Below are 55,890 nucleotides of genomic sequence, written 5' to 3'. Positions count from 1 at the left end.
GCCGAAATGGCCGACGAGCGCCCACACCGCCTTGGGATCGGCGGCGACGGTGATCTTCTCGTCGACCTTGATCGGCGTCGGGCCATGCGCCAGCGCCGGCGCGATAGACAAGAGCAGGGCCAGGAGGGCGATTTTCGGTTTCACTCTATTCTCCTCGGGAGCGTGGTTGCGAGACGGGAATGGCGTCGCCGCGCGAAAATCTCCGCGAGCGGGACGATGAGATAGAGGGTGGCGAGGCCGACGAGCGCCGCCGCAGCGAAGGCTGGGCGCAGATCGATCGGCGCGAGGCTCGGCCGCGGCCGCGCGACCGCGAGAATCGCGCTCGCGAGCCCGTCCGGCCTCTCCAAATGCGCATAGCCGAGGCCGGTGGTCTCGGCGAGCTGCCGCAGATAAGGCTCGCGCACGCTGGAGAGATGCTCCGTGCCGGCGCGCATCTCTCCGCCGAATGGCGCATTGCGCGGATTATAGCCCTCGCGCTGCTCCGCGCCCGCCGGCGGCAGGCCGAAGCGGCTCTCATGCGGCACCTCGTCCACGCCAAAAAAGCCGGTCTCGCGGCCGCGATCGTCGAATTTCGGAATGGGCGCGGGCTCATAGCCGCCGGCGCCGAGAATGAGCCCCGAAATCGCGCCGCGCGTGCCCTCGAAGACCGGCGCGCCATAGGCCGGCAACGGCGGCGCCTCCTGCCCATCGGTAATGAAGAGGAGATCGGCGCCGACGCGCCGCGCCATCTCGACCGCGCGAAACAGGCCAGCGGAGATGCGGCTGTCGCCCTCCCAGGCCATGCGCCAGTCGAGCGCGCCGATCGCCGCGTCGAGAGCGGCGAAATTCTCGCAGACGTCTATCGGCTCAAACAGCAGAAAGGGCTCGCGCTCGGTGAAGATGGCGAGGCCGACGCGCGAAGGGCAGGGAAGATCGGCGGCGAGCCGCCGCAACGCCCGCTTGGCGAATTCGATGCGGTTCGTCGGCGCGCCATCCAGCGAATAATCGCGTGTGTTCATGCTGCCGGTGATGTCCAGCGTCGCCAGCAGATCGACGCCATTGCGAACCGCGTCAGTGCGCGGAAACGCAAAAGCGGCGGCGAGCGCCGCCAGAGCGAAGGCGAGCGAGAGAAACCGCGCATCGCGCAAGCGGGCGATCATCATCGTGGGCCTGTCATGGCAGCCCCTTGGGCGCGCCGGGAATGTCGGTCCAGATTTTCTTGGGGTCCGCCGGCAGCTCGTCGCCGCCCGAATGCTCGAGCTGCGGATTGTCGCGCACGAGACGCGCGGCGACGTCGAGATTATATTTCGCGTCCCAGAACGCCGGCTGAAATTGCAATGCGCGACGATATTCGCGACGCGCCAGCTCGACGAAAGGACCGGCCGGCTCGAGCTGGCCCCGCTCCAGCAGATCGAAGGCGCGGCGCAGCAAGGCGTTGCCGAGATCATAATGGGCGATGGCGGAGAGCTCGTCGCGGCCGGCGACGTCGAGCGGCTCCAGCAGCGCGCGCGCCTTGTCGAATTCCTCGCGCGCGGCGAGAAATTCGACGCGCGCGGCGATGAGCTCGGGCGCGGAAGCAGAATCGGTCTCGACATCTCGCCCGGCGGCGAGCGCGCCGATCGCGGCATTGTCGATGCGCGCCCGCCATGCGGCGACGGCGTTTTGCAACGCCCCGGCCAGCGCCGCAGCGAGCAGCGCGAGGAGAAGCGTCGAGCGCCAGCGCGCGAAGAAGCGCGCGAGCGTCTGCCTATATTGCGCGCGCGTGGATTCGCTCATGCGGCGCTCCTCGCCGCTCGCCCCGGCGCGGGCGCGCGCGTCGATTGCTTCAGCCGCGTCTCGGCGAATTTCGCGACCATCAGCGCAGATGTCGCGAGCGCCGCGACGACGAGGCTCTGGTCCGTCAGATCCTTGCGCGGAATGCGCTCCGCATAGCGGAACGGGCGACGTTCGAGCCGATCGATCTCCGCTATGGCGTCGGCCACAGCGGCGGGGCCTTCCGCCTCGAAAGCGCGATAGCCGACGCCGAGCGATTTGAAGAAGAGATCGAGATGGCGCTCCGGCAAGGCCTGCGGCGTGTCCAGCTCGCCGGCGTCCGGCTGGTCGCTTATGCCTTTGGAGCCGCGCGTGCGCAGAAACAGCCAATAGAGATTGGGCCGGATCTTGCGGAAATCGGCGCGCAGCTGATCTTGAATGCGCGGATCGATGACGGCGGCTCCGTCGGAGACGAGCAATATCACGCGCGATTCGATCTCGCCGCCCGCGGGAAATTGCGACAGCGCCATTGCGAGGCCGCGACCGATATTGGTGTAGCCGAGTCCGGGCCGGTCGATCGCCTGAATCGCGGCGCGCACCGCCGCGCGATGATCGGTCATCGGCATGACCATGATCGGCGAGGTCGAAAAGGCGGTGACGCCGAAGAGATCATGCGCGCGCCGGTCGACGAAATCCGTCATGATTCGCTTGGCGGCGGCGGCTTTCGACTCTTCGCCGCCCGCCGGCGTGCGCCCGGCGAATGTCTCGTTCATGCTCGCGCTGCGATCGACGAGGATCGAGATTTCCGCGCCTTCGCCATAGCGCTGAATGGCGCGGCCTTCGCGAAAAGGCCCGGCGATAGCGAGCGCGCTCGCGCCTATGGCGAGGCTTGCGAAAAACCGCAACGCCCATGCGATGAATGTCGAGAGCGCATCCTGCGGCGCCGCGGCGACGGAAGATATGGGCGATGGCCGCAAAGGCGAGAAGAGCAGCGGCGCGAGCGCCAGCGGCAGCAGGAAAAGCGCGAGCGGAGAGGCGAGGCCGAAGCTCATCCCGCGCTCCTCTCCAACGCCGCCAATGTCTTCGCCAATGCGAGCAGCTCTGTCGCCGCGAGCTCGACGCCCGCATCGCCGACGCCGAAGAAGAGCGCGCGTGAAGCATTGAAGAAGCGGCCGAGCGGCTCTTTCGCCGATGCGAATTCCGCATGACTGGAAAGAAAGGCGTCGAGGTCCTCTGCGAAGATGCGATGGCCGGCGGATTCGTCGATCGCGCGATGCAACGCGAGCAATGCGGCGCGGCGCGAGGATTCGTCATTACGTTTCGTCAGCGCGGCGATGCGACGCGCAGCGGCGGCGAAGACGCGCGCGCGGCGACGATGAAACGGCGGCCAGCCGCGATCATGCGCGACCAGCGCCAAAGCGCCGAAGGCGAGCGCCGCGAATATGCCCGCGCGCGCCGCCGGAGTCGTTGCGTCGCCTCGCGCGACGCCGCGATCCGCGCGCATGTAATCGGTAGGATTGTCGCGGCGCGGCGGCAGCACCTCGCGCAAGGGCGAGACGCCGATCGTCCAGGCCGGCGCGCGCGCGATCTCGCTGTCGCCCTCACGCAGAAAGCGCAGCGGAAAAGGCGGTATTTGCAGATCGCGCACATCGAGCGCGACATAGAAGAGCTGATAGACGAGCTCTATGTCCCAGCGCGTCAGGCCATCGCCAATGGGCTGCTCGCTCACATGGACGTCGCGCAGATCGAGCCAATAATCGAGCGCGCCGGGGCGCGGCAGCGAGGCCGTCTGCAAGCGGGAGACGGAATCGGCGATGATCTCGAGCCGCGCATTCACCAGATCGCCGACGAAGAAGCCGAAGCTGCGATCCGCGTAGAGGCGCACGGATTTCACTTCCGCCGCGGCGGGCGCGGCCAGCGCGAAAAGAAACGAAAGAGCGAGCAGGGCTGCGCGCATGTCACAGCCCGAGCAGATGACGCGACAGCGCGTCGGCGTCGAAAAAGTCGCTCATGACGAAAGGCGGGCGTCCATGCGCGAGCGCGAGACGACGCAGCGCGTCGCGCCGCTCCGCCTCGCGCGCGAGCCAGCGGCGACGCAGGCTCGGGCGCATGAAGACGAGCCGCCGCGCGCCGCTTTCGAGGTCGTCGAGCTCGACGAGGCCGAAGTGTGGAAGCTCGAGGTCTTCCATGGAATCCGCGACGAGAATGGGCGCGAGATCATGCTGCGCCAGCAGGCCGAAAAGACGCGTCGCAAAGTCGCGCGGCCAGAGAAAATCGGAGATCAGCAGGACGAGCTTGCGTCGCCCGGCGATGAGGCCGGCGGCTTGCGTCAGCGCCTTCGCCGAGGCGCCGCGCGGCGCGGCGATGCGCAAGCGCTCGGCCGCCGCGACAGCCGCGCCCCGTGCGCGCGTCGCCGGCAGCAGAAGATCGTTGCGCAATGTCTCGTCGCAGGCGATGACGCCGAAACGATCGCCGATGCGCGTCGCCGAAAAGGCGAGCGCCGCGCAGAGATCGGCGACGAGATCGAGACGGCGCGCGGCGCCGTGAAAGCCCATGGAGGCGGAGAGATCGACGAGCGCATAGACGTCGATTGAATTGCGCTGCTCGAAGCGGCGCACATGGGTTTCGCCGGTCGGATCGCGCATGGTCGCGCGAATGTCGATGCGTCGGGCGTCGGGAAATTGAATGAAGCGCGCGTGATCGCGAAACACGCCTATGCCGCCGACATCGACGCCGCCATGCGCGCCGATCGAGCCGTTGGAGACGCGGCCGCGCGGTCGATAGGCGATGTCGAAGCGCTGCATCGTCACGCCTCGCGTCTCACGGCGCCGGGACCGTCGCGAAGGCGGCGCGGCACAGATCGCGAACGATATCGTCGCCGCGCATCGCATAGATCGGATCGACGAAGATGCGGTGCGCCATCGTCTCGAGGAAAATTTCGCGAATATCCTCCGGCGTCAACGCGTCGCGACCTTCGAGCCAGGCGCGCACGCGCGCCGCGCGCACGAGAAAGGCGAGGCCGCGCGGGCTCGCGCCGCCGCGCACCAGACCGCGCATTTCGACATCCGGCAGAGCGACGCCCGCGGCGTGCGGATCGAGCAGCGCATCCCAGAGCGCGGCCACATAGGCCTCGAGCGTCTCGCTGGCGTGGACGCGGTTCTGGATCAGCTCGGCGACGGAAGCGAGCGCGCGATAGTCGAAGACGGGCTCGCCGATTTGATCGAGCAGGCGATCGACGTCGTGAAAGCGCGGATCGAAGATCAGCGCGCGGCGGGCGCCGGCGTCGGCGGGCGTCTTCATGGATATCTCCATGAGAAAGCGGTCGCGCGCGGCGGCGGGCAGCTCGAATGTCTCCTCCCGCTCGACGAGATTGCGATCAGCAAAGACTTGCAGCGCCGGAAAGGAATATTCGCGATCGAAAGCGGTGACGCTGCGCTCCGCCATCAGCCGCAGCAGCAACGAATGCACCTGCGGGCGCGCGCGATTGATCTCGTTGAAGAAGAAGATGGAGAGATCTTCCGCATGGCGCAGCACCGGTCCGGGCTCGACGCGCGGGCGGCCGTCGTCGGCGAGATAGGTGTGATAGAGGAGGTCGCTCGGCATGAGATCGACCGTGCCCTCTATGCGCGAGAAAGCGCCGCCGAGCGCGCGCGCGACGGCGCGCAGAAGCGTCGTCTTGCCGACGCCGACATCGCCTTCCAGCAGCACATGGCCGCGCGCGAAAATGGCGATCGTCACCAAGCGAATGACGCGATTCTGGCCGAGGACGACGCGCGCGACGCGCGTCTCGAATTCCTGCGCCTTGGCGCGCCAGTCGGCCAAGACGGCGTCGGTTTCGGCGGTGTCTGTCACGCTGAACGATCCAACGTCTCGTCGGAAGAAAGGACGTTGCGGCCACGATCCCGGGAAGAGGGTCCGACGCGTTGTTGTCGAATGACGCCGGACCCGGATCGTGGCCGCATGACGACCGTCCCCGGGCGCGGGGACGGCATTGTCGCGCGAACGCTTACGGAATCTTGGTGACGTCGTAGACGAACGCGCCCGTCTTCTTGAAGTGCTCGGCGCGCTTCTTGTTGCGCTCTTCCATGGCCGCGATGGCGGACTGGTTCTTGGCGAGCTCTTTGGGATCATGCTTGGGATCGTATTTCGAGCCCGCGACCTTTTCGGGGAAGCCGGGCTTGGGCTCCCAGCAATCGCCGGGCGCCTTGCACTTGGTGCCGTCATAGGCAGAGGCCGCGCCGATCGCAGCCGCGTTCACGACGAACGCGACGCCGAGGGCCGCCGCAATCTTCAAAACTCCCATCGTGCCTTCCTCCAATTTATGCACGGCTCACGCCGTGTCCGTCGCGCCGCTCAAAAGCGCGACCTTCAATTTCCCGACGTCGTTCATTTTGCCGAGGTCTTGCACTGACCGGGCGGATCGTCGGGGAATGTCTCGTGTCCGGGATAAGGCTTGAACTTCGCGCGCTGCTCCGGCGTCAGCCAGGTCGCGAACTCCATTGGGTCCTTGTAGAGATGGCGAACCCAGGCCATCACCTTCAGCATCTCGTCGAGCTGGAGATTGGCGTATTGCGGGCCCATCGACGCCTGCGCGCCGCCGAAGATGGTCGAGAAGAGGCCTTCATCGGTCGCGTTCTGCGGATAGGTCCAATAGGAATCATTGAGGCCGGGGCCGATCTTGCCTTCGCCGATATGGCCATGACAGCCGGAGCAGGCGGACAGGAAGATCTGCTCGCCCTGCTTCAGGCAGCTGACATCTTCCGTATAAGGATTGACGCCCGACTGCATGAATTTCTTCACGCCGGGCGTGTCCTTGCCTTCCGGCAGCGCATCGTCGAAGTTCAGCACCTCGCCGGTGATCGTGTTGCGAAAGGTGATGCCCGCATTCTGGGCGATCGCCGAGAGAGCGATCAGGCTGGCGAAGGCGCCGCCGACCAGGACAAAGGCCTTTTTCGTGCTCGATTTCATTTTTGTCGGTCTCTTCGATATTCGCCAGGCGTCAGTGCGCTGCGACCGGATTGACGATGGGCAGAAGCGGAACGCCTTCCGCCGTGAGGATTTGGTCGATCTTCGGCTTGGCGCGATCGAGGCCCGCATTCACTTGCGCGAGCAGTTCCTTGTCCGAAAGGCGCACGCCGACCGACTGGTCGTAGTGCTGCCCGATCTTCTGTCCGTCGCTGCGCTTGGAATCGTCGTCGACGAGCGTCATGCGCAGCGGCGTCGGCGACGATTTGACGAAGCGCGCCACATCGGGCGCAAAGGCGGAGGCGAGCTCTGCATTGCCGCTCGCCACCTCGCCGATCATGCGCGCAGGGTCGATCTGCGTGTATTGATTGCGCGGCGAGCGGAAATTCACCAGCGAATAGAGATAGGCCATGTCGTTCTCATATTCGCCGATCTCCTTCAGCATCACCTCGGCCGGCGAGCCGAAAGGCACGGCGATGTGATTGAAGGATTTGATGCGCGGATCGGACCAGGATTTGATGTCGAGATTCTTCTCGGCCTTGGTCACGAACACATAGCCGGTGCGGAAATAGGGCTTGCTGGTCGCGACGCGCGGATCGCCCGTGTCCAGACCGATGACGACGTCGCACTGATTCTTGTCGAGATAATCTCGCACCAGATAGATCGCCGGCTTCGACGACCAGACGAATTCCGCCTTGCGGCCCATCGCCTCGGCGAGCGCAACAGCGATGCGGTTCTCGAGGCCGGATTCGTCCTTGAGGGAGAGCGGCGATTGCGCTTCCGAAGCGCAGATGCGCAATGTGTCGGCCTTGCTCGCAGAAGCGGCGGCCGAAGGCTTCGTCTGTTGCGCGAGAGCGCCTGCGGCGCTGCTCAGCAACGCCAGAGCGAGTCCAGAGGCGACGAGACGCGGAGAGGTGATACGCGACATGGGAGCGATCCGATCCGTTTGCATGTGTGGCAAGGCCGCCCGGACGCGCTTCATGCATCCGGGCGGCGCGCTGCGTCGATCGCGAACAGGGGAGGACGCGACCGACGACTGCCGATGGATCAATGGGCCTTATATTCGCCGAGGTTCACGTCGTCGTACGGACCCTTGCCATTCAGCGAGAAGACCACGACGCCGCCGCCCATCTGCGTGTAATTGGCGAGCTGCTTGAACGCGCCCACCGCGCCGAGGCCGGCGGTCGGGTCCTGCAGATCGAACACGAGGCCCACTCCCGGCCAACCGCCGACGCCGTAGAGAATGGCGACATATTCGGTGCCATTGTGGCTGTAGACGATCGGATAGCCGAGCACGCCGGAGGGAAGCTTGAACTTCCACAGCAGCTCGCCATTATCGCTGTTGCGGGCCTTGATGAAGCCGTCCAGCGTTCCGTAGAACACGATATTGCCGGCCGTCGCAGTGGTGCCGCCCCAAACCGCGAAGCGCTCGAACTTCTCCCATTTGAACTGGCCGGTGATCGAGTTGTAGGCCTTGATCTGGCCGAGGCCCTCGCCCTTCTGACGATCGCCCTTCGGGCCGGGATACATGTTCAGCGTCGCGCCGACGAAGAACTGACCCGCGCGATAGGGAAGCATGAAGGGCTCCCAATCCATGCAGATGTGGTTCACGCCGAGGAAGAACAGCTGCTTGGTCGGATCGTAGGAATCATGGCCCTGATTGTGATAGCCCATGGCGGAAGGACAAATATCCTTGCCGAGATGGTCCATGCGCGTGCCATATTCGGGATCGCGAACGGGCAGGCCGCTCTTCAGATCGACCGTCTTGAACACATTGACCGTGTCGTCGATCTTATCGGCCGAGATGAGATCGCCATTGGTGCGGTCGAGCGTGTAGACGATGCCGTTGCGATCAGGATGCGTCAGCAGCTTGCGCTCCTTGCCATCCTTGTCCTTCTGCTCGGTGAGCAGCATGAAGTTCACGCCGGCGAAGTCCCACTCGTCATGCGGGGTCTTCTGATAGCCGAACTTCGCTTCGCCCGTGTCGATGTCGCGGCCGAAGATGGTCATCGTCCATTTGTTGTCGCCCGGACGCATCGTCTCGTTCCACGGCGCCGGATTGCCCGAGCCGTAGTAGAAGAGGTTCGTGCCCGGATCATAAGCGTACCAGCCCCAATTGGTGCCGCCGCCGATCTTCCACGCGTCGCCTTCCCAGGTCGAAGTGCCGAGGCCCTTCTGGCCGTAATGAGGGTTCTTGCTGTTGAAGTCCTTGCCCAGCAGCACATCCTCGTCCGGGCCGGTCGCATAAGCGCGCCAGGACTGCTCGCCGGTGTGGACGTCATAGGCAGTCACATAGCCGCGCACGCCGAGCTCGGCGCCGGAGGAGCCGACGAGAACCTTGTCCTTGATGACATAGGGCGCGATGGTGAGCGTGGAGCCGACCTTATAGTCGGAGTTCTCCATCTTCCACACCAGCTCGCCGGTCTTGGCGTTGAGCGCCTCGATATGGCCATCGAGCAGCGTCTTCAGAATGAGCGGCGGAGTCTTGGAATCGCCGGGCCAATAAGCGAGGCCGCGATTGACGAGATCGCAGCAGGCCACTGCGCGGGCGGCCGCATTCTGCTTCGGCTTGTCCTGCCAGAGGATGCGGGTCGGATCGTTCAGATCGAGCGCGAAAGTGTTGTTCGGGAAGGACGTGTGAATATACATCTTGCCGTCGACGACGAGCGGCGCGCCCTCGTGGCCGTTGAGCAGGCCGGTCGAGAAGGTCCAGGCGACCTTCAGATCCTTGACGTTGCTCGTGTTGATCTGCGTCAGCGTGCTGTAATTGTCCGAGTGATAATTCTTACCCGGCATCACCCAGTTTTCTTCGCTCTTGGAGAGCTGGTCGAGCTTGTCGTTGGCCGAAGCGACGCCGATCGGCGCCACCGTCAGCACGGCGAGCAGCGATACCGAATTCAGTAGTTTCCTCATCGACGAGTCCTCCTGCAACAGCCATCGCCCGGCGGATCGCAGAGCGGAATGGAGATGTCGCCTCGTGAAGCATCGGCTCGCGATCTCTCGAGCCATGTCTTTGTTTGTCGGCCCTCGTCCTCGACGTCGTCGCCACATGATCACCGCGAAAAAGCGGAGGGCGGGGCCGGCGAGATATAGGTTTTCGGCCGCGCCTCTGTCTGTATGATTTGTCGGTAATCTGACGCGGGAAGATTCGGCATCGATGTGGCGTCTTCCTCACGACCGGCTCGGGCGAGACGTCCTGCCGAGGCCGCAGTCGCGCCCAGATGTCGCCAAACTGGCGGCGCCTTAATCGTCGGTTCTAGAGAGCGAGCGGATTGCGGAAGGACCGATATGGAAAGGCTGATCTGGCTGACCGACGTCGACCGTGCGGAAGAGCCGCTGCAGGTCTCCATCGAGGCGCGCTCCGAGACGACGCTTCGCGTGCTCGTGCCGAACACGGTGGTCCATTTCGAATTGCGACGGTCTGGCGACGGCAGGCCATTCGAAGGCGCGCTCGGCGGGCGTTATTTCCTTTTCGAGCCGGAGCCGGCGAGCGCGGCGACGGCCAAGGTAGGGACGCGGCGCAAATAGCGGGCCCTCGCGCTTCGGCTCAGGCCGGGCGAGAGATCGCTCTGGGACTGTGAATAAAATGTGACGGGCGGAGAGCGGCGCGGCCTTTCGCTTCGGTGGGCCGCGCAAAAAATTTCCTCGCGCGAGGCGCTGCGCCGAAGCTCGCGATCTATCCCTTTCTGCGCACGCACGCTCCGTGCATGATTGACAATGATGTGACGTTCGCGGCGCGCGTTGCAATCGAAACGTCGTTCATGTGTCACGAAACGGCAGCACGCGGCGCCTAGCTTTCTCGCCATGCTGCTCGCTTCGAACCGCCGCCTCTCACTCGAACGTCTCGTTCTCGCCGAGACGCTGCTCCTCTGGCGCGAGCGCCTGCTGCGCGCCGATCTCGCGGGCGTGCATTTCGTAGCGCGCTCCACGCAATTCACGCTGGGCCGAATGCTCGCGATCACGATCAGCAAGCTCGGCAATGGATGGATCTATCCCATCCTCGCGGCGGCGATCTTCTGCCTCGCCGGGCGCGATGCCTGGCCGGTGATCGCGCTCGGCGGACTCAACGCCGCGCTGCTGCACACGCTGTTTCCGCTCATCAAGAAGCGCATCGGACGCAAGCGCCCGTTTCATGTCGATCCGCGGCTGACGTCGCTGCTGAAGATACTCGACGAGCATTCCTTTCCGAGCGGCCATATGATGACGCTCAGCGGGGTGCTGGCGCCCATCGTTCTCGCTTGGCCTTCGGCCGCCGCTTCCGCCGCTGCGCTCGCGCTCTCCATGGCGTGGTCGCGCATCGCCACCGCGCATCACTATCCCAGCGATGTGCTCGGCGGCGTGACGCTCGGCCTCGCCATGGGCTATCCGCTATCGGCCTGCATTCTCGGCCATTGGTGATCGCCGCGCGAGCGCTTCGAGCGCCCGCTCCAGTGAGCTTTTTTCCTCATGCGCGTAAATCGCCGTCTCATCGGCGACCTTCGTTCCGAGCGCATGCTCGAACGCGTCGCGATTGGCCGAGGCCGATAGCTCGCGGCGTCCACCCTCTCCAAGATTGGACTGGAAGATTCCGGCCGCGCTCACCGGCAGAAAATCTTCATAGGTGATCGGCTCCGCGACGAGCGCGCCTTCGCGCAGCAGAGTCTCGACATCGCTGGATCCGGCCGCGCGCTTATCGCCCGGCGCATAGCGGAAGAAGGCGAGGCCCTGCGCGCGCACTGTCGCGGCGTCATCGGGAAAGGCGGAGAAGCGGCGCTCCAGCTCGGCTCGATAATCGTTGATCGCGCCATCGCGCGGCGGATTGGCGGCGAGCGTCTCGGCGAGCAATCGGTCATAGAGCGCGCGGCCCTTCGCCGTGAGCGCGGCGCCGCGCTGCTCGATCTCGCCGAAGCGCGCGCGATGCTCGCCGCGCGCTTCGTCGCGTCCCGCGAAGCGCACCGGCTCGGCGATGGCCTTGAAGCTCGTCTGGCGCAGCAGAATCGGAAATTGGCGTCGCGGCGGGCCTTCGACGATGGATTTCGGATCGAGCCCGCGCTCGGCGAGCGCCTTCTGCGCAGCGTCTATGTCGAGCGTCGGCAGCGTCAGATGATTGATGTGCGGACCGTGGAAGCAGACGACGTCGGCGACGAGCGGATGCGCCTTGCGATAGGCCTCATAGACGCCGGCGGTGACGGTGGCCTCGCCGCGCCAGCGAAACGTATGCAACGCCTCATGCACGAACTCGATCGCCAGCGCTTCGCCGAGCCCGCCATTGGCCTCGAAGATCTCGATGAGATGCAGGCAACGCGGCGTGAAGATGCGCCGACGCGCGAGAATCTCCTGCGCCTCGCGGCGCAGATCCTCGCCCTCGATCAGCTCGGGACGCAAAAGCGAGGTGAAGATGCGGAAAGGACAGCGCCTGATCGACTCCGTCTCGACAGGCCGAAAGCATGTGGAATGCACCGGCACGCCGGCGGGCGTGAGATCGTAATAGCCGACCGGATACATGCCCATGACGGCGAAGAGCCGCCGCAATCCCGCGAGCTCTTCCGGCCGTCCGACGCGAATGGCGCCGTGGCGCTCGACTCCGATGAGATCGAATGCGCCGGAGCGGCGCAGCCGCGCCTCCAGCGCAGGATCGCGCGCCAGCGCCTCGCCGTCGATCTCGCCGACGACGCGCGTCATCTCCTGATAGCGCGGCACCTCGTCGCGATACATTTGCGTCATCGCCGCGGAGAAGATCGAGCGGATCGTATCGGCGGGAACATGGGTCTCGGTCATGTCGGACTCCTCGAGATCGATCGGCGGATGCGTCACACGTCGAAGACGACGCCCTGCGCGAGCGGCAGAGCGCTCGAATAATTGATCGTGTTGGTGGCGCGGCGCATATAGGCCTTCCAGGAATCGGAGCCCGCCTCGCGGCCGCCGCCGGTTTCCTTCTCGCCGCCGAAGGCGCCGCCGATCTCGGCGCCGGACGGGCCGATATTCACATTGGCGATGCCGCAATCGGACCCTTCCGCGGAGAGGAAACGCTCCGCCTCGCGCAGATCGGTGGTGAAGATGGACGAGGCCAAGCCATGGCTCACATCGTTCTGCATATGCAGCGCCTCGTCCAGCTCGCGATATTTCATCGCATAGAGGATAGGCGCGAAAGTCTCGCGGCGCGAGACCGGCGCCGGCTCGGCCAGCTCCACCAGCGCCGGCCGCGCATAGTAAGCGTCCGGCCGCTCCTGCGCGAACAGACGCTGGCCGCCATAGACTTTTCCGCCGATCGTCGCGGCTTCGTCCAGCGCGTGTCGCATGGCGCGATAGGAATCGCCGTCGATGAGCGGGCCGATGAGCGTCTTGCCCTCGCGCGGATCGCCGACCGGCGCCGAGGCATAGGCGAGCGAGAGCCTTCCGATCAGCTGATCATAGACGGATTCGTGCACGATGAGGCGGCGCAGCGTGGTGCAGCGCTGGCCGGCCGTGCCCATGGCGGCGAAAGCGATGGCGCGGACAGCGAGATCGAGCGGCGCCGACGGACAGACGATGGCGGCGTTATTGCCGCCGAGCTCGAGAATGGAGCGCGCGAAGCGCTGCGCGAGCCGCGGCCCGACAGCGCGGCCCATGGCGGTCGAGCCGGTCGCCGAGACGAGCGCGACGCGACGATCGTCGACGAGCTTCTCGCCGAGCTCGCGCCCGCCGATGACGAGCGCCGAGAGTCCTTTGGGCGCCTCGCCGAAACGCGCCAGCGCGCGCTCGAACAGCGCGTGGGTGGCGAGCGCCGTCAGCGGCGTTTTTTCGGACGGCTTCCACACCAGCGCGTCGCCGCAGACGAGCGCTATGGCGGCGTTCCAGGCCCATACGGCGACCGGGAAATTGAAGCTGGAGATGATTCCGACGACGCCGAGCGGATGCCATGTCTCCATCATGCGATGGCCGGGACGCTCGGTCGCGATCGTGAGACCGTAGAGCTGGCGCGACAGGCCGACGGCATAGTCGCAAATGTCGATCATCTCCTGCACCTCGCCGCGCGCTTCGGAGACGATCTTGCCGGCCTCTATCGTGATGAGCTCGGCGAGCTCATTCTTCGCCGAGCGCAATTCCTCGCCGAAAAGGCGCACCAATTCGCCACGCCGCGGCGCCGGAATATTGCGCCATTTGCGATAGGCGGCGTCGGCCTCGCCGATCGCCAAATCTAAAGCATCGCTGTCTTTTGTTTTTGCTCTGGCGATGACTTCGCCGGTAATCGGCGTTCGCACTAGCAAATTCCCATCACGGAATAGCGCGGACGGAACAGTAATTCGAAAGAGCAGCTCTTCAGCTCTCGCTGCGATATCGTTGGTTGTTGCACATGATTCCATAGCTGTGCTTCCCATCTCGCCGTTTTGCTGCTTTATTTGTCTCGCAAATAGCTCGTGTTCGATGTATTTGCAACGCGAACGTCGGAGCGGCGTAACGACGCGCTCCACGAGAGACTGGCTCGCCGAGGCTTCGCGTCCCGTGAGCCGCCGATCGCCCGCACTGATGCAAATCGTCGAGGCGACGCCCACATAACGAAGCAGCGAGGTCATTCGTTCATGAACGCCAACGTCAAGTCCGTCGACAATCCGCATCGCGCGCGCAATTACGCGCCGCTTCCGATCACGCTCTCGCGCGGCGAAGGCGCCTTTCTGTTCGATGTGAATGGTCGCCGCTATGTCGATATGATGAGCGCCTATTCCGCGGTGAGCCACGGCCATGCGCATCCGCGCATTCTGAAAGTCCTCACCGAGCAGGCGCAGCGTCTCGCCGTGCCGTCGCGCGCCTATTACGACGATCGTCTCGACGCTTTCCTCACCGAGCTGTGCAATCTCACCGGCCTCGATGTCGCGCTGCCGATGAACACCGGCGCCGAAGCGGTGGAGACCGCGATCAAGGCGGCGCGCCGCTACGGGCGCCGCGTTCGTGGGCTGAAAAATCCCGAGATCATCGTGGCCAAGGGCAATTTCCACGGCCGCACCACGACCATCGTGGGCTTCTCCTCGGAGCCGGCCTATCGCGACGATTTCGGTCCCTATGGCGGCGGCTTTCGCGCGGTTCCCTATGGCGATCTCGCCGCGACAGAAGCGGCGATCGGGCCGGACACGGTCGCGATAATGGTCGAGCCCGTGCAGGGCGAGGCGGGCGTCATCGTGCCGCCGGTCGGCTGGCTCTCCGGCCTGCGCGCGCTCTGCGACGCGCGCGGCCTGCTGCTGATCGTGGACGAGGTGCAGGCGGGTCTCGGGCGCACCGGCGCCTGGTTCGCGTTCCAGCACGAGAATGTGAAGCCCGATGGCGTCATGCTCGGCAAGGCGCTCGGCGGCGGCGTGCTGCCGGTGTCCGCTTTCGTCGGCACGCGCGCGCTGATGGATATGTTCACGCCCGGCTCGCATGGCTCGACCTTCGGCGGCAACACGCTCGCCGCGGCGGTGGGGCTCGAGGCGCTGCATGTGATGCGCGACGAGAAGCTCGTCGAGCGCAGCGCGAGCCTGGGCGAGCATATGCTGCGCCGTCTGCGCAACATCGACAGTCCCGCGCTGCGCGACGTGCGCGGCAAGGGCCTGTGGGCGGGCGCCGAGATCGATCCGCGCTACGCCACCGGCCGCGAGGTCTGCGAGAGCCTCTGCGACAAGGGCGTGCTCTCCACTGTGACGCATCACAGCGTCGTGCGCCTGTCGCCGCCGCTCGTCATCGCGCGCGAGGATTTGGATTGGGCGCTCGATCGCTTCGAGGAGACGCTCGCCGAATTCGTCGAGCGCGCGCGTCCGGCCAAGCGCGCTCTGGCGAGCTGATCGCCGCCTGTCATCATTGCGGCGCCGGGACGGAGCAGTCTCGGCGCCGTCTTCATGCCGGGAAACGAAAGAACTCGCGATAACGAAAGGACTCGCGATGACGCAGCCGCATTCCATGTTCGAGCCTGCGCGCGCGCCGCGCGAGGAGCGGCGCCAGCGCGTGCTGATGTGCGCGCCGGATGATTTCGACGTGCGCTATGTCATCAATCCCTGGATGGAGCATCAGATCGGCCGCACCGCGCGCACGCTCGCGCGCGAGCAATGGCAGACTCTGCGCGCGCTCGTGGCCGAGAGCGCCGAGGTGGAGCTGGTCACGCCGGCGGCGGGCCTGCCAGATATGGTGTTCACCGCCAACGCCGGATTCGTGCTCGGCGAAACGGCTGTGGTGAGCCGCTTTCGCGCCGAGGAGCGGCGGCCGGAGGAGCCCTTGTTTCGCGCCTTCTTCGAGGCGCGCGGCTTTCGCGTCGCGGCCTGGCCGGAGCATGTTCCCTTCGAGGGCGCGGGCGACGCGCTCATCGATCGCGGCGCCGATGTCGTCTGGTGCGGCCATGGCATGCGCTCGGCCGAAGAGGCGCCGGCGGCGCTGGAGCGCATCGTCGGGCGGCGCGTGATCGGCTTGCGGCTGATCGATCCGCGCTTCTATCACCTCGACACTTGCTTCTGCCCGCTCGCGGGCGGCTGGCTGATGTTTTATCCGCCGGCTTTCGACGCCGCCTCGCGCGCCGCGATCGAGACGGTCGTTCCGCGCGAGAAGCGCATAGAGATCGACGAGGCGGATGCGATGCGCTTTGCCTGCAACGCCGTCGATCTCGATGGCGATCTCGCGCTGAACGACGCCTCGCCGCATCTGCAGCAGCGCTTGCGCGCGGCGGGCTTCGCGCCCGTCGTCACGCCGCTCTCGGAGTTCATGAAGGCGGGCGGCGCCGCCAAATGCCTCACGCTGAAGCTTTCAGAGGGCTAACCTTTGGAGCTTCGCCGCGCGGAATGGTCATGGTGAATGTCGCGCCGGCGCCGAGCTGCGAATCGGCCTCTATGCGCCAGCCATGGCGCTCGCATGTGGATTTGCACAGAGCGAGGCCGACGCCCGCGCCGGGATATTGCGCGAAGCTGTGGAGCCGGCGCAGCGGCTCGAATATGGCCTCGGCGTATTTCGGCTCGAAGCCTATGCCGTCATCGGCGACCGAAAGGGCGAGCTCCGGCTCGCGCCGAAGGAAGAAGCGAATATTCGGCGTGTGGCCGGGCTTGCGATATTTGATCGCATTGGAGAGCAAGCTCGAGAGGCAGCGCTCGAATTGCGGCTTGTCCGCCTCTATCAGCACGCCCGGCGGAACGGCGACGGCGATTTGCGCCTGCGTCTGGCGGATCAGCTCGGAGAAATCCGAGACGACGGCCTCGATCTCTCGGCGAATGTCCAGCGTCTCCAGCCGTGGCGGCGTCGAGACCTGCCGCGAGAAGGCGAGCAGGCCGTCGACAAGCTGGCGCGCGCGCAGCGCCGAGGCGCGCGCCACTTCGCCCGCATGCGCGGCCTCCACGAGATCGCCCTTGGCGATCGAGGCGGTGACGATATCGGCGAAGGTTGCGATCTTGCGCAGCGGCTCCTGCAGATCATGCGAGGCGATATAGGCGAAACGCGCCAGACGCTCATTGGCGAGCTGAAGCTCCTCGGCGCGCTCGACGAGCTGACGCTCGATCTCCTTGTGATGCGAGATATCGAACACCGTCACGGCGACGTAGAGACGTCCGTCCTCGAGGATCGGCGCGAGGCCGAGATGAATGGGAAATTCGACGCCCGATTTCTTGCGCGCGCGAACATCCCTGTCGACGCCGAGCAGAATGCGGCGCGGCGCCTTGTAATACTCCTCACGCAGGCCTGGGTGACGGACTCGCACCTCATCCGGCAGCAGCATATCGACAGTGTGGCCGACGAGCTCCTCGGCCGAATAGCCGAACATGTCCTCGGTCGCGCGATTGACATAGAGGATGCGATCGTCGGCGATCAGAAAGCGCGCGGCGAAGGCGGATTCGACGATCATCTTCAGCTGTGCGGGCGTCGCATGCATTGGCGCTGACCATGCGCTGTTCCTTCGGCGCCTCTATATGGGGGAGCGCCTCATGTGGCGCGAGAGGGGTGCGGCTTTTGGCCGTCGATCAGAGCCTTCAGCGCGTCGAGATCGATCGGCTTGACGAGATGGAAATCGAATCCGGCGGCCTCGCAGAGACGCCGCACATCATCGCCGCCGGAGCCGGTGGAGGCGATGAGGAGAAGATCCCGCCCTTCCGGCGCGGCGCGCAGCCGGCGCGCCGTCTCATAGCCGTCCATGATCGGAAGGCCGAGATCGAGCAGAGCGACATCGGGCTTGAAGCTCTGCGCCAGCTCGAGCGCGCGCATTCCGTCGCTGGCGACGCCGACCTCGTAATTCTCGAGACGCAGCAGCTCCGCCATGGCCTCGCACACGGCCGCGTCGTCATCGACGATCATGACCTTGCGCCGGCTCGTCTTCGTCTCCGGCGGAACGGCGCGCGCGCCGTCTAGAACGTCGCGCACCTTGCGCCCCAGCCGATCGATGGAATAGGGCTTCACGATCAGCTCGACGCCGGGGTCCAGCACGCCATTGTGGACGACGGCGTTGGGCGTGTAGCCGGTGGTGAAGAGTATCTTCAGATCGGGCCGACGCCTCCACGCCTCCTCGGCGAGCTTGCGGCCATTGGTGTCGGGCATCACCACATCGGTGAACAGCAGCGAAATATTCGGATTGACCTCGAGCTGGCGCAGCGCGGCGGCGGCGCTCTCTGCCGCCAGCACGCTATAGCCGAGCTCGGCGAGCGTGTCGGCGGTGAGATCACGCACGCGCGTATCGTCCTCGACGATGAGGATCGTCTCGCTCTTCTCGCTGCGCGGCGCGGTGCGCGCAGGCGGCGTGGATGTGGTCGTCGCGCTGGCGGGGCCGTGATGGCGCGGCAGATAGAGCTTGACCGTGGTGCCGAGCCCCTGCTCCGAATAGATGCGGACATGCCCGCCCGACTGGCGCACGAAGCCATAGACCTGGCTCAATCCGAGCCCGGTGCCGCGCCCGGCGGGCTTGGTGGTGAAGAAAGGATCGAAGGCGCGCGCGACCGTCTCGCGGCTCATGCCGGTTCCGGTGTCGGTGACGGCGATCAGCACATATTGGCCGGACGGTATGCCCACCTCGCGCGCGGCATATTCCTCGTCGAGATAGGCGTTGCTCGTCTCTATGGTGAGCGCCCCGCCTTGGGGCATGGCGTCGCGCGCATTGAGCGCGAGATTGAGGATCGTCGTCTCGAGCTGGCTTGGGTCCGCATAGGCGCGCCACAGGCCGCCGGCGAAGACCGCCTCCAGCCGCACATCCTCGCCCAGCGTGCGGCGAAGCATCTCGGCCATGGACGAGACCATCTTATTGGGGTCGATCGGCTCGGGCGCGAGGGGCTGGCGCCGCGAGAAGGCGAGCAGACGATGCGTCAGCGTCGCCGCATGCTCGGCGCCTTCCAGCGCGCTGTCGAGATAGCGCAGCGTCTCCGCCGGATCGGTGGAGAGGCGCCGCTTGGCGAGATTGACGCTGCCGATGACGACGGCGAGCATATTGTTGAAATCATGCGCGAGGCCGCCGGTGAGCTGGCCGATCGCCTCCATCTTCTGCGATTGGCGCAATTGCTCGGCGAGCTGCTCGCGCTGCGCCGCCTCGGTGGAGAGCGCGGCGTTGACGTCGCGCAGCTCCGATTGCGCCGCCGCGATCTCCTCGAGCCGTCCGCGCAGCACGGCGATGGTCGCCGCGCCGATGAGAATGGTGATGGAGATGGCGAGCGCCGCGCCGGCGCGCAGCAGCGAGCCATTCGTCTCCACGCCGCGCGATTGTGCGTCGATCAGCTGCTGCTGGCGAGACGTCTTGTCGTCGAGGCCGACGCGCAGCTGCTCCATGAAGGCCCTGCCGGAGCCGGCGCGCACGATGGCCACGGCGTCCTCATGCCGGCCGGCCGCCTGCAGCTCCACATTCTTGGTCATTTCGGCGAGCTTCTCATTGGCGATCACGCGCTGCGCCTCCAGCGCATTGCGATCCTCGCCCGGCTCGCTCGCGCGCAGCAGCGCGTCGAAATCGGCGTTCACGCGGGCCTTGGCGGCGTCGAAGGGCGCGAGATAGGCCGCGTCATTGGTCAGCAGATAGCCGCGCTCCGCGGATTCGGCCTCCTGGAGCCGATCGAGTATGTTGTGATGAATCCGCTTCTCGCCGATGAGCTGCCGCACGTCGCGATAGTCGGTCGCCTGCTTGCCGACGAAAGCGAAAGCGGCGAACAAGGACGCCGCGAGAATGGCGAAGCCGGCATAGAGGAACGACGACGTATCGATGAATTTGCTGCGCATGAACATCCTCTCGGCGCAATGGCGGGCCGTCCGCTCGCCCTGAGCGGCCGCCTCCCGTCCGGCCAGAAATGTGGCTGAAGCCGCCGCGAGCTTGTCGCGGCGCCGCGAAATTCCCAAATCTCATGGTTGGCGCGCGGTCCGATCGCCGCTAGCCTGCTCTCTCCACGGGGCTCTCTCCTCTCCTCACGGCCATGCATCTGTCGCACCTTTTTCATCCGGCGGTTACGGCATGGTTCGCCGATCATTTCCGCAATGCGACGCCGGCGCAAGCGGAAGCTTGGCCCCAAATCAAATCCGGCCGAAATATCCTGATCGCCGCGCCCACCGGCTCCGGCAAGACGCTGGCGGCTTTTCTGGCGGCGATCGACGATCTCATCCGCCAGGGCCTCGCCGGGACTCTGCCGGACGAGACGCGCGTCGTCTATGTCTCGCCGCTCAAGGCGCTGTCCAACGACGTCAGCCGCAACCTCGAGGCTCCGCTCGCCGGGGTGCGGGAGAAGCTGAGGCAGGCCGAGCTGCCGGACGTCGATATTCGCGTGGTCGTGCGCACCGGCGACACGCCCACCGCCGAGCGCGAGCGAATGCGCAAGCGCCCGCCGCATATTCTCGTGACGACGCCCGAATCGCTCTATGTGCTGCTCGGCTCCGAGTCGGGCCGCAAGGCGCTCGCGACGACGCGCGCCATCATCGTGGACGAGATTCACGCCGTCGCGCCCAATAAGCGCGGGGCGCATCTTTCGCTCTCGCTGGAGCGGCTCGCCGCGCTCTGCGGCGACGGATTGCAACGCATCGGCCTCTCCGCCACGCAGAACCCCATTTCCTCGGTGGCGCATTTTCTCGTCGGCGCGGGATCGCAGGCGGCGCCGGCGCGCGAGCCGGGAATCGTCGATTCCGGCCATCACCGCGCCCGCGATCTCGCCATAGAGGTTCCCGGCGCGCCGCTCGAGGCGGTGATGTCGGCGGAGGTCTGGGCTCAGGTCTACGACCGGCTCGCCGAGCTGATCGCCGAGCATCGCACCACTCTGGTCTTCGTGAACACGCGCCGCCTCGCCGAGCGCATCGCGCGGGAATTGTCGGATCGTCTCGGCGAGGAGGCCGTCACCTCGCATCACGGCAGCATGGCGAAGGAGCATCGCCTGCTCGCCGAGCAGCGGCTGAAGCGCGGCGAGCTCAAAGCCTTGGTGGCGACCGCCTCATTGGAGCTCGGCATCGATATCGGCGATGTAACGCTGGTCTGCCAGATCGCCTCGCCGCGCTCCATAGCGAGCTTTCTGCAGCGCGTCGGGCGCTCCGGCCATGTCGTCGGCGGCCTGCCCAAGGGGCGGCTGTTTCCCTTGTCGCGCGACGATCTCGTCGAATGCGCGGCGCTACTCGACAGCGTGCGGCGCGGCGAGCTGGACCGGCTCGCCATTCCGCATCGCCCGCTCGACGTGCTCGCCCAGCAGATCGTCGCCGAGGTGGCGGCGCAGGAATGGGGCGAGGCCGAGCTCTTCGAGCGTTTCAAGCGCGCCTGGCCCTATCGCGCATTGGAGCGCGCCGAATTCGACGATGTGGTGAAAATGCTCGCCGAGGGCTATGCGACGCGGCGCGGCAGGCGCGGCGCGCTGCTGCATCATGATGCGGTGAATCACATTCTGCGCGAGCGGCGCGGCGCACGCATGACGGCGCTCACCTCCGGCGGCGCCATCCCCGAGACCGCCGATTATCAAGTGCTGCTGGAGCCGGAGAATCACATTGTCGGCACGGTGCATGAGGATTTCGCCGTGGAGAGCATGGCCGGCGACATTTTCCAGCTCGGCAACGCCTCCTATCGCGTGCAGCGCGTCGAGCGCGGGACCTTGCGCGTCGAGGATGCGCAGGGCCAGCCGCCGACCATTCCCTTCTGGCTCGGCGAGGCGCCGGCGCGCGCGGACGAGCTGTCCCTCTCCGTCTCGCGCCTACGCGGCGAGATCGCCGAGCGTCTGCGCCGAGACCCCGGCGGCGGCGAGGCGCAACGCTGGCTGATGGAGGAGGTCGGCGTCGCGCCGCCCGCCGCGGAGCAGCTGGTCGACTATCTCGCCGGAGCGCTCGGCGCCTTCGGCGGCGTGCTGCCGACGCAGGATTGCCTCGTGCTGGAACGCTTTTTCGACGAGGCGGGCGGAATGCAGCTCGTCGTGCATTCGCCCTTCGGCGGGCGCATCAATCGCGCCTTCGGCCTCGCATTGCGCAAGCGCTTTTGCCGCAAGTTCAACTTCGAGCTTCAGGCGGCGGCGACGGAAGACAACATACTGCTCTCGCTCACCACGGCGCATAGTTTCGAGCTCGCCGAGGTGGCGAAATATCTTCATTCCAACAGCGTGCGCGGCGTGCTGGTGCAGGCGATGCTGACCGCGCCCATGTTCATGACGCGCTGGCGCTGGACGGCGGGAATCTCGCTCGCTCTGCCGCGCTTCCAGGGCGGCAAGAAGACGCCGCCGCAATTTCTACGCATGCAGGCGGAGGATTTGGTCGCCGCCGTCTTTCCCGATCAGATCGCCTGCGCCGAAAATCTCGCCGGCGAGCGCGAGGTTCCCGACCATCCGCTGACCAACCAGACCATTTGGGACTGTCTGCACGAGGCGATGGATATTGACGGGCTGGAGCGGCTGCTGCGGCGCATGGAGTCGGGCGAGGTGCGCGTCGTCGCCTGCGATCTCACCCAGCCTTCGCCGCTGGCGCTGGAGGTGCTCTCCGCGCGGCCTTACGCTTTCCTCGACGACGCCCCCCTCGAGGAGCGCCGCGCGCAGGCGGTGATGGCGCGACGCTGGCAGGACCCGCAGAGCGCCTCCGATCTCGGCCGGCTGGACGCGGAGGCGATCGAGCGCGTGAAGTCCGAGGCCTGGCCCGAGCCGATCGACCCGGAGGAACTGCATGACGCGCTGCTTTGGATCGGTTGCCTCACCGAGGCGGAGGTCGCCGCCGCGCCGGACTGGGCCGCATGGCTCGAGGCGCTGGCTCGCCAAAAGCGCGCGACGCGTTTCGAGACCGGGGCGGCGAGCTTCTGGGTCGCGGCGGAGCGGCTGACGCAATTTCACGCGCTCTGGCCCAAGGCGCGGCTGGCGCCGAAAATTTCGCCGCCCGAGAGCGAGGCGCCGGCGCTGTGGTCGGCCGAGCAGGCGCTGATCGAAATCTTGCGCGGTCGGCTCGAGGGGCTGGGTCCGGTCACGCAGACGGGGCTCGCCGCGGCGCTCGGCCTCGAGCCTACGAGTCTGACGACCGCGCTGGTCGCGCTGGAAGCGGAAGGCACGATCATGCGCGGGCGTTTCCTGCCCGGCGCCAATGACGAGCAATGGTGCGACCGCCGCCTGCTGGCGCGCATCCACCATTACACGATCAAGCGCCTGCGCGCCGAGATCGAGCCCGTTGCGGCGCGCGACTTCCTGCGCTTCCTCTTCGATTGGCAGCATGTCGCCGAGGAGGCGCGGCTGAAAGGGCCGGAGGCGCTGACCGCCGCTCTCTCGGGCCTCGAGGGATATGAAGCGCCGGCGGGCGCCTGGGAGACGGAAATCCTCCCCGCGCGCCTCTCCGATTACGAGACCGGATATCTCGATTCGCTCTGCCTCTCCGGCCGCATCGCCTGGGCGCGGTTGACGCCGCCCGCCGCCGCCAAGGGCGCCCGCATGGTCTCGCCGATCAAAAGCTCGCCGATCGCTCTCTTGGAGCGGCGAAGGCTGGCCGATTGGACCTCGATCGCGACGCCCGCCGAGCCGCCGGCGCTGAGCGGCCGCGCGCAATTGGCGCTCGAGACGCTGCGCGCCGAGGGGGCGCTGTTCTTCGAGGAGCTGGTCGACGCCTCGCGCCTGCTGCGCTCCGAGCTGGAGACGGCGCTGGGCGAGCTGGCCGCGCTCGGCCTCGTCACCTCGGACAGTTTCGGCGGGCTGCGCGCGCTGCTCGTGCCTTCCGAGAAGCGCAAGCCTTTCGACGGCGCGCGGCGGCGCGGCAAAGTGCTCTCCTTCGGCATGGAGAGCGCCGGGCGCTGGTCCCTCATTCGCCGCGCCTATGCGGCGCCGGGCTCACAGGCGCGTCACGCTTGCGTGGAGCACATCGCGCAGGCGCTGCTGCGCCGCTATGGCGTCGTCTTCTGGCGCCTTTTGGCGCGCGAAGGCGGCTGGCTGCCGCCCTGGCGCGATCTCCTGCGCGTCTATCGGCGGCTCGAGGCGCGCGGCGAAATTCGCGGCGGGCGTTTCGTCGCCGGCTTTTCCGGCGAGCAATATGCGCTGCCGGACGCCGTCGGCCTGCTGCGCGAGATTCGCCGCCGGCCCGCCGATGGGCGATATGTGTCGCTGTCGGCGGCCGATCCGCTCAATCTCATCGGCGTGCTGACTCCGGGCGGGAAGCTCGCCGCGCTCACCGGCAATCGCCTGCTCTATCGCGACGGCCTCCCCATAGCCGCGCTCGCCGGCGGCAAAATCGAATTTCTGACGAACGTCGACGAAGCGACGCGATGGGAGGCGGAGAAACGCCTCATCCGTTCGGCGGCGCGGGGACAGCTCGCCGATCTGGCGTGAGTCACATCTTCTCGCCATAGCGCATCACGCGCACTTTCTCGAGCGTGACCAGCCCGCCGCTCATCATCGCATCGAGCGTCGGCAGAAAGGCGTCGATCTTCTCCTCCTCGTCGACGATCTCTATGACGATGGGAAGGTCTTCCGAGAGGCTCAAAATCTTCGTGGTGCGCATCCGGCTGCTGTGGCCGAATCCCGCAGGACCGCGCAGCACGGTGGCGCCGGCGAGATGCAGCGCGCGCGCCGTCCGCACGATCGCCTCATGCAGCGGCCGCCCTTCGAACTTCTCGTCCTCGCCGATGAAGATGCGCAGCAGAGTCGCGTCTCGAGGCAATTGCATCGTCAGGCTCCTTTCAACGCGTTGAGATGAGCGGCGGCGACATGTCCGAGCCAGACCGCGAAAAGGCAGAGCCCGAACGACAGGCCGATATTGGCGAGCGCGGCGAAGGCCTCGCCGCCGCGCGCCAGATTGAGCGTCTGCAGGCCGAAGGAGGAGAAGGTCGTATAGCCCCCGCATAGGCCGATCATCACGAATTGGCGCGTCTGCGTGTCGACGAAGAGACGGCCGTCCCCCGGCGCCGTGAGCGTCGCGAAAAAGCCGATGGCGAAGCAGCCGGAGACATTCACGATCAGCGTGCCCCAGGGAAAGGCCTCGCCGAAGCAGCGGGAGATCGCTCCCGAGAGCCAATAACGCGCGACGCCGCCGATCGCGCTGCCGATCATGATGAGAACATAGATCATCGCGAGCCTTTGCCTGTCAGAGATTCGCGCGAGGCCGACCGCGGCCTCGCGCGGCGCGAAGCTTATTTTGCGCTCTCCTTGCTCGCCTCCTCGAGATGCGAGAGCGCTTCCTTCGCCTGCGCGGTTCCCGCTTCGGCGTGGTTGGCGCGCCCTTCCTCTATCGCCGCCTTTATATGGACGATCGCCTCCGCCAGATGCGGATTGGGCTTGAATTTCTGCAGTCCCTCGGCTTTCTCGAGCGCGAGATCGGCGTGATAGGAGAGCAGGCCGGTGTCATGCAGCTTGCCGCCCTGGGTGATCGCCTCATTGACGTGATAGATCGCCTGGTCCAGCCGGTCGTCGGCGCGCGCGAGCGTCGACCCGAGAAGCGCGGCGAGGCCGAGGCTCGCGGCGAGCCCGAATGTGCGAATATTCATCTCACTCTCCTCTTCCGACCATTGCGGTCGGGGTTTCGGATTCGATTTTTCGTCGCCGGCCGCGCCGATGCGGCGCAGCCGATGAACGCGGTCATTCGAATCTCATTCGATAGGCCGTGACCGCCCGGCCATGGGCGCGCGCCTCGGCGCGACGAAGCTCGATCGACAGCGCGGCGCTGGCTGCGCGTTCGATGGATGGAATTGGAAGAAACGGAGAAACCGCGGCGCGCTGACTCATGACGGACCCCTGCCGAGCGAATAGATCGCTCTCTCCGACGATCGGTCGACCGTCGGACGTAAGCAGGAGTCATCAGCCTTTGCGGCGGTTGAAGGGGGACCCCATCCCCCGGCCGCACGCGCGAGCGGCGGCCTTCGCGAAATTGGTATCTGAGCAATGAGACAGCGTCAAGAACGAGCTGGAGCAGAGCATTGCGCGCGAGGCCGCGCGCGCGAAGCCATGCCGAAAGCGCTTGCGCGGACGGGCTCGAATGGCTGAAAAGAATTCATGCGTCTTCGATCCGACTTTTTCGTCTCCGCCCTCATCCGCCGCGCCGAGACGGCCGGCTCCGTCGCCATGCTGCGCCGCCGCGGCTCCGAGGAAGCGGGCGCGATCTTCGTGAAGATCGACAGGCTGGATGGACGCGCGGCGCTGCTCGGGCCGGCGCCGCAGAGCGTGGATTTGCCGGAGGGCGTCGATCGCCTGTTTGCGCGTCTGCACGCCGACGAATGGGTGACGCCGCTGGAGGCGGAGGAGCGCGTCCGCAAGGAGATCGCCTTCGACCCAGATCTGTGGCTGGTCGAGATCGAGGATCGCGAGGGCAAGAGCTTCGTCGACATAGCGGCGCGAGCGGCGTGATCCGATCGATCCGCCCCGCTCGAGGCGGCGACGCGCCGGCGATCTGGCGCGTCATCGGCCCGACCATCCGCGCCGGCGAGACCTATGCGCTCGATCGCGACATGACCGAGGCCGACGCCCTCGCCTATTGGCTGGGCGCGGATCGCGAGACCTTCGTCGCGGAAGACGACGAAGGGAGGATCGTCGGCTCCTATTATTTGCGCGCCAATCAGGCCGGCGGCGGAGCCCATATCTGCAATTGCGGCTATATGACCAGCGTCGAAGCGGCCGGTCGCGGCGTCGCGCGCGCAATGTGCGCGCATTCTCTGGATCATGCGCGCGAGCGCGGCTTTCGCGGCGTGCAATTCAACTTCGTCGTCGAGACGAATCTCCGCGCCATTCGCCTATGGCGCTCTTTCGATTTCGAGATCGTCGGCCGGCTGCCGCGCGCCTTCCGGCATCCGACGCAGGGCTTCGTCGACGCCCTCGTGATGTTTCGTCAGCTCGGCGCGCCGGACGGCTGAGCCGCGCGATATTTCTCCCAGCCGGCGGCGCGCAGGCGGCAGGCCGGACATTCGCCGCAGCCATGGCCCCAGTCGAAACGCTTGCCGCGCTCGCCGAGATAGCAGGTGTGGCTCTCCTCGACGATGAGCCGCACCAGCGGCTCGCCGCCCAGCTCCTCGGCGAGCTTCCAGGTCGCGGCCTTGTCGATCCACATCAGCGGCGTGAGGATTTCGAGCTTACGATCCATGCCGAGCGTCAGCGCCGTCTCCACCGCGCGGATCGTCGCGTCGCGGCAATCGGGATAGCCGGAAAAATCCGTCTCGCACATGCCGCCGACGAGGCTGCCGATCCCGCGCCGATAGGCGAGCGCCGCCGCGAAGGCGAGGAAGAGAATATTGCGCCCCGGCACGAAAGTGTTCGGCAGGCCGGAGGCGTCGAAGGCGATCTCCGCCTCGCGCGTCAACGCCGTGTCGGAGATGGCGCCGAGCGCTTCGATCGATATGGTGTGATCCTCGCCGAGCCGCTCCGCCCACAGCGGCGAGATGCGCGCCAGTCCCTCCCGCAGCACGCCGCGCTGCTCGAGCTCGACGCGATGACGCTGGCCATAGTCGAAGCCGACCGTCTCGACGCGCGCGAAACGCGAGAGCGCAAAAGCGAGGCAGGTGGCGGAATCCTGCCCGCCGGAGAAGAGGACGAGGGCGGAGTCTGACGTCAACACGATGCCTCTCTATGGTTCGCCGCAGCGGAGCGTCAGGAACGCAGGGCCGAGAGCTTGCGAGTCAGCGCGTCGATATCGTCGACGAACCATATGGATCGCCCACGATTCGCTTCATAGACGAAATCGCGCGTCGATCGGCTTCGATCCGTATGAGCGGATATATCCCCGATGATCGCCAATCGAAGACTGTAGTTGACGAATTTCTGGATCGTTTCGCCCGCGACGCGCGTTTCGAGGCGAAAGAAATCTTCCGTTATTCGGGCGACCGGTATGGCCACCAAATTCGCCTGATGCTCCCAGGCCGCGCTCACAAAAGCATTGGCGTCGCGCTCGGTCTCGAGCTTTGCGCCCTCTGCGCAGCAGAGCAGCGTGCGAACGCCATGGATGTCACGCGCGATATCCGTCATTTCGCCTGCCTTCTCTGGCGTCGATGGGAGGCGATTGTAGCTGAAATCGCGTCCGGCGTCCTCACGCCGCCGCATTCCTCCGCCGCTCGACGCTGGCGAATTGCGGGGCGTCGTCGTCGAATTTCGGCAGCGCGTTCATCACGCGCTCCGGCGGGAAGACGACGATCGCCTCCGTGCCTTCGCGCACTCTGGACTTCAGCTTGAACAGGCCGCCGTGCAGATCGACGAGGCCCTTGACGATGGGCAGGCCGAGGCCGGTGCCCTCCTCTGCGTTCTTCTGCGCCAGCGTGCCGCGGCCGAAGGAGGACATGACGACGGCGATCTCCTCCTCTGGAATGCCCGGACCCGTGTCGCGGATCGCCACATATTGCCCGCCGGCGCTGGTCCAGCCGATCTTGAGCGTCACCTGGCCGCCCTGCGGCGTGAATTTGATGGCGTTGGTCAAGAGGTTCAGCACGATCTGCCGCACCGCGCGCTCATCGGCCCAAATGCGCGGGAGATCGGGCTCCTTGGCCTCGATCATCTCAATGCCGCGCTTTTGCGCGCGAATGGTCAGGAGATGGCGGCAATCCTCGACGACGCCGGCGAGCGAGACGCTCTCCTCCTTCAGCTCATAACGGCCCGCCTCGACGCGCGAGAGATCGAGAATCTCGTTGATGAGCATGAGGAGATGCTGGCCGCTCGAGTGAATGTCCTGCGAGTAGTCCTTATAGGCCGCCACCGCATGGACGCCGAACAGCTCGTTCTTCAGCACTTCCGAGAAGCCGAGAATGGCGTTGAGCGGCGTGCGCAGCTCATGGCTCATTGTGGCGAGGAAGCGCGATTTGGCGAGATTGGCCTCCTCCGCGCGGCGGCGCGCCTCGTCGGAATTGGCCTTGGCGTGCTCGAGCTCGCCGATGAGATCGTCCTTCTCGATACGGAAGAACAGGCTCTCGCGCGTCACATGATGAAAGCGCTTGGCCAGCACGACGAAGAAGACCTGCGCCGCGCCCACCAGCGCCAGCAGCGAGAGGCTCGTATCCTCTATCCCGTCTATGCGCAGGCAGACGACGATGGCGAGCGACATGGGCGTGATCGTCGCATAGACGGCGAAGGGTATGGTCGCCGTCACCATTGTGTTGAAGGCCGCCGCCAGCATCAGCATGGCGGTGACGAAAGCCTTGGCGTTGGGGTCGCTCGCCTGCAGCAGCAGCAGCGCCATCGCCGCCCAGACGAGCCCGTGCAGAAATTCCGCGGCGACGAATTTGCTACGCCAGCCGACGACATTGATCTCGTCGTCGGAAAGACGCTCGAGCTTCTTGGCGAGGCCGTAGCACAGCAGCAGGCTGGAGAAAGCCAGCACGGTCCAGATGATGTCGAGCTCGCCCTCCATCCAATAGCGGGTGAGCGCCGCCACCATGGCGATGAGCGCCGTGGCCGGCACGGCGGAATGGATGCGGGCGGAAGCGTAGGCGCGCAAGAGGCCGACGTCGCAGCCGCGATGGCCGGTGTCCGAGGTGGTGAGCTTCTCACGCGCCGCGCGCACCTCGGCGCTGCGGCGACGGCGCTCGGCGACGGCGCGCGGATCCTTGCCCCGGCCTCGCTCGATCATCTCGGCGGTTATGTCATTCATGATACGCTGGACCCGCAAGCAACGAAATTCTCGCCTTCGAACGGCGACCCCATAAAGGGAAACGCCGTCACGACCCTTTCCAGAAGCCGAAATAATTCTCCGCAATCTAGGCGTCAGGTCGAGCGTCGCCGATAATGGGACGGAAACGTTAACGGGGGACTCACGACATTTGTCGAATTTGATGGAATGGTCCCGCGAGGGAACGCAAAAGTGACCTTTTCCACCGAAAGCGAAACCGTTCTGGCCGCGCTCCTCGCCGATGTCGGCGCCTGCCGCATCTGCGTCGAGCGGCCGCAGGGCGCGCCTCTGCCGCATGAGCCGCGGCCGGTGCTGCGCGTCTCGCCGCGCGCGCGGCTGCTGATCGCCGGCCAGGCCCCCGGAATGCGCGTGCATCGCTCCGGCCTTCCCTTCGACGATCCGTCCGGCGACCGGCTGCGCGATTGGATGGGCGTCGACCGCGAGACCTTTTATGACGTCTCGCGCATCGGCGTGGCCGCCATGAGCTTCTGCTTTCCGGGCTATGACGCGAATGGCGGCGACCTGCCGCCGCGCCGGGAATGCGCGCCGCATTGGCATGACGCGCTGTTTTCGGCGCTGCCGCGGGTGGAGACGATACTGGCCGTGGGCAAATATGCGCAGGCCTATCATCTGCGCCGTCTCGGCGCGCCGCCGCGGCCGGGCGCGAGCGTCGCCGAGACCGTCGGACGCTGGCGGGGGCTTTCGGCGCTGCGGCCGAGGATCATCCCGCTGCCGCACCCGTCCTGGCGCAACACGGCCTGGCTGAAGCGCAATCCCTGGTTCGCGGAGGAGCTTTTGCCGGTCGTGCGGGCGGAGGTCGCCCGGCTGGCCGGGGCGGGCGGCCCCCGAAGGAGCGGAAGCGGCGCCGCTCGGCGCGGCGATATTGCTTCGCAGCGCGAAAGCTGATTAGTCCTGTCCAACGACGTAGCTCCCGAGGATGAAAGCGGGAATGAACCACTCACAACGGCCGCCGAAACCGATCGGCGCGGCCGTCCCGGCGCCCGCAGACGCCTCGCCCGCGGATCTCGATCCCACGGATTGGGAGGCGTTCCGCGCCGAGAGCCATCGCGCGCTCGACGCTATGATCGACCATCTCGCCACGCTGCGCGAGCGGCCGGTCTGGCGCGAGCCTTCAGCGGAGGCGCGCGAGCGCTTCCGGCGCCCGCTGCCGGCCGAGGGCCAGGGCCTTTCCGCCGCGCTCGAAGATTTCGAGCGCTTCATCCAGCCCTACGCCAATGGCAATATCCATCCGCTGTTCATGGGCTGGGCGCAGGGCGCCGGCACCCCCGTGGGCATGATCGCGGAAATGCTCGCGGCCGGGCTCAACTCCAATTGCGGCGGCCGCAATCACATCGCGCTCGACGTCGAGCGGCAGATCGCCGCCTGGATGGCGGAGGCTTTCGGCTTCCCTCTGGACGCCTCCGGCGTCTTCGTCACCGGCACGTCGATCGCCAATTTCCTGTCGCTGCTGGTCGCGCGCGAGCATGCGCTCGGCGAGAAGAATGTGCGCAAGAACGGGCTCAAGGCGCTCGAGGAGCAGCTCGTCGCCTACGCCTCGCGGGAGGCGCACAACTGCGTGCGGCAGGCCATGGAGCTCGCCGGCCTCGGCGCGCGCCATTTGCGGCTCATCGAGTCGGACGGCTCGCATTCGCTGCGCATCGACGAGCTGAAGCGCGCCATCGCCGAGGATCGCGCCGCCGGTCTGCATCCGTTTCTCGTCGTCGGCACGGCGGGCGCGGTCGACACGGGCGCGATCGACGATCTCGACGCGCTCGCCGAGATAGCGAAAGCGGAAGATCTCTGGTTCCACATAGACGGCGCCTTCGGCGCGCTGGCCGTTCTCTCGCCGGCGCTGAAGCCTTTGGTGAAGGGCCTCGAGCGCGCCGATTCCATCGCCTTCGATTTCCACAAATGGCTGCATGTGCCCTATGACGCGGGCTTCTTCCTCGTCCGCGACCCGGAGGCGCATCGCCGCGCCTTCGCCGCCAACGCCGCCTATCTGACGCGCGCGCCGCGTGGGCTCGCGGCCGGCGAAATATGGCCCTGCGATCTCGGCGCCGATCTCTCGCGCGGCTTTCGCGCGCTGAAGACCTGGTTCACCATAGAAGTCTTCGGCGCGCAGCGGCTCGGCGCCTGCATCGAGAAGAGCTGCGCATTGGCGCAGCGGCTGCGCGGCCATATCGAAGCCTCGCAGACTTTCGAGATGCGCGCGCCGGTGGCGCTCAATGTCGTCTGCTTCGGCGTGAAGGACGATGACGAGAGCGGCCGGCTCAATCGCGAGATCGTGATGGAGCTGCACGAGAGTGGCGAAGCGGCGCCGTCGCTCACCCTGCTCGACGGACATCCGACGATCCGCGCGGCGATCTTCAATCACCGCACGCGCGAGGCGGACATAGACGACTTCATGCAAATGCTGGAGCGCGCCGCGCAACGCGCCCGCGGCGAGCCGCCGCTCGCGCCTCTGCCGACGCCCCGCGAGGAAGGCGAGCCGCTCTCGCAGGATTGAGCGAGCGCGGCGAGCTGGCGTATCGCTTGCTTTTATCGTGCGAGGAAGGCCGCCGAGGGCGGCCGCTCACGAAAGGCGGCGTTCATGAACGTCCTCGCCATCATCTCCGCCGCGACGACGCAGGACGGCCATGCGACCGGCGTGCTGGCGCCGCTCGCCGGCGCGCCGCTGCTGGGGCGGCTGCTCGATCGTCTCGCCCATGCGGAAAAGCTCGCCGGCATCGTCGTCACCACCAGCGACGAGCCGGAGGATGCGCCGATCCGCGAATTTTGCGCCGCGCGCGGAACGCCATGCCAGACCGGTGCGCGCGACGATCTCATCGGCCGCCAGCTCGCGGCGATGGCGGCGGCCGGCGCCAAGGGCGGCGTCTCGCTCGACGCCCGCAATCCGCTCATCGATCCGGCGCTCGTCACCCAGGTCGCCGATCTGCTGCAAATGACCGATGGAATGCTGGATTGGATCGGCAACACGCTGGCGCCGGCCTATCCGCGCGGCATGGAGATCGACGGCTTCACCGCTGCCGCGCTGACCGAGGCCGAGAAACGCTGCGGCGAGCCGGAGCAGCGTCGCCGCGGCCCGGCTTTTCTGCGCGAGCACGGCCGCATCTATCGCCCGCTGAGCCTGAAAGCGCCGCCGGAGGTCGCGCGGCCGGATGTGCGGCTCGGCGTCGAGAGCCTCGCCGATCTGCCGCGCATAGAGGCGATTTTTCAGAGCTTCGAGGGCCGCACGGATTTCACGCTGGCGGAAATATTGGCCGCCGCCGATCGGCTGGCGGCGCAATAGCGCGTTTCCAAACGCCTATTCCACGCCGGCGACATGGGTTCCATGGGTGACGGCGGCGCCGGCGCGCAGCGCCGCGGCGATGAAGACCGTCTCGGCCAGCTCCGTCTCCGTCGCGCCGGCGGCGATGGCCTGCTTGCGGTGGATCTCGAGGCAATAGGCGCATTGCGTCGTCATGGCCACCGCGAGCGCGATCAGCTCCTTGTATTTCTTAGGAATAGCGCCTTCGGCCATGGCCGCGGCGTCGAATTGCTTGAAGGCCTCCCAGGCGGTGGGCGCGGAATCGCCGATCTTCTTCAGCCGCTTCACATTCTGCATATCGTACATGGGCTTGCCTCCCGGAGATCAAAGCTTACCTATCAGATGATAGGCTCGCACAATGCGCCATTGACGAAGTGCCTGTCAATGGCGCTACTCCCGGGCGGAAGGACGGAGTGGAATGGCGACGGCGCGACGCGGCGAGGTTACGGCCGCGAAGATTCTGGACAGCGCGGAGGAGCGGCTCTGCCGCTACGGCTATAATGGCGTGAGCTTTCGCGACATCGCCGCCGATGTCGGGGTGAAGAGCGCCAGCGTCCATTATTTTTTCCCCACCAAGCCGGCGCTGGTCGCCGCCGTGGCGCGGCGCTACGCCGATCTCTGCCTCGCGGAGCTGGGCGATCCGCAGGCGCGCACGCCGGCCGAGGCCGTGGCGCTGGCGGCGGAAATGTTCCGCCGCACGGTGGCGGAGAAAAAGCGCATGTGCCTCTTCGGCATGTTGGCGGCGGAAGTGGGCGGCCTGCCGTCCGAGGTCTGCGCGGAAGCGCGGCGCTTCTTCGCCGAGACGCTGGCTTGGCTGCGCCTCGCCCTGCGCGGCGAGGCGGCCGAGGCAGAGGCGATACTCGCGGCTTTCGAAGGCGGCGTGCTGCTCGCCCGCGCCATGGATGATCCAGCGATGCTGGAGAAGGTGACGGAGCGACTGGCCGCGCGTCACTTCACCGTGAGCGGATAGCCGGCGACGATGAGATAGAGCCTGCCGGCCGCTTTCGCGACGGCCTGATGCAGTTCGCCGGCGGCGTCGCGAAAGCGCCGCGCCAGCGCATTCTCCGGCACGATGGAGAGGCCGACCTCGGAGGAGACCAGGACCGTCGGCGCCCACCGCTCGGCGAGCGCCTCGAGCAGCGCGGCGCGATCGGCGCCCAAATCCGCTTCGGCGAGCAGGCGATTGGTCAGCCAGAGCGTGAGGCAATCGACCAGCAGCGGAAGCTCCGCCGGCGCTGCGACAATGGCCGCGGCCAGCGCCTGCGGCGCCTCGACCGTGCGCCAATCCCCGGCGCGCCGCTCCCTATGCGCGGCGATTCGGCTCTCCATCTCCGCGTCGAAAGCCTGCGCCGTGGCGATATAGGTCCAGGGGCCGGGCTCGGCGGTCACGAGCCGCTCCGCGAAAGCGCTCTTGCCGGAGCGAGCGCCGCCGAGGACGAAGGTCACATTTGGATTTTCGGTCATTCCCGACGGCGCCGAGCGACACGCGCGCGGCGCCGGCCCCTATTTGGACTTGCGCGTTCGATTGCGAAAATCGCTTCGCACCTTTCGGGACGATGCGCCAGAGGCGCCCCCTTCCCCGCCGAGCGGATTCACACATTGCGAAACAGTACGGCCGTCATGGCCGGGCTTGTCCCGGCCATCCACGCCAAGCAACTGAGAAGCTAAAGGAAAGCGCCCGCTATCTTCGGATTCGTCCCCCAGGCCGGCTGCCCGTGGGCTTCCGCATCACGCCAAACTTCAGAGACGCTTCGGCGTCCAGGCGTGGATGGCCGGGACAAGCCCGGCCATGACGTCGCGGGGGACCCGATAGCGCCGAGCGACGGGATGGGCGAGGCTCACGCGGCCAGAGCGGCGCGCGCCTCGTTCTTGATGCGCTCGACCATGGAGCGGACGCCATTGCTGCGCTGGGGCGTCAGATGCTGAGCGAGGCCGAGCTCGGTGAACAGCGGCATGGCGTCGAGATCGACGATCTCATCGGCCGGACGGCCGGAATAGAGCGCGAGAATCAGCGCCACGAGCCCACGCACGATATGGGCGTCGCTGTCGCCGCGCAGCGACAGCAGCGGCGCGCCGCGGCCTTCGCGAATCACCTTGCTGTCGAGCCAGACCTGGCTCGCGCAGCCGCGCACCTTGTTCTCCTCGGTGTGGGCTTCGTCCGGCAGCGGCTCCAGAGTGCGGCCGAGCTCGATGAGATATCGATACCGATCCTCCCACTCGTCGAGCATTTCGAAATTGCCGATGATCTCGTCTATCACCATTGTTCGCTCGCCCGCTCGAGACGCCTTTCCGACAGTTATATGGCCACTGTCCGTTTTGGCGCAATCGCCAGCGACGATGCAATCACGGCGCCGCGCCGAGGCCGGCGGGCCGCCGCGGCGGCTCGACCGAAGCCGTCGCGCGGCCGATTCGTTCCGCCGCCTGCAGGCACTCCATCGGATGCGCCATGCAATGGTCGCGCGCCACAGTGGCGATTTTGGCGGACGCCTCCTCGGCGAGATCGGCGAGCGCGTCACGGGCGAAGTCGACGGGCGAAGGCTCGGATTTCGAGGGCTCGGATTTGGCGGCGGCTCGCGGCCTCGCGGGAGGATCGGCGAAAGCCCCGGCGGGGATGCGCGCCGCCACGGCGGGCGGGCGCGGCGCAGGACGCCGCTCGGCGTCCCGCAGAATAACGAGACAGACGATCCCTAAGAAAATCAAGCTCTTGAAAATAAATCCCACGGCCGCCGCCTCGCTTCGCCGACGGGAAAGCCGCCGCGCGCGAAAAACGATGGCGCGCGGCCCTTACCGCTTCGTAAATGCGGAAGCCGCGCAAATCGCCGGCGCGAGCGCGGCCGCGCGGGGCTAAGAAGTCGCAAACCATATGCGCCGTTCGCAGCCCGTAAAACCCGAAATCTTCCATTTCTCTGGTCGGTTTAGCAGTCACTTAAGACCGATTTGTCACATTGCCCTCAATCCGGGAGCGTGTGATTTTGCGTAAGCCAGCTGCACCTTGGGCGACCGTGTCGAGTGAATGGATCGAACGTCTGGCGCAATCCGGACGCGCGATCGATTCGATGGAGCGCGCGCGTCGCGAAGCCTTCCTCCTGTCGCATCTCGTTCTGGCCGCCGGCGTGCTGATCGCGGCGCCGCTGTGGATCGTCGTCAATGGCGCGCCGACGCTCGGCGAGAGCGCGATCTTCGCTCTGGCGCAATTGCCGCTGCTGTCGGTGGTCGCGCTGCTGCGCCTCGACAATCTGAAGACCGCGCAATCCATCGCCGCCTTCGGCTGGCTGGCGCTGGCCGCGGCCTGCCTCTTCACCGGCGCGCATGTCGGCGCGGCGGCGCCCTTCGGCGCGCTCGCCCTCATAGAGGCGACATTCGCCTGCGATCTCGCGCTGATCTCGGCGACGGCCTCGGCCGCTCTCGTCGTGCTCACGGTCGCCGCGCTGACCGCCGCATCGGTCGGCGGATTTTTCGAGACGCTGCTGGCGGCGCCGCTGGTCCTCTATGTCGTGCTGCTGGCCCGCAGCGGGGCGAAGGTGGAGACGGTCCGCGCCGAGGCGGAAGCGCGCAACATGCGCGATCTGCGGCTCGTCTCCGAGGCGGCGGGCGATCTCGTCATCGGCTTCGACGAGGGCGGCGCGGTCGCATCCGTCGTCGGCGAGGCCGCCAAGGCCTATGGGCTGGACGCGCGCGAATTGATGGGGCGCGGCTTCTTCCAGCGCGTCCATGTCGGCGATCGGCCGGCGTTTCTGAAGCTCGTCTCCGACGCCATCGCCACCGGCGAGGCGATACGCGCGACGCTGCGGCTGCGCATCGGCCACGCCCGCAACGAGCGCGGCGAGTTCGTCGAGCCGGTGTTTCATTTCTTCGAGGCGCGCAGCAGCCTGGTGGAGGCCGCCGCCGGCGAGCGCGCGGCGGGCGTCGTCTGCATATTGCGCGATGTGACGGCCCAGCGCCACGCCGCCGAGACGATAGAGGCGGCGCGCCGCGAGAGCGAGATGGCCGCCGCCGGCAAGACGCGCTTCCTCGCCAATGTCAGCCATGAGCTGCGCACGCCGCTAAACGCCATCATCGGCTTCTCGGAAATGCTGGCGAGCGAGCAGCTCGCGCCGGCCGATCCGGCCAAGCGGCGCGAATATGCGGAGATCATCCGCAATTCGGGCCAGCATCTGCTCGCCGTCGTCAACACCATCCTCGACATGTCGAAGATCGAATCGGGCTCCATGCAGCTTTCGCCCGAGCCCTTCTCTCTGCCCGAGCTCGTCGATCAATGCGTGAGCATGATGCAGCTGAAGGCCGAGCAGGGTCAGGTGACGCTCTCGCGCGATTATACCGAGCGTCTCGAGGACATCGTCGGCGACAAGCGCGCCTGCAAGCAGATCATCATCAATCTGCTCTCCAACGCGGTGAAGTTCACGCCCGCCAACGGCCGCGTGCGCATTCGTCTCTATCCTGACGGCAATTGCCTCGCGCTCTCCGTCACGGACAGCGGCATCGGCATTTCCGCCGCCGATCTCGGCCGGCTCGGCGATCCTTTCTTCCAAGCCAGCGCCAGCCATGATCGCGCCTATGAAGGCACCGGCCTCGGCCTCTCCGTGGTGCGCGGCCTCGTCGGCCTGCATGGCGGAACCATTGCGGTGGAGAGCGCGCCGCGCAGCGGCACCAGCGTCACCGTGCGCCTGCCCCTCGATTGCCGTCCCTTTCAGAACAAGGCCCCCGCTCTCGCCAGGATCGAGACGATCGCCCGCCGCGGCGTCATCCGTCCCGCCGAGGAGCTCGAGGCCGCCGAAGACAGGGTGAAGAAAATTGCGTGAAGCTCTCGCCGGCACAAATCATGATTTTCTGCTCCGCGACGAGGATCGCGGCGAGACGCAGCGGCGCGGCCGCGGCGCCAAGGACAAGGCCAAGGCCAAGAAAAAAGGCGCGCTGACCAAGCTGTTCGGCGGACGTCGGCGCGGCATCGTCTTTCTCAGCCTCGCCGGCGCGACGGCGATCGGCGTGCCGCTGAACGCGCTCTATTTCCAGGACGGCCGCCATCCGGCGCCGCTGTTCCGCGCCTTCGCGCCCGAGCCACGCGCCCCCGAGCCGCGCGCTGCGGCCGAGGCGCCGACGCCGCCCGCGCGTCCGACCGCGGCGGCGCCCGCCCAGCCGCAATCCATCCAGCCGGCGCCCGTCGTCCATGCGGCGGCGCCCAAGCCCGTCGCGAAGCCGGAGCCGGCGCGCAGCGAGAAGCGCGACGCGATCGGCGCGCTGCTCGGCAATGCGCATAAGGACGCGCCCAAGGCGGACGAAGCCGACAAGACTGTGCAGGCGACGCAGCGCGCGCTCGCCAAGCTCGGCTATGCGCTGCATGCGGATGGCAAGATGGGCGGCGCGACCAGACAGGCGATCGAGAAATATGAGCGCGACAATCGCCTTCCCGTCACCGGCGAGGTGACGCAAAAGCTGCTGCGCAAGCTGCAAGGCCAGGCGAGCGTCGCCGCCCACTGACGCAAAGAAGCGCGGCGGACTTCAGCGTCCGCCGCTCTCGCGTCAAGGCTTCTGCATCTCGTCGAAGAGTGCGCCATCGACGAAGAATTTCTTCTGCGCCGCCGGCTCGCTCTGATGCGCTATTTTCTATCAGCTCGATATCATGCCGCCGACCATTCGCCCCGCGCAACCGCGAGCGGATCAGCGATGCGGGCGGATGCTGGAGGTGACGTCCCAATCCTTCGGCGCGCCTTCGGGCGAGAGCGCCGATGGCTTCGGCCGCACGGGCGGCATGGGCGCGGCGAGGATCAGGCTGTCATTGACGCTGCGCGAGGCCTGCGCCTGAAAGGCGGCGAGCGGCGGCTGAGCGCCGGGCGTGTCGACATCGTCGTCGTCCGGCCCATGGGCGACGAGCTGCGGGTCCTGGCCCGGCGGCGGCGCGACGTCGCGCGGGACCGGCTTGCAAATATGCCGATCGCCATTGCGGCCATGCATAGCGAGATCGACATGAATATGATTGTAGTGAAAGGCGTTGGAGCCGGGCGACAGCACAGTGGTGAAATGCCGGCAGGAGCCGCCATGCACCTCGGCGAGAAAATCCTTCACCTGCTGCTCGCCGCGCGTCCAATCGCGCACGATGGAAATCTCGCGCCCGTCGGCGAGCACGAAGCCGCCGATATCGAGCGCATTGCCGAAGGAATGTTCCGAGAGCGGCGCGCCCGCCTGAGCGTTCATGCCGCGGCAGGAATAGGAGCCCATGGAGTTGATCTGCGCCACCGGCTGGCCGAAGCGCGCCATGGCCGAAGGCTGCACCACATCGGCGAGCCATTGGTCGAGCTCGGCCACCATGGAGCAGTCGAGCGTCGCCCGCGCGTTGAACGTCACCGCGCCGCCCTGCAGCGCCGTCACCTTCAGCGGCCGCGTCATTCCGCAAATGCCCGGGCCGTCGATCTCCGGCGCGAATTGCACATAGGCGGTGGGCTGCACGCGCTTTTCGGCGAGGCAGGCGTTCTCGGCGTTAGCGCGCCAGGCCGGGCGCTGCGGCTTGGCCATGAATCCGCAGCCCGACAGCCCCGCCGCCGCGAGCGGCGCGAGGGCGAGGAGCAGCAATGGCGTTATGCGGCGAGCCATGCCGCGACAATGACGGCGGAGCGTTAACGCGGCGTCGAGAAATGTGGTTAACGTCAACGCTTCTCGGACGTTGGCGCGAAACCCTCGGCCCGCGCGAATCCGGCCGCAGCGAGCGACATTCCACCGTCATGCGCGCGTCGTAATCGGGCCGGCTGAAGCCAGAGCGCAACTTCGCGCTCGGCCGAGGCTGGGGGATTTTTCATGCGCGCAAGACGATTTTCGATAGCGCTTTTGGCGACTGTTCTCGCGAGCGGCGTCTCCGCGGACGCCGATGAGCGCGGCCTGGAGCGGCGGCTGGAGCCGCGCCACGAGCAAAAGACCACGATCGCCGTGTTCGGCGACTGGCCCTATAATCTCAACCTTCTGAACAACGCCAATCTGCTGCTCGACTCGGTCAATTCCGATCCCGAGGTGAGCCTGGTGATGCATGTCGGCGACATTCATTCCGGCAGCATGCCTTGCACCAGCGCCGGAACGCTGCCGCCGATCGCGGCGTCCAATCCCGGCTGGAATCAGCAGATTTTCGCGGCCTTCCAAAAGTTCAAATCGCCGGTCGTCTACACGCCGGGCGACAATGAATGGACCGACTGCCACAAGTCGAAGGAGTCGTCCTCCGGCAAGCCGCTGCAGGAGCTGGCCGCCGTGCGCAGCCTGTTCTTCGCGCGGCCGGGCTGGACGCTCGGCCTCCACGACATGGAGGTCTACAGCCAGGCGAAATATTTCTCGCCCTCCTATCCCGCCGATGCGCAATTCGTCGAGAATATGATCTGGATGGATGCGCGGACCGTCTTCGTGACGGTGAACATGCCGGGCTCGGACAATGACGGCCTGCCCTGGAGCAGCGTGGAGGACAAGACCGCGCGCGAGGCGGAGATCGCCGCCCGCACCGACGCCGATATTCGCTGGCTGCAAGCCGCCTTCAATCTCGCCGAGCGCGAGCATGCGGCCGCTGTGGTGATCGGCCTGCAGGCGGATATGTGGGACCCGGCCGCGCTGGCGGCGGGCGGCGACGGGCTCGATCGCTACACCGGCTTCGTGCGCGAGCTGGCGAACCAGGCCGTGCGCTTCCGTCGTCCGGTGCTGCTCATCAACGGCGATTCACATCTTTATGGATCGGATCGTCCGCTCGCCGATCCGTCGAGCGCGACCGGCAAGATTCACAATGCGGCGGCGGCGGCCAATCTCACGCGCATCACCGTCCAGGGCTCGACCAATGCGCCCGGCGAATGGCTGCGGCTGACGATCGACGCGCGCACGCCCAGCGTCTTCAGCTGGAAGAATGTCGCTTATTGCGTCGATCCGCTGACGAGCTGCAAGTAACAAAAAAGGGCGCGTCCCGCGGGACGCGCCCTTCTCGCATTTGGATCAGCTCTGCGGCTCGCCGCGGTCCCGGCGCGCGCGCATGAAGGATTCGAATTCCGCGCGATCGCGCGCGCGGCGCAGCTCGTCTATATGCTCGGCGAACTCGCGCTCCGCCTCGGCGAGCTTGCGGCGTTCCTCCTCGAGGCGGGCGAGCTCGCTCTCGCGCCAATCGTCGAAAGCGACATTGCCCGAGGAGCGCATGAAGCCCGGACCACGCCAGCCGCCGGTGGGGCCGGGCTGGCCGGTCGCCTCCTTCCAGCGGGCCTGGACGTCGGCCGCGCGCTCCTGCGCGAAGGCGAAGAGATCGCCCTCATAGCCCATCTTCCGCTGCCACACCTTGAAGAGAACGATGGCGAGGCCGATCGGCCAGAAGACGATGAAGCCCAGAACCATCGCCAGCAGCTCGAGCGGCTTCCAGGGCCGTCCGCCGTCTCCGAAGCGATAGTGAGATTCGTGACCAGTGCGGGAGTGACGATGACAGCCCATGTTCGGACTCTCCAGTTCCTTCGCTCATCGCGGGCGCGCGCGGTGGATCCGCGCGCCGCCGCCGCAATGTGAATGTAACATACATTAACATTGTTGTTTCGCAAGGGGCCCGCCGAAGATTCCGCCTCCCGTGCGCGTCGCCGCTGATTTCGTCTCTCGCGCCGCGGCGCGCTATCCTGCGCGCGACCTTTCTCGCGAATCGTTTCCATGACCGACTTCTCCGACGTGGACGCAAGCGCGCTCCTCGCTCTGGCGACGCTCATCGGCGCCGGGGCGCTGCCTTTTCTGTTCCGTCTCGCCTTCGGCCGCCGCAGGCGCAAGGGCCGCGCGCGCGCCGCCTCGGTCGCGCTGGCGCTCGGCCGCTCGCGCCGCCTGGCGCTGGTCGGCGTCGCTGGAGCGGAGCGCCTGCTGCTGCTCGGCGAGACCAGCGATGTCGTGATCGAATCCCATATCGCCGACGCCGCCCCCGCCGAGGAGACGCCCGAGCCGCCGTCCGAGCTGCGCGGCCTCTTTTCGCTCGGCGCCGTCTCGCTGCTGGCGGGGGTCGCCGTCGGCGCGCTCTGCGGCGTGTTCCGCCTCGTGCTCGACGCCGCCGGGCGCATGAGAATGGCCATTCCCGACCAGTTCGCGGAGCGCCCGGTTCTGGGCCTCGCCATCATGGTCGCCGGCGCGGCGCTTGCCGCGGGGCTCGCGGCCTATCTCGTGCGCCGTTTCGTCCCGGCGGCGGTGGGAAGCGGCATTCCGCATGTCGAATCGGTGATCGACGGCAGCGAGCCGCCCTCCCCGCCGCTGCTGCTGCCGGTGAAATTCATCGGCGGCGTGCTGGCGATGGGCGCCGGCCTCGCGCTCGGCCGCGAGGGGCCGTCGGTGCAGATGGGGGCGACGCTCGCGCATCAGTTCGGCCGCTATTTGCGCTATGATTGGCGCGACCAGCAATCGCTGCTCGCCGCCGGCGCCGGAGCCGGGCTCGCCGCCGCCTTCAACGCGCCGCTCGCCGGCGCGGCCTTCGTGCTCGAAGAATTGCTTCGCCGCTTCGACATGCGCCATGCGACCATAGCGCTCGGCGCTTCGGTCGGCGCCATATCGGTCGTGCGGCTGCTGCTCGGGCCGGAGCCGGAATTACGCGTCGCGACGCATTATCCTGTCGGGCCGCTCGACGTTCCGCTCGGCCTCGCGCTCGGCGCCGCCATGGGGCTCGCCAGCCTCGCCTATAATCGCGCCATTCTCCGCGCGCTGGACTTCGCCGATCGCTCGCCCTTGCCGGCGGAGGCGAAGGCCGCCCTGGTCGGCGCCGGCGTCGGCGCCATCGGCTTTCTCGCGCCCGATCTCGTCGGCGGCGGCGATAATCTCACGCAAAAGACGCTCGACGGCGCCTATGCGCTCGACGTGCTGCCGCTGGTCTTCGCGCTGCGTTTCGCGCTCGGCGTCGTCTCCTATGCGGCGGGGACGCCGGGCGGCCTGTTCGCGCCGCTGCTGGCGCTCGGGGCCGAGATCGGGCTCTTCTTCGGCCTCATGATTCCGGGCGAGGACGGGCTGACCATGGGAATGAAATTCGCGCTCATCGGCATGGCCTCGTTTTTCGCCGCCGTGGTCCGCGCGCCGCTCACCGGCATGATCCTCATCACCGAGATGACCGATAATTCCGAGCTTTTGCTGCCCATGCTGGCGGCCTGCTTCGCGGCCATGGCCATCGCCGCCGTCTGCCGCAACGAGCCGATCTATGACGCGCTGAAGGAGCGCTCCGCCCGTCTCGCGCGGCGGGCGGAGACTTAAACGGAGGAGGTCTCCGCGCGGCGGACGGCGGACTCCATGAGATTGCGCGCGGCGGAGTCGAGCACGGGGACGGGATCAAGCCCCTTGGCGGCGTCGAGATGGCCGGAGATGGTCAGCATGGCGACGCCATGGGAGAGCGCCCAGAGCTGCAGCGCCAGCTTGCGCGCGCCCTGCGCCGGAACGCCCCGCTGCTGCAGAAAAGCCACCACAGAGCGCCACAAAATATCCAGCGCATGATCGGCGGCGTCGGCGGAGGGCTCGCTCGCCAGCGTCGCCGCCGAGCCGAACATTGCGGCGTAGAGGCCCGGCTCCTCACGCGCAAAGGCGAGATAGGCGGCGCACATGCGCCACATGGCGGCCGCCGCCTCCGGCCGTCCTTCGTCCCAGGCTTTTTCCAACGCCGAGCCGAAGGAGAGGAAGCCGCGCCGGGCGACCTCGTTCAGCAAATCCTCCCGGCTGGCGAAATGGCGATAGGGCGCCGCCGCCGTGACGCCGACGCGCTTGGCCGCCTCGCCGAGGCTGAGATTGGCCGGCCCGCCTTCCGCCAGCAGCTCGAGCGCAGCCTCGACCAGCGCCTCCTTGAGGGCGCCATGGTGGTATTTGCGCTTGATGGTCATTCTTGCGGCATGCGTGAGGCGAAGCGTTCGCGCAGCCGTCGCACAGTCTCGCCGGAAATGGAAGCCGGGAGACGGGATGAGGTCCGCCACATTTCTTTCGGGGCGTCATCGCGAGGAGCGCAGCGACGAAGCGATCCAGGGGCCGCAGGGCGGCTCTGCATTGCTTCGCTTCGCTCGCAATGACGGCCGCAGAGGCGAGACGCCGCGTTACCCCGCCTCCGGCCGCACCATATGCTCTTTCAGCACCTGCTCCGTGCCGGCGTCGATCTCCTGCAGCAGCACCTCATAGCCCCAGAGATTGGCGAGATGGCCGAGCACCATTGCGGCGTTGGTCAGCTCCAGCATCTTGCCGTCGCGCACGCGATGATGCAGCACGAGCTTGCGATTGCCGGCGAGATCGACATCGACGATCTGAATGTCCGGCGCATAGCCGCCGACGTCATATTGCGCCGCGAGGCTGCGGCGCAGATCACGATAGCCGCGCTCATTGTGGATCGACGACACTTCGAGATGCGGCTGCTCGCGATCGTCGACGACATGGAACAGCCGCCAATTGCGAATGAGCCGCGGGCTCAGGAATTGCGCGATGAAGCTGTCGTCGCGGTAATTCGCCCAGACATGGCGCAGCACCTCCATCGCATCGCCGGTTCCGGCGATCTCGGGGAACCAATAGCGGTCCTCCTCGGTCGGCTCGCGCACGATGCGTTCTATGTCGCGCATCATATCGAAGCCGAGCGCATAAGGGTTGACGCCATTATAGGACGGGCTGTCGTAGAAGGGCTGCCGCGTGGCGTTGGTGTGCGAGGTGAGGAACTCGAGGAAGCTGCCGTCGTCGATCCGCCCGGTCTCGTGCAGACGACCCAGCAGCCGATAATGGCAATAGGTGGCGCAGCCCTCGTTCATCACCTTGGTCTGCTGCTGCGGATAGAAATATTGCGCGATGAGCCGCACGATGCGCAGCACCTCGCGCTGCCAGGGTCTCAGACGCGGCGCGGCCTTCTCCAAAAAGTAGAGGATGTTCTCTTGCGGCAGGCCGAGCAGGGCGCGGCGCTTGTCGCCGGCCAATTGCTTCGCGCCATGCGCGCGGCCGGGGACGGTGCGCCACAGATCGTCATAGACGCGCTCGCGCTCCTCCTTGCGATCCTGCTCGCGCTTCTCCTCCATATGGAGATTGAGCGGACGCTTGCGCGGATAGCGGTCTATGCCTTGCGGCATCAGCGCATGAGCGGCGTCGAGCAGGCGCTCCACCTCGGCATGGCCGTAGCGCTCCTCGCAATTGGCGATATAGGCCTTGGCGAAGGAGAGATAATCCAGAATCCCTTCTGGATCGGTCCATTGCCGGAACTGGTAATTATGCTTGAAGAAATGATTGTGGCCGAAGGCGGCGTGCGCGATCACCAGCGTCTGCATAGTGGCGGAATTCTCCTCCATTATGTAGCTGATGCAGGGATCGGCGTTGATGACGATCTCATAGGCGAGGCCTTGCAGCCCCATGCGATAAATGCCCTCGTGCTGGGCGAAGCGCTTGCCGAACGACCAATGCTTGTAGAAGAGCGGCATGCCGGTCGAGGCGTAGGCGTCGAGCATCTGCTCGGCGGTGATGATCTCGATCTGATTGGCGAATGTATCGAGCCCGAGCTCCTTGTGCGCAATGCCCGCGACCGCATCGTGGATGCGCTGGATCGTGCCGAAATCCCAATCCTTGCCTTCATAGAGCAGCTCGCCGCGCATCAGCCGACCTCCGCCGTCTTGGCCGCGCGCCGTTGGAACAATTGCCGGAACACGGAATAGATATGCTCGCGCCGGGAGACGCGACGCATCTGGAATTTCTCATTTTCCTTTTGCAGCGCGGCATAGGTGAGCCATAGCGAGCTCTGGCCGTGATGCGGCACATAGCCATGCGTCTCGGTATTCGGCCCGCTCACTTCCACATAGGCGAAATATTGGCACAGCGGCAGAATGTGATTCTGCAGCAGCTCGCGCGTCTGCGGATTGTCGCTGGAGAGATTGTCGCCGTCCGAGGCCTGCGCGGCGTAGATGTTCCACACGCCCGGATCGTAGCGTTCGCGAATGACCTTCAGCATCTCCTGCAGAGCGGAGGAGACCATCGTGCCGCCGGTCTCGGCGGAGCGGAAGAATGTGTCCTCGTCCACCTCGCCGGCGCGATCCGTATGGCGGATGAAGACGATTTCCACGCGCTTGTAGCGCCGCGTCAAAAACACATGCAGCAGCATGAAGAAGCGCTTGGCGAGATCCTTCATATGCTCGGTCATGGAGCCGGAGACGTCCATGAGGCAGAACATCACCGCCTGCGTCACCGGCTTCGGAAAACGCTCGAAGCGGCGATAGCGCAGATCGATCGGATCGAGATAGGAGATGCGCGACCTCTTGTTGCGCAGCGCCTCGAGCTCGGCGGCGAGGCGCTCGGATTCGGCGTCGTCGCGGCTCTGCGCCTCCGCGAGGCGGCGCTCGAGATCGTCGACCGTCGATTGCTTGGGCCGCTTCAACGCGATGCGCCGCGAGAGCGACGTTTGCAGCGTGCGATGCAGCGCGAGATTGGCCGGCGTGCCGGTGGTGGTGTAGCCGGCGCGGCGCAGACCTTCCTTCTCCGTCTGCGCGACGCGCCTTTTGGCGAGATCGGGCAGCTCGAGATCGTCCAGGAATATGCTCAGAAATTCGTCACGCGAGAGGATGAAGCGGAAGGCGTCCTCCTGCCCATCGCCGCGGCCGACCTGGCCGCCGCCGCCTTCGCCCTCGCCTTCGCCGCGCGGACGCTCGATGAGATCGCCCTCGACATAATCCTTATTGCCGGGCAGCACGAGATCGCGCCGCGAGCCCTGCGTGTGGCGGAATGTGGGCTCGCGCGTGCCCTCGGAGGGAATGGAAATCTCTCCGGGGCTCTCGAGATCGCCGATCGCTCGGTCCTTGCTCGCCTCGCGAACCGCCTTCTCCACCATATCCTTGGCGCGGCGCAAAAAGCGCTGACGGTTCGCGAAGCTCTTGCCTCCGGGATTCAACCGACGATCGACGATGTGCATCGTTCCATCACCCGTTCTTCGCCGGCTCGCCTTACGATCAGCCGGCCTGTTTTACGCGCATGTACCACTCGACCAGACGGCGCACCTGACGCTCCGTATAGCCGCGGGCCATCATGCGGCTTACGAATTCTGCATGTTTTTTTTCTGTCTGGGTGTCTTTTTTCGATCCGAATGAAATGACCGGCAGCAGCTCCTCCACCTGGGAGAACATGCGCCGCTCGATAACGTCGCGGATTTTCTCATAGCTCGCCCAGGAGGGATTGCGCCCCTCGTTGGCCGCGCGCCAGCGCAGCGCGAACTTCACCACCTCATTGCGGAAGTCCTTGGGATTGGCGATGCCCGCGGGCTTCTCGATCTTGGTCAGCTCCTGGTTCAAAAGGTCGCGGTCCAGCAGCTGTCCCGTGTCCGGGTCCTTGAAATCCTGATCCTCGATCCAGGCGTCGGCATAGTCGATATAACGGTCGAAGAGATTCTGTCCGTAATCCTGATAGGACTCTAGATAGGCTTTCTGAATCTCATGGCCGATGAATTCTGCGTAACGCGGCGCGAGCTCGGCCTTGATGAACTCGAGATAGCGCTTCTCGATCTCCGGCGGCATCTGCTCGCGGCGCAGCGACTGCTCCAGCACATACATGAGATGCACCGGGTCGGCCGCGACCTCGACCGTATCGTGATTGAAGGTCGCCGCCAGCACCTTGAAGGCGAAGCGCGTCGAGCAGCCGTCCATGCCCTCGTCGACGCCGGCGGCGTCCTTATACTCGAGCATGCTGCGCGCGCGCGGGTCCACCTCGCGCAGGCTCTCGCCGTCATAGACGCGCATCTTGGAGAAGAGATTGGAGTTCTCATGCGGCTTCAGGCGCGAGAGCACGATGAAGCGGGCGAGCATCTCCAGCGTGCTCGGGGCGCAGCTCGCCTCGGCCAGCTCGGAGCCGCGCAGCAGCTTCTCGTAGATATGCTGCTCTTCCGTCACCCGCAGGCAATAAGGCACCTTGATCACATAGATGCGATCGATGAAGGCCTCATTGTTGCGATTGTTCTTGAAGCTCTGCCACTCCGCCTCGTTGGAATGGGCCATGACGATGCCGGAGAAGGGAATTGCGCCGATATTCTCGGTGCCGATGTAATTTCCCTCCTGCGTCGCCGTCAGCAGAGGATGCAGCATCTTGATCGGCGCCTTGAACATCTCGACAAATTCGAGAAGGCCCTGATTGGCGCGGTTGAGGCCGCCGGAATAGCTGTAGGCGTCCGGGTCCGCCTGCGCGAGATTCTCGAGCTTGCGAATATCCACCTTGCCGACGAGCGAGGAAATGTCCTGATTATTCTCGTCGCCCGGCTCGGTCTTGGCGATGGCGATCTGGCGCAGGCGCGAGGGCGTGATCTTCACCACGCTGAATTTGGTGATGTCGCCGCCGAACTCGTCGAGACGCTTGAGGCACCAGGGGCTCATCAGCCCGTTGAGGCGCCGGCGCGGAATGCCGTAGCGCTGCTCGAGCATGTCGCCCGCCGTCGCCGGATCGAAGAGGCCGAGCGGGCTCTCGAAGACGGGCGACAGCTCCTCGCCGGCCTTGAGCACATAGATCGGATCGATCTCCATCAGCGCCTTCAGGCGCTCGGCGAGGGAGGATTTGCCGCCGCCGACCGGGCCGAGCAGATAGAGGATCTGCTTGCGCTCCTCGAGCCCCTGCGCGGCATGGCGGAAGAAGCTGACGATCCGCTCGATCGTCTCCTCCATCCCGAAGAATTCGGCGAAGGCCGGATAGACGCGGATGGTGCGGTTCATGAAGATGCGGCCGAGCCTCGGGTCGCGCGATGTGTCGATCAGCTCCGGCTCGCCGATCGCGTCGAGAATGCGCTCCGCTGCGCTCGCATAGGTCTTCGGATTCTCGCGGCATAGATCGAGGTATTCGGAGAGCGTCATCTCGACGGCTCTTCTGCCTCTGTAGGACCTCGCAAAATCCGCAAAAACGTCGGAGTTCGTCATGGGGCACCTGTCGCTGGAGCGCTATGGCTCACGATTCCCGAGACGGCTCGAAATCCATCGGCCGCCCTCTCGTCTTCGCCGTCGACCGCCCCACCCCTGTCGATGGCCAAAAGACCGAGCTCAGGGCATTCGAGGCAAGGTTTGTGCCGGTCGCGGCGGGAAGCTCGTCTCCTGTCATATGAGCATCATTGTCTGCTCAGGGTAGACGTAACGGTTGCGATTCCCTCTTCGTCGAGGGAGTCGACATCACTCTGGCGCCGATCCCCGCTCCACACGGGCCGTCGATAACAACTGGGGCGCGATCGCTGATATTGGCGAAGTTCGGCGGCCGCGTCGACACCAATCCTTTTCCCGATGGTAAAGTTCTCGAGAAGGAGCGGCTCAGCCCGCTTTCCCCTCCGCCGCGGCGCAGCGTCCGCACAGGCCCGCGATCTCGACGACGCGCGTGCGCGGCTGGAAGCCGGCCGCCGCGGTGAGGCCGGCGAGGCCGCGCGTCAGCTCCGGGCTCGTCGCCTCGCTCACCTCGCCGCATTCGTCGCAAATGAGGAAGATCACCGGCTCGCCGGCCTCATGCGCATGGCCGCAGACGACGAAAGCGTTGCGGGAGGCCAGCCGATGCGCGAGGCCCTGGTCCAGAAGATAGCCGAGCGCCCGATAGACCGAGATGGGCGCCGGGCGCTTGCCGCTCTCGTCGGCGAGAAGATCGATCATCTCATAGGCGCCGACCGGCCGGTTCGCCTTGGTGAGAATGTCCAGCGCGGCGCGGCGCGCCGGCGTGAGGCCCCGCGCCGTCGTCCCCGGCGCCGCTCGCTTGATGGTCATGGCGCATTGTAGCGCGCCGCGGCCGTCCTGACGAGAGCGCCCGCGCCGGCTTGCGCGCGCGCGGCGCGCCTCTATAGTCGCGGCGCGATGCGCGCCCGCGCGAGGCGGCGCCGAAAGAAGAATCTCGAATGACCCGCTCCAAGAAAGACATCAAACGCGTCGTTCTCGCCTATTCCGGCGGCCTCGACACCTCGATCATCCTCAAATGGCTGCAGACGACCTATGGCTGCGAGGTGGTGACCTTCACCGCCGATCTCGGCCAGGGCGAGGAATTGGAGCCCGCCCGCGCCAAGGCCGAGCTGCTGGGCGTCAAGCCCGAGCACATCTTCATCGAGGATTTGCGCGAGGAGTTCGTCCGCGATTTCGTCTTCCCCATGTTCCGCGCCAACGCCCAATATGAGGGGCTCTATCTGCTCGGAACGTCGATCGCCCGCCCGCTCATCGCCAAGAAGCAGATCGAAATCGCCCGCCGGCTCGGCGCCGACGCCGTCTGCCACGGCGCCACCGGCAAGGGCAACGACCAGGTCCGCTTCGAGCTCGGCTATTACGCGCTGGAGCCGGACATCACGGTCATCGCCCCCTGGCGCGAATGGGACCTGACCTCCCGCACCGCGCTCATCGATTTCGCCGAGAAGAACCAGATTCCGATCGCCAAGGACAAGCGCGGCGACGCGCCCTTCTCGGTCGACGCCAATCTTCTGCACACCTCTTCGGAGGGCAAGGTGCTCGAGGATCCGGCGGAGGAAGTGCCGGATTATGTCTATTCTCGCACCATCGATCCCGAGAAGGCGCCGGACGTCCCGCAATATGTCACCGTCGATTTCGAGAAGGGCGACGCCGTCGCCGTCGATGGCGCGGCGCTCACGCCGGCCGCGCTGCTGGCCAAGCTCAACGAGCTCGGCCGCGCCCATGGCATAGGCCGGCTCGATCTCGTCGAGAACCGCTTCGTCGGCATCAAGTCGCGCGGCATGTACGAGACGCCCGGCGGCGCCATTCTGCTCATCGCCCATCGCGGCATAGAGAGCGTGACGCTGGACCGCGGCGCGGCGCATCTGAAAGACGAGATCATGCCGAAATACGCCGAGCTGATCTACAACGGCTTCTGGTTCGCGCCGGAGCGCGAGATGCTGCAGGCCTTGATCGACAAGAGCCAGGAGCTCGTCACCGGCCGCGTGCGGCTGAAGCTCTACAAGGGCTCCGTCCATGTCGTCGGCCGCGAGAGCCCCTATTCGCTCTACGACAAGGAGCTCGTCACCTTCGAGGAGGGCGCGGTGGCCTATGACCATCGCGACGCCGAGGGCTTCATCAAGCTCAACGCGCTGCGCCTGCGCACGCTGGCCAAGCGCGGCGCCCGCGGCGCGAAAGCGAAGCCTTGAGGCCGAGCCGAGAAAGAAGCGTTTCCGGCCGGACACGGGCCGGAAACGCCCGGGACCAGAAACGCTCCCGCCTCCACGACTTCGCCTTCGATAAATCGAGAAACGGTCGCACTATATGAGGAAGCTCGGTTTCGAACCCGAGGCCGATCCCATGCTGCGAACCATTCTCGCGGCGCTGATCGTCTGCCTCGCCCTCGTCGGCGGGGCGGCGACTGCGCTGTATCTCTACAATCGCCCGACCGAGCTGCGCGTCGCCGTCGCCCAGGGCGCGCAGGACTACCGCCTGCTCACCGCGGCGGCGCAGGCGTTCTCGCATCAGCACGAGCCGGTGCGGCTGAAGGTCGTGCCGGTCGCAGACTCCGCCGCCGCGGCGGCCGCGCTCGAGCAGGGCTCGGTCGATCTCGCCGTGGCGCGCAGCGACGCGCTGCCGCCTTCCGCGCAGGCCATCGTCGTCCTGCATCGCAACGCCGCCGTGCTGGTCGCGCCGAGCGGCTCCAAGATCAAGCGCGTCGCCGATCTGCGCGGCAAGAAGATCGGCGTCGTCCAGGAGATCGTCAGCGGCCGCGGCAATGTCCGGCTGCTCGAGACAATCCTGGCTCAATATGACATTCCCGAACAAGGATTTGCGACAGTCACGCTGCAGCCGGCGGAGGTCGAGGCGGCGCTGAAGGCGCGCAAGGTAGACGCCGTATTTCTGGTGGCCGTCCCGCAGATCGGCTCGGCGAGCGAGATCATTCACCAGATCGTCGCCGGCGCCGGCAAGCCGCCGGTCTTCCTGCCCGTGTCGGAAGCTCAGGCCATCGCCAAGCGTTATCCGACCCTCGAATCGACCGAGATCGTCCATGGAGCCTTCGGCGGCGACCCGCCGCGCCCGGACAAGGCGCTGGAGACGACCAGCGTCGCCGTCCTCCTGGTCGCGCGCGCCTCGATCCCGGCGAGCGTCGCCGGGGAGGCGACCCGCCAGTTCCTCACCCATAGATCGACCATCGCCGCGCTCGCGCCGATCGCCAATAATATCGAGGCGCCCTCGACCGACAAGAATGCGGCGGTCCCGGCGCATCAGGGCGCGATCGACTTCATCGACGGCAACGAGCGCGGATTCTTCGACAAATACAGCGACTTCATCTATCTCGGCGCGATGCTGGCGTCGCTGCTCGGCTCGGCCGCCGCGGCGCTGGCCAGCCGCATGAGGACGAAGACGCATGAGCAATCCGAGCAGCTGATCGAGCGCCTGCTCGAGATTCTGCCCGCCGCCCGCGCCGCCCAGGACTTCGCCGAGCTCGACAGCTATGAGCGCGAGCTGGACCAGGCGCTGGTCAGCTCCGTCGCCGATCTGCGCCTGCGCAATATGGACGGAACGGCGCTGCATGTCGTCTCGCTGGCGCTGGACCAGGCGCGGCTCGCGATACAGGAGCGCCGCCGCACGCTCTGCGAGACGAAGAGCGAGGGCTCGGTGACGCCGTTCAAGAGCATTCGCATCGCGGAATAGCGCAACATCTGTGCGCCAGCGCACAGATCGGGCACGCTCTCGAAGCATAATTCGACCGTGGCGCGGCATTTTTCCCGCGCAAATCTTTTTTCACGATCGAATGGAGCGCGCGATGTTTCGACCCACGGGTCCCGGCAAGGTCGAGATCGACCCGATGTTCAGCGGCGCCGGCATGTTGAAGGCCCTGCTCTATAATTTCGACTTCGACGATTTCGACAAGCGCAAGTTTCGTCCGCTGAAGACGGAGCACCAGAAGTTTCTGGCCGAGCGCGTCGTCCCGCTTCTGGCGCAAAATCACGGATTCGTCTGGATGACCGGCTCGGCGAGCCGCGTCGGAACCAATGACTGGAACATCGAGACCTCCATGGTCCGGGTGGGGACGGTCCAGGCCTATCTCCTCGATCATGGCGTCGAGGGGAGCCAAATCGAGCCCAACGCCATCGGCGAGGAAGAGGCGCAGACCCATGCGCTCGATGACGAGCGCGACCGGGCGGTCCGGCTCTGGATCATGCCCAAGCTCCGAACCGATCCGCGGCCGCCGAAGAAGGTTCCGCCCCGGCCGAAGATCAGCCAGAAATTCCGAATCGCCATGGTGACGGCCATCTCCGCCGCTCATGCCTCGCGGCTGGCGAAATTCATGCGGCTCAAGCTCGGTGGCGGGCCATTGGTCGACTTCGCCGTTTTCACCGTCTGGGACACGACCAATAATATCGCCTGCATGTATGTCTATGTCGGCATCGGGCTCGGCGTCGGGCTCCCCTCCCTGCCCTCGGGCTCCGTCACCACCCATGGCCCCTGGAACGATTTCACCACGGAAAAGCCGATGGCCGTCTGGCAGTTCGGCCGCTGGTCCCGCTTCACCACCGCCGGAGTCGGCAGCCATTCCGTCAATTGGATCACCATCGAGACCCCGAGAGGGATCGACAATGTCTATGAGCGGATCGACACGGGCGTGACCTACGGCGTCGGAATGTCCTCCTCGGTCGGGGATTTCATCCGGGCGACGCAGCCGGAGCGCTTCTCCGGGCCGTGACGCGCCCCGCTCCCGCCCGCGGGCGGGGCCGGCGTGCGGCGAACCTTGCCGCAACGCTTCCCATTCGCGTCGGGCTCCTGTATGAGATGCCGCACTGCAAAAAGCCGCGGTCCGCCTCGCGCCCGAAAGGAGCGCCGGGCCGCGCTTCGCCCGCGAACCGATCGGCCCTAATCTCATGAAGCTCCGCAACATCGCCATCATCGCCCACGTCGACCACGGCAAGACGACGCTCGTCGACCAGCTGCTCCGGCAATCGGGCGCCTTCCGCGAGAATCAGCGGGTCGCCGAGCGGGTGATGGACAGCAACGATCTCGAGAAAGAGCGCGGCATCACCATCATGGCCAAGGCGACCTCCATCGCCTGGAAGGACACGCGCATCAATATCGTCGACACCCCCGGCCACGCCGATTTCGGCGGCGAGGTGGAGCGCATCCTCTCCATGGTGGACGGCGCCATCGTGCTGGTGGACGCGGCCGAAGGCCCGATGCCGCAGACCAAATTCGTCGTCGGCAAGGCGCTGAAGATCGGCCTGAAGCCGATCGTCGCCATCAACAAGGTGGACAAGCCCGACGCCCGCATCAGCGAGGTGGTGAATGAGGTGTTCGACCTCTTCGCCGCGCTGGACGCCACCGACGAGCAGCTCGACTTCCCGATCATCTACGGCTCCGCCAAGCAGGGCTGGATGGCCGAGGAGCCGACCGGCCCGCAGGACGGCATGGCCCCGCTATTCGATCTCGTCATCAAGCATGTGCCGGAGCCCAAGATCGAGGAAGGCGGCTTCCGCATTCTCGGCACGCTGCTCGAGGCCAACCCCTATCTCGGCCGCATCATCACCGGCCGCGTCTTCGCCGGCAGCGTGAAGCCCAATCAGGCGGTGAAGGTGCTGGACCGCTCCGGCAAGGTCGTCGAGCAGGGCCGCGTCTCCAAGATTCTCGCCTTCCGCGGCATCGAGCGCCAGCCGATCGACGAGGCCGAGGCGGGCGACATCGTCGCCATCGCCGGCCTCGAGAAGTTCAACGTCGCCGACACGCTCTGCGCGCTCGAGGTCAATGAGCCGCTGCAGGCGCAGCCGATCGACCCGCCGACCCTCTCCATGACCTTCCTCGTCAACGACTCGCCGCTCGCCGGCACCGAGGGCGACAAGGTCACGAGCCGCATGATCCGCGCCCGCCTGTTCAAGGAGGCCGAGGGCAATGTGGCGCTCCGCGTCGAGGATTCGCCCGGCGGCGAGAGCTTCATCGTCTCCGGCCGCGGCGAATTGCAGCTCGCCATTCTGATCGAGACCATGCGCCGCGAGGGCTTCGAGCTCGGCGTCTCCCGTCCGAAAGTCGTGTTCCAGAAGGACGAGGCGGGCGAGATTTTGGAGCCGATCGAGGAGGTCGTGATCGACGTCGACGAGGAGCATTCCGGCGTCGTCGTGCAGAAAATGTCCGAGCGCAAGGCCGAGATGATCGAGATGCGCCCCTCGGGCGGCAATCGCCTGCGCCTCGTCTTCCATGCGCCGACGCGCGGCCTCATCGGCTATCAGGGCGAGCTTCTCACCGACACGCGCGGCACGGCGATCATGAACCGCCTGTTCCACGAATATGCGCCCTATAAGGGAGAAATCGCCGGCCGCCGCAATGGCGTGCTGATCTCCAACGAGCAGGGCGAGGCCGTCGCCTACGCCATGTGGAAGCTCGAGGATCGCGGTCCGATGATGATCGAGCCGGGCTGGAAGGTCTATCGCGGCATGATCGTCGGCGAGCATACGCGCGACAACGACCTCGAGATCAACGTCCTCAAGGGCAAGCAGCTGACCAACATCCGCGCCGCCGGCAAGGACGAGGCCGTGCGCCTCACCCCGCCGATCAAGATGACGCTGGAGAAGGCGCTGGCCTATATCGAGGACGACGAGCTGGTGGAGATCACGCCCAAGTCGATCCGCCTGCGCAAGACCTACCTCGACCCCAATGAGCGCAAGCGCGCGCGCGGCAAATCGGCCGCGGTGGCGTAATAATCTCGACGCGCGCTTCCTTCTCCCGCCTGCGGGAGAAGGTGGCCCTCGCGTCAGCGAGGGTCGGATGAGGGTCCGCGCCGATCATGCTGTAGCGCGCGCCGTTCGATGATGTTGCTGGGCGGCCTCGTCACGCAGCCAGCGGCATGCGGCAAGCGCTGAGCGCGCGCAAATATCCATCCATCCAATTGAAAGAATCATGCTTGCGCACGCGCGCGAGCAGCGCGGCGTGACGCTGCTTGCGTTCGGCGAGCGGCATCACGATCGCCCTCTGCATCGCATTGGCGACCTCATCGGCGTCGTAAGGATTGACGATCAGCGCTTCCTGCAGCTCCTCCGCCGCGCCGGCGAAGCGCGACAGCACCAGCACGCCGGGATTTTCGGCGTCCTGCGCCACGACATATTCCTT

General features: G+C 66.3%; 52 protein-coding genes and 1 riboswitch (2 of these 53 only partly in view). Of the genes, 19 read left to right on the top strand and 33 right to left on the bottom strand.

From position 1 onward, the window contains the following. The 11 genes from METLW4_RS0118530 to METLW4_RS0118480 form a co-directional block, all read right to left on the bottom strand. A protein-coding gene (locus tag METLW4_RS0118530; RefSeq protein WP_018267733.1) for an SRPBCC family protein crosses the window boundary here: on the bottom strand, window positions 1–144 show its 5' end (the start). The gene continues 381 nt to the left of window position 1, outside the view; only the first 144 of its 525 coding nucleotides appear in the window; it begins with the start codon at window positions 142–144; its stop codon lies beyond the left edge, outside the window. Next, window positions 141–1,142 carry a VWA domain-containing protein gene (locus METLW4_RS25330; protein ID WP_018267732.1) on the bottom strand — a complete coding sequence of 334 codons (1,002 nt, stop codon included), beginning with the start codon at window positions 1,140–1,142 and terminating at the stop codon, window positions 141–143. The genes METLW4_RS0118530 and METLW4_RS25330 overlap by 4 nt, the downstream gene beginning before the upstream one ends. A gap of 10 nt (window positions 1,143–1,152) precedes the next feature. Next, a complete protein-coding gene (locus METLW4_RS0118520; protein ID WP_018267731.1) occupies window positions 1,153–1,755 on the bottom strand; it encodes a hypothetical protein in 603 nt (200 codons plus the stop codon). Then, window positions 1,752–2,783 (bottom strand): vWA domain-containing protein, encoded by a 1,032-nt coding sequence (locus METLW4_RS0118515; RefSeq protein WP_018267730.1) that lies wholly within the window; start codon window positions 2,781–2,783, stop codon window positions 1,752–1,754. Before METLW4_RS0118515 ends, METLW4_RS0118520 begins: the two co-directional genes overlap by 4 nt. Beyond that, a complete protein-coding gene (locus METLW4_RS0118510; protein WP_018267729.1) occupies window positions 2,780–3,688 on the bottom strand; it encodes a hypothetical protein in 909 nt (302 codons plus the stop codon). The genes METLW4_RS0118515 and METLW4_RS0118510 overlap by 4 nt, the downstream gene beginning before the upstream one ends. Window position 3,689: 1 nt before the next feature. Further along, window positions 3,690–4,535 carry a DUF58 domain-containing protein gene (locus tag METLW4_RS0118505; RefSeq protein WP_018267728.1) on the bottom strand — a complete coding sequence of 282 codons (846 nt, stop codon included), beginning with the start codon at window positions 4,533–4,535 and terminating at the stop codon, window positions 3,690–3,692. 16 nt (window positions 4,536–4,551) lie between these two features. Then, entirely contained in the window at window positions 4,552–5,583 is a 1,032-nt protein-coding gene (locus METLW4_RS0118500) for an AAA family ATPase (protein ID WP_018267727.1), read from the bottom strand. Window positions 5,584–5,737: 154 nt separating this feature from the next. Then, window positions 5,738–6,034 (bottom strand): methanol dehydrogenase, encoded by a 297-nt coding sequence (locus METLW4_RS0118495; protein ID WP_026191621.1) that lies wholly within the window; start codon window positions 6,032–6,034, stop codon window positions 5,738–5,740. Between the two features lie 83 nt (window positions 6,035–6,117). After that, window positions 6,118–6,699 carry a cytochrome c(L), periplasmic gene (gene moxG, locus METLW4_RS0118490; protein WP_018267725.1) on the bottom strand — a complete coding sequence of 194 codons (582 nt, stop codon included), beginning with the start codon at window positions 6,697–6,699 and terminating at the stop codon, window positions 6,118–6,120. A 31-nt stretch (window positions 6,700–6,730) separates the two neighbouring features. Further along, the gene (gene moxJ / locus METLW4_RS0118485) at window positions 6,731–7,624 is read right to left on the bottom strand and encodes a methanol oxidation system protein MoxJ (protein WP_026191620.1); all 894 of its coding nucleotides are present in this window, start codon (window positions 7,622–7,624) and stop codon (window positions 6,731–6,733) included. 119 nt (window positions 7,625–7,743) lie between these two features. Next, on the bottom strand, window positions 7,744–9,609 hold the full coding sequence (locus METLW4_RS0118480) for a methanol/ethanol family PQQ-dependent dehydrogenase (RefSeq protein ID WP_026191619.1): 1,866 nt from the start codon (window positions 9,607–9,609) through the stop codon (window positions 7,744–7,746). Window positions 9,610–9,984: 375 nt separating this feature from the next. On the opposite strand from METLW4_RS0118480, the gene METLW4_RS0118475 reads away from it, so the two are divergent. Together METLW4_RS0118475 and METLW4_RS0118470 are read left to right on the top strand one after the other, a co-directional pair. Then, window positions 9,985–10,224 carry a hypothetical protein gene (locus METLW4_RS0118475; protein WP_018267722.1) on the top strand — a complete coding sequence of 80 codons (240 nt, stop codon included), beginning with the start codon at window positions 9,985–9,987 and terminating at the stop codon, window positions 10,222–10,224. A 276-nt stretch (window positions 10,225–10,500) separates the two neighbouring features. Continuing rightward, window positions 10,501–11,094 (top strand): phosphatase PAP2 family protein, encoded by a 594-nt coding sequence (locus tag METLW4_RS0118470; protein WP_018267721.1) that lies wholly within the window; start codon window positions 10,501–10,503, stop codon window positions 11,092–11,094. Here the strand turns inward: METLW4_RS0118470 and hglS are convergent. After that, entirely contained in the window at window positions 11,065–12,453 is a 1,389-nt protein-coding gene (gene hglS, locus METLW4_RS25325) for a 2-oxoadipate dioxygenase/decarboxylase HglS (protein ID WP_043333029.1), read from the bottom strand. The two genes, METLW4_RS0118470 and hglS, sit on opposite strands and share 30 nt — an antisense overlap. A gap of 32 nt (window positions 12,454–12,485) precedes the next feature. Further along, on the bottom strand, window positions 12,486–14,018 hold the full coding sequence (amaB, locus tag METLW4_RS0118460; RefSeq protein ID WP_043333028.1) for an L-piperidine-6-carboxylate dehydrogenase: 1,533 nt from the start codon (window positions 14,016–14,018) through the stop codon (window positions 12,486–12,488). Between the two features lie 216 nt (window positions 14,019–14,234). On the opposite strand from amaB, the gene rocD reads away from it, so the two are divergent. Both rocD and METLW4_RS0118450 read left to right on the top strand, forming a co-directional pair. Then, window positions 14,235–15,467 (top strand): ornithine--oxo-acid transaminase, encoded by a 1,233-nt coding sequence (gene rocD / locus METLW4_RS0118455; RefSeq protein ID WP_018267718.1) that lies wholly within the window; start codon window positions 14,235–14,237, stop codon window positions 15,465–15,467. 97 nt (window positions 15,468–15,564) lie between these two features. Then, window positions 15,565–16,428 carry a dimethylarginine dimethylaminohydrolase family protein gene (locus METLW4_RS0118450; RefSeq protein ID WP_018267717.1) on the top strand — a complete coding sequence of 288 codons (864 nt, stop codon included), beginning with the start codon at window positions 15,565–15,567 and terminating at the stop codon, window positions 16,426–16,428. Here METLW4_RS0118450 and METLW4_RS0118445 read toward each other — a convergent pair. Further along, a complete protein-coding gene (locus tag METLW4_RS0118445; protein WP_018267716.1) occupies window positions 16,403–17,527 on the bottom strand; it encodes a sensor histidine kinase in 1,125 nt (374 codons plus the stop codon). The two genes, METLW4_RS0118450 and METLW4_RS0118445, sit on opposite strands and share 26 nt — an antisense overlap. A 50-nt stretch (window positions 17,528–17,577) precedes the next feature. Continuing rightward, window positions 17,578–19,842 (bottom strand): response regulator, encoded by a 2,265-nt coding sequence (locus tag METLW4_RS0118440; RefSeq protein ID WP_157235238.1) that lies wholly within the window; start codon window positions 19,840–19,842, stop codon window positions 17,578–17,580. A 191-nt stretch (window positions 19,843–20,033) separates the two neighbouring features. Here METLW4_RS0118440 and METLW4_RS0118435 point away from each other — a divergent pair, with 191 nt between their 5' ends. Beyond that, window positions 20,034–24,368 carry a DEAD/DEAH box helicase gene (locus METLW4_RS0118435; protein ID WP_018267714.1) on the top strand — a complete coding sequence of 1,445 codons (4,335 nt, stop codon included), beginning with the start codon at window positions 20,034–20,036 and terminating at the stop codon, window positions 24,366–24,368. 1 nt (window position 24,369) lies between these two features. Here the strand turns inward: METLW4_RS0118435 and METLW4_RS0118430 are convergent, their stop codons facing one another. From METLW4_RS0118430 to smbP, 3 genes are all read right to left on the bottom strand, one after another. Then, complete coding sequence (locus METLW4_RS0118430; protein WP_018267713.1) at window positions 24,370–24,705, bottom strand: DUF190 domain-containing protein; 336 nt, start codon at window positions 24,703–24,705, stop codon at window positions 24,370–24,372. A gap of 2 nt (window positions 24,706–24,707) precedes the next feature. Further along, window positions 24,708–25,106 (bottom strand): fluoride efflux transporter CrcB, encoded by a 399-nt coding sequence (gene crcB, locus METLW4_RS0118425; protein WP_018267712.1) that lies wholly within the window; start codon window positions 25,104–25,106, stop codon window positions 24,708–24,710. A gap of 62 nt (window positions 25,107–25,168) precedes the next feature. Continuing rightward, window positions 25,169–25,522, bottom strand: coding sequence for a small metal-binding protein SmbP (gene smbP / locus METLW4_RS0118420; RefSeq protein WP_018267711.1), 354 nt, complete (start codon window positions 25,520–25,522; stop codon window positions 25,169–25,171). 294 nt (window positions 25,523–25,816) lie between these two features. Beyond that, a riboswitch (Fluoride riboswitch) is annotated at window positions 25,817–25,878 on the bottom strand. 149 nt (window positions 25,879–26,027) lie between these two features. Here smbP and METLW4_RS0118410 point away from each other — a divergent pair. Together METLW4_RS0118410 and METLW4_RS0118405 are read left to right on the top strand one after the other, a co-directional pair. After that, complete coding sequence (locus METLW4_RS0118410) at window positions 26,028–26,378, top strand: DUF1491 family protein (protein ID WP_018267709.1); 351 nt, start codon at window positions 26,028–26,030, stop codon at window positions 26,376–26,378. Beyond that, window positions 26,375–26,881 carry a GNAT family N-acetyltransferase gene (locus METLW4_RS0118405; protein ID WP_018267708.1) on the top strand — a complete coding sequence of 169 codons (507 nt, stop codon included), beginning with the start codon at window positions 26,375–26,377 and terminating at the stop codon, window positions 26,879–26,881. The genes METLW4_RS0118410 and METLW4_RS0118405 overlap by 4 nt, the downstream gene beginning before the upstream one ends. Here the strand turns inward: METLW4_RS0118405 and queC are convergent. The 3 genes from queC to METLW4_RS25320 form a co-directional block, all read right to left on the bottom strand. After that, window positions 26,857–27,576, bottom strand: a complete 720-nt coding sequence (queC, locus tag METLW4_RS0118400; RefSeq protein WP_018267707.1) for a 7-cyano-7-deazaguanine synthase QueC — start codon at window positions 27,574–27,576, stop codon at window positions 26,857–26,859. The genes METLW4_RS0118405 and queC overlap by 25 nt on opposite strands. Window positions 27,577–27,611: 35 nt before the next feature. After that, entirely contained in the window at window positions 27,612–27,986 is a 375-nt protein-coding gene (locus METLW4_RS0118395) for a DUF4180 domain-containing protein (RefSeq protein WP_026191617.1), read from the bottom strand. Window positions 27,987–28,047: 61 nt separating this feature from the next. Further along, window positions 28,048–29,598 (bottom strand): sensor histidine kinase, encoded by a 1,551-nt coding sequence (locus tag METLW4_RS25320; RefSeq protein WP_018267705.1) that lies wholly within the window; start codon window positions 29,596–29,598, stop codon window positions 28,048–28,050. 210 nt (window positions 29,599–29,808) lie between these two features. On the opposite strand from METLW4_RS25320, the gene METLW4_RS0118385 reads away from it, so the two are divergent. The 3 genes from METLW4_RS0118385 to METLW4_RS0118375 all read left to right on the top strand — a co-directional run bounded on the left by METLW4_RS0118385 (window position 29,809) and on the right by METLW4_RS0118375 (window position 32,905). Beyond that, window positions 29,809–30,522: a uracil-DNA glycosylase family protein gene (locus tag METLW4_RS0118385; protein WP_018267704.1), complete on the top strand. Its 714-nt coding sequence runs from the start codon at window positions 29,809–29,811 to the stop codon at window positions 30,520–30,522. Window positions 30,523–30,565: 43 nt separating this feature from the next. Beyond that, window positions 30,566–32,122 (top strand): pyridoxal phosphate-dependent decarboxylase family protein, encoded by a 1,557-nt coding sequence (locus METLW4_RS0118380; protein WP_018267703.1) that lies wholly within the window; start codon window positions 30,566–30,568, stop codon window positions 32,120–32,122. 84 nt (window positions 32,123–32,206) lie between these two features. Then, window positions 32,207–32,905, top strand: a complete 699-nt coding sequence (locus tag METLW4_RS0118375; protein ID WP_018267702.1) for a hypothetical protein — start codon at window positions 32,207–32,209, stop codon at window positions 32,903–32,905. Window positions 32,906–32,920: 15 nt separating this feature from the next. On the opposite strand, the gene METLW4_RS0118370 is transcribed toward METLW4_RS0118375, so the two are convergent. Next, window positions 32,921–33,229: a carboxymuconolactone decarboxylase family protein gene (locus METLW4_RS0118370; RefSeq protein WP_018267701.1), complete on the bottom strand. Its 309-nt coding sequence runs from the start codon at window positions 33,227–33,229 to the stop codon at window positions 32,921–32,923. A gap of 112 nt (window positions 33,230–33,341) precedes the next feature. On the opposite strand from METLW4_RS0118370, the gene METLW4_RS0118365 reads away from it, so the two are divergent. Then, the gene (locus METLW4_RS0118365) at window positions 33,342–33,893 is read left to right on the top strand and encodes a TetR/AcrR family transcriptional regulator (protein WP_018267700.1); all 552 of its coding nucleotides are present in this window, start codon (window positions 33,342–33,344) and stop codon (window positions 33,891–33,893) included. Here METLW4_RS0118365 and cobU read toward each other — a convergent pair. From cobU to METLW4_RS0118350, 3 genes are all read right to left on the bottom strand, one after another. Then, the gene (cobU, locus tag METLW4_RS0118360; RefSeq protein WP_018267699.1) at window positions 33,872–34,387 is read right to left on the bottom strand and encodes a bifunctional adenosylcobinamide kinase/adenosylcobinamide-phosphate guanylyltransferase; all 516 of its coding nucleotides are present in this window, start codon (window positions 34,385–34,387) and stop codon (window positions 33,872–33,874) included. The two genes, METLW4_RS0118365 and cobU, sit on opposite strands and share 22 nt — an antisense overlap. 374 nt (window positions 34,388–34,761) lie before the next feature. Continuing rightward, a complete protein-coding gene (locus METLW4_RS0118355) occupies window positions 34,762–35,184 on the bottom strand; it encodes a SufE family protein (RefSeq protein ID WP_018267698.1) in 423 nt (140 codons plus the stop codon). 82 nt (window positions 35,185–35,266) lie between these two features. Continuing rightward, entirely contained in the window at window positions 35,267–35,644 is a 378-nt protein-coding gene (locus METLW4_RS0118350; protein ID WP_157235236.1) for a hypothetical protein, read from the bottom strand. A gap of 335 nt (window positions 35,645–35,979) precedes the next feature. Between METLW4_RS0118350 and METLW4_RS0118340 the strand changes: the two genes are divergently transcribed. Both METLW4_RS0118340 and METLW4_RS25315 read left to right on the top strand, forming a co-directional pair. Further along, window positions 35,980–37,722, top strand: coding sequence for a sensor histidine kinase (locus METLW4_RS0118340; RefSeq protein ID WP_018267695.1), 1,743 nt, complete (start codon window positions 35,980–35,982; stop codon window positions 37,720–37,722). Continuing rightward, window positions 37,715–38,398 (top strand): peptidoglycan-binding domain-containing protein, encoded by a 684-nt coding sequence (locus METLW4_RS25315; protein WP_018267694.1) that lies wholly within the window; start codon window positions 37,715–37,717, stop codon window positions 38,396–38,398. The genes METLW4_RS0118340 and METLW4_RS25315 overlap by 8 nt, the downstream gene beginning before the upstream one ends. A 180-nt stretch (window positions 38,399–38,578) precedes the next feature. On the opposite strand, the gene METLW4_RS0118330 is transcribed toward METLW4_RS25315, so the two are convergent. After that, on the bottom strand, window positions 38,579–39,508 hold the full coding sequence (locus METLW4_RS0118330; protein WP_018267693.1) for an extensin-like domain-containing protein: 930 nt from the start codon (window positions 39,506–39,508) through the stop codon (window positions 38,579–38,581). 231 nt (window positions 39,509–39,739) lie between these two features. On the opposite strand from METLW4_RS0118330, the gene METLW4_RS0118325 reads away from it, so the two are divergent. Beyond that, window positions 39,740–40,828: a metallophosphoesterase gene (locus METLW4_RS0118325; RefSeq protein ID WP_018267692.1), complete on the top strand. Its 1,089-nt coding sequence runs from the start codon at window positions 39,740–39,742 to the stop codon at window positions 40,826–40,828. A 45-nt stretch (window positions 40,829–40,873) separates the two neighbouring features. Here the strand turns inward: METLW4_RS0118325 and METLW4_RS0118320 are convergent, their stop codons facing one another. Next, entirely contained in the window at window positions 40,874–41,356 is a 483-nt protein-coding gene (locus METLW4_RS0118320; protein ID WP_026191614.1) for a DUF2852 domain-containing protein, read from the bottom strand. 207 nt (window positions 41,357–41,563) lie between these two features. Here METLW4_RS0118320 and clcA point away from each other — a divergent pair, with 207 nt between their 5' ends. Continuing rightward, window positions 41,564–43,129: a H(+)/Cl(-) exchange transporter ClcA gene (gene clcA, locus METLW4_RS0118315; RefSeq protein WP_018267690.1), complete on the top strand. Its 1,566-nt coding sequence runs from the start codon at window positions 41,564–41,566 to the stop codon at window positions 43,127–43,129. Here clcA and METLW4_RS0118310 read toward each other — a convergent pair. The 5 genes from METLW4_RS0118310 to METLW4_RS0118290 form a co-directional block, all read right to left on the bottom strand. After that, window positions 43,126–43,746, bottom strand: a complete 621-nt coding sequence (locus METLW4_RS0118310; RefSeq protein ID WP_018267689.1) for a TetR/AcrR family transcriptional regulator — start codon at window positions 43,744–43,746, stop codon at window positions 43,126–43,128. The genes clcA and METLW4_RS0118310 overlap by 4 nt on opposite strands. Before the next feature lie 207 nt (window positions 43,747–43,953). Further along, on the bottom strand, window positions 43,954–45,477 hold the full coding sequence (locus tag METLW4_RS25310) for a SpoVR family protein (protein WP_018267688.1): 1,524 nt from the start codon (window positions 45,475–45,477) through the stop codon (window positions 43,954–43,956). Next, the gene (locus tag METLW4_RS0118300; RefSeq protein ID WP_018267687.1) at window positions 45,477–46,784 is read right to left on the bottom strand and encodes a YeaH/YhbH family protein; all 1,308 of its coding nucleotides are present in this window, start codon (window positions 46,782–46,784) and stop codon (window positions 45,477–45,479) included. Before METLW4_RS0118300 ends, METLW4_RS25310 begins: the two co-directional genes overlap by 1 nt. A gap of 37 nt (window positions 46,785–46,821) precedes the next feature. Continuing rightward, window positions 46,822–48,765: a PrkA family serine protein kinase gene (locus METLW4_RS0118295; protein WP_026191613.1), complete on the bottom strand. Its 1,944-nt coding sequence runs from the start codon at window positions 48,763–48,765 to the stop codon at window positions 46,822–46,824. A gap of 381 nt (window positions 48,766–49,146) precedes the next feature. Beyond that, entirely contained in the window at window positions 49,147–49,587 is a 441-nt protein-coding gene (locus tag METLW4_RS0118290) for a transcriptional repressor (protein WP_018267685.1), read from the bottom strand. Between the two features lie 128 nt (window positions 49,588–49,715). On the opposite strand from METLW4_RS0118290, the gene METLW4_RS0118285 reads away from it, so the two are divergent. From METLW4_RS0118285 to typA, 4 genes are all read left to right on the top strand, one after another. Further along, window positions 49,716–50,963, top strand: a complete 1,248-nt coding sequence (locus METLW4_RS0118285) for an argininosuccinate synthase (protein ID WP_018267684.1) — start codon at window positions 49,716–49,718, stop codon at window positions 50,961–50,963. A 151-nt stretch (window positions 50,964–51,114) separates the two neighbouring features. After that, window positions 51,115–52,452: a TAXI family TRAP transporter solute-binding subunit gene (locus METLW4_RS0118280; RefSeq protein ID WP_157235234.1), complete on the top strand. Its 1,338-nt coding sequence runs from the start codon at window positions 51,115–51,117 to the stop codon at window positions 52,450–52,452. 112 nt (window positions 52,453–52,564) lie between these two features. Next, window positions 52,565–53,485: an OmpA family protein gene (locus tag METLW4_RS0118275; protein WP_026191612.1), complete on the top strand. Its 921-nt coding sequence runs from the start codon at window positions 52,565–52,567 to the stop codon at window positions 53,483–53,485. Window positions 53,486–53,660: 175 nt separating this feature from the next. Next, window positions 53,661–55,481, top strand: a complete 1,821-nt coding sequence (typA, locus tag METLW4_RS0118270; RefSeq protein WP_018267681.1) for a translational GTPase TypA — start codon at window positions 53,661–53,663, stop codon at window positions 55,479–55,481. A 130-nt stretch (window positions 55,482–55,611) separates the two neighbouring features. Here the strand turns inward: typA and otsA are convergent, their stop codons facing one another. Beyond that, window positions 55,612–55,890, bottom strand: the 3' end of a protein-coding gene (otsA, locus tag METLW4_RS0118265) for an alpha,alpha-trehalose-phosphate synthase (UDP-forming) (RefSeq protein ID WP_018267680.1). 1,110 nt of this gene lie beyond the right edge of the window; only the last 279 of its 1,389 coding nucleotides appear in the window; its start codon lies beyond the right edge, outside the window — the gene reads right to left on this strand; the stop codon is at window positions 55,612–55,614.

The sequence above is a fragment of the Methylosinus sp. LW4 genome, assembly GCF_000379125.1.
Lineage (GTDB): Bacteria > Pseudomonadota > Alphaproteobacteria > Rhizobiales > Beijerinckiaceae > Methylosinus.
This window is presented reverse-complemented; position numbering and strand designations above follow the sequence as displayed.

Coding starts and splice junctions, on each gene's coding strand:
- METLW4_RS0118470 (WP_018267721.1), top strand. CDS start 10,501: ATGCTGCTCGCTTCGAACCGCCGCCTCTCACTCGAACGTCTCGTTCTC.
- METLW4_RS0118410 (WP_018267709.1), top strand. CDS start 26,028: ATGCGTCTTCGATCCGACTTTTTCGTCTCCGCCCTCATCCGCCGCGCC.
- rocD (WP_018267718.1), top strand. CDS start 14,235: ATGAACGCCAACGTCAAGTCCGTCGACAATCCGCATCGCGCGCGCAAT.
- METLW4_RS0118395 (WP_026191617.1), bottom strand. CDS start 27,986: ATGACGGATATCGCGCGTGACATCCATGGCGTTCGCACGCTGCTCTGC.
- METLW4_RS0118300 (WP_018267687.1), bottom strand. CDS start 46,784: ATGCACATCGTCGATCGTCGGTTGAATCCCGGAGGCAAGAGCTTCGCG.
- crcB (WP_018267712.1), bottom strand. CDS start 25,106: ATGATCTATGTTCTCATCATGATCGGCAGCGCGATCGGCGGCGTCGCG.
- METLW4_RS0118375 (WP_018267702.1), top strand. CDS start 32,207: ATGAACGTCCTCGCCATCATCTCCGCCGCGACGACGCAGGACGGCCAT.
- moxG (WP_018267725.1), bottom strand. CDS start 6,699: ATGAAATCGAGCACGAAAAAGGCCTTTGTCCTGGTCGGCGGCGCCTTC.
- cobU (WP_018267699.1), bottom strand. CDS start 34,387: ATGACCGAAAATCCAAATGTGACCTTCGTCCTCGGCGGCGCTCGCTCC.
- METLW4_RS0118310 (WP_018267689.1), bottom strand. CDS start 43,746: ATGACCATCAAGCGCAAATACCACCATGGCGCCCTCAAGGAGGCGCTG.
- METLW4_RS0118430 (WP_018267713.1), bottom strand. CDS start 24,705: ATGCAATTGCCTCGAGACGCGACTCTGCTGCGCATCTTCATCGGCGAG.
- moxJ (WP_026191620.1), bottom strand. CDS start 7,624: ATGTCGCGTATCACCTCTCCGCGTCTCGTCGCCTCTGGACTCGCTCTG.
- amaB (WP_043333028.1), bottom strand. CDS start 14,018: ATGGAATCATGTGCAACAACCAACGATATCGCAGCGAGAGCTGAAGAG.
- METLW4_RS25330 (WP_018267732.1), bottom strand. CDS start 1,142: ATGATGATCGCCCGCTTGCGCGATGCGCGGTTTCTCTCGCTCGCCTTC.
- METLW4_RS25310 (WP_018267688.1), bottom strand. CDS start 45,477: ATGCGCGGCGAGCTGCTCTATGAAGGCAAGGATTGGGATTTCGGCACG.
- clcA (WP_018267690.1), top strand. CDS start 41,564: ATGACCGACTTCTCCGACGTGGACGCAAGCGCGCTCCTCGCTCTGGCG.
- METLW4_RS0118330 (WP_018267693.1), bottom strand. CDS start 39,508: ATGGCTCGCCGCATAACGCCATTGCTGCTCCTCGCCCTCGCGCCGCTC.
- METLW4_RS0118475 (WP_018267722.1), top strand. CDS start 9,985: ATGGAAAGGCTGATCTGGCTGACCGACGTCGACCGTGCGGAAGAGCCG.
- METLW4_RS0118280 (WP_157235234.1), top strand. CDS start 51,115: ATGCTGCGAACCATTCTCGCGGCGCTGATCGTCTGCCTCGCCCTCGTC.
- hglS (WP_043333029.1), bottom strand. CDS start 12,453: ATGACCGAGACCCATGTTCCCGCCGATACGATCCGCTCGATCTTCTCC.
- METLW4_RS0118370 (WP_018267701.1), bottom strand. CDS start 33,229: ATGTACGATATGCAGAATGTGAAGCGGCTGAAGAAGATCGGCGATTCC.
- METLW4_RS0118495 (WP_026191621.1), bottom strand. CDS start 6,034: ATGGGAGTTTTGAAGATTGCGGCGGCCCTCGGCGTCGCGTTCGTCGTG.
- METLW4_RS0118275 (WP_026191612.1), top strand. CDS start 52,565: ATGTTTCGACCCACGGGTCCCGGCAAGGTCGAGATCGACCCGATGTTC.
- METLW4_RS0118435 (WP_018267714.1), top strand. CDS start 20,034: ATGCATCTGTCGCACCTTTTTCATCCGGCGGTTACGGCATGGTTCGCC.
- typA (WP_018267681.1), top strand. CDS start 53,661: ATGAAGCTCCGCAACATCGCCATCATCGCCCACGTCGACCACGGCAAG.
- smbP (WP_018267711.1), bottom strand. CDS start 25,522: ATGAATATTCGCACATTCGGGCTCGCCGCGAGCCTCGGCCTCGCCGCG.
- METLW4_RS0118440 (WP_157235238.1), bottom strand. CDS start 19,842: ATGCGCAGCAAATTCATCGATACGTCGTCGTTCCTCTATGCCGGCTTC.
- METLW4_RS0118510 (WP_018267729.1), bottom strand. CDS start 3,688: ATGCGCGCAGCCCTGCTCGCTCTTTCGTTTCTTTTCGCGCTGGCCGCG.
- METLW4_RS0118480 (WP_026191619.1), bottom strand. CDS start 9,609: ATGAGGAAACTACTGAATTCGGTATCGCTGCTCGCCGTGCTGACGGTG.
- METLW4_RS0118380 (WP_018267703.1), top strand. CDS start 30,566: ATGAACCACTCACAACGGCCGCCGAAACCGATCGGCGCGGCCGTCCCG.
- METLW4_RS0118285 (WP_018267684.1), top strand. CDS start 49,716: ATGACCCGCTCCAAGAAAGACATCAAACGCGTCGTTCTCGCCTATTCC.
- METLW4_RS0118450 (WP_018267717.1), top strand. CDS start 15,565: ATGACGCAGCCGCATTCCATGTTCGAGCCTGCGCGCGCGCCGCGCGAG.
- METLW4_RS0118320 (WP_026191614.1), bottom strand. CDS start 41,356: ATGGGCTGTCATCGTCACTCCCGCACTGGTCACGAATCTCACTATCGC.
- METLW4_RS0118515 (WP_018267730.1), bottom strand. CDS start 2,783: ATGAGCTTCGGCCTCGCCTCTCCGCTCGCGCTTTTCCTGCTGCCGCTG.
- METLW4_RS0118445 (WP_018267716.1), bottom strand. CDS start 17,527: ATGCATGCGACGCCCGCACAGCTGAAGATGATCGTCGAATCCGCCTTC.
- METLW4_RS25320 (WP_018267705.1), bottom strand. CDS start 29,598: ATGAATGACATAACCGCCGAGATGATCGAGCGAGGCCGGGGCAAGGAT.
- METLW4_RS0118290 (WP_018267685.1), bottom strand. CDS start 49,587: ATGACCATCAAGCGAGCGGCGCCGGGGACGACGGCGCGGGGCCTCACG.
- METLW4_RS0118295 (WP_026191613.1), bottom strand. CDS start 48,765: ATGACGAACTCCGACGTTTTTGCGGATTTTGCGAGGTCCTACAGAGGC.
- METLW4_RS0118355 (WP_018267698.1), bottom strand. CDS start 35,184: ATGGTGATAGACGAGATCATCGGCAATTTCGAAATGCTCGACGAGTGG.
- METLW4_RS0118365 (WP_018267700.1), top strand. CDS start 33,342: ATGGCGACGGCGCGACGCGGCGAGGTTACGGCCGCGAAGATTCTGGAC.
- METLW4_RS0118340 (WP_018267695.1), top strand. CDS start 35,980: ATGGAGCGCGCGCGTCGCGAAGCCTTCCTCCTGTCGCATCTCGTTCTG.
- METLW4_RS0118505 (WP_018267728.1), bottom strand. CDS start 4,535: ATGCAGCGCTTCGACATCGCCTATCGACCGCGCGGCCGCGTCTCCAAC.
- METLW4_RS0118520 (WP_018267731.1), bottom strand. CDS start 1,755: ATGAGCGAATCCACGCGCGCGCAATATAGGCAGACGCTCGCGCGCTTC.